Annotated in this window: 52 protein-coding genes, 1 tRNA gene, 3 pseudogenes and 1 riboswitch (1 of these 57 running past the window's edge); of the genes and pseudogenes, 42 read left to right on the forward strand and 14 right to left on the reverse strand. The window is 50.7% G+C overall.

Annotated features, from left to right (window positions below; genetic code table 11):
- The 8 genes and pseudogenes from ALO_RS22240 to nth all read left to right on the forward strand — a co-directional run.
- Positions 1-217 (forward strand): annotated as a pseudogene (locus ALO_RS22240) (uracil permease); the annotation flags it as partial.
- 79 nt (positions 218-296) lie between these two features.
- Positions 297-1,089 (forward strand): annotated as a pseudogene (gene yqeB, locus ALO_RS23995) (selenium-dependent molybdenum cofactor biosynthesis protein YqeB).
- Positions 1,090-1,100: 11 nt separating this feature from the next.
- Positions 1,101-1,895: a selenium cofactor biosynthesis protein YqeC gene (gene yqeC / locus ALO_RS19910; RefSeq protein WP_004099878.1), complete on the forward strand. Its 795-nt coding sequence runs from the start codon at positions 1,101-1,103 to the stop codon at positions 1,893-1,895.
- 136 nt (positions 1,896-2,031) lie between these two features.
- The gene (locus tag ALO_RS19915; RefSeq protein WP_004099879.1) at positions 2,032-2,301 is read left to right on the forward strand and encodes an ACT domain-containing protein; all 270 of its coding nucleotides are present in this window, start codon (positions 2,032-2,034) and stop codon (positions 2,299-2,301) included.
- Between the two features lie 259 nt (positions 2,302-2,560).
- Complete coding sequence (locus tag ALO_RS19920; RefSeq protein ID WP_004099880.1) at positions 2,561-3,919, forward strand: PFL family protein; 1,359 nt, start codon at positions 2,561-2,563, stop codon at positions 3,917-3,919.
- Positions 3,920-4,073: 154 nt separating this feature from the next.
- A riboswitch (molybdenum cofactor riboswitch) is annotated at positions 4,074-4,205 on the forward strand.
- A gap of 98 nt (positions 4,206-4,303) precedes the next feature.
- Positions 4,304-5,329: a molybdopterin-binding protein gene (locus tag ALO_RS19925; protein WP_004099882.1), complete on the forward strand. Its 1,026-nt coding sequence runs from the start codon at positions 4,304-4,306 to the stop codon at positions 5,327-5,329.
- Positions 5,330-5,345: 16 nt separating this feature from the next.
- Positions 5,346-5,978 carry a nucleotidyltransferase family protein gene (locus ALO_RS19930; RefSeq protein WP_004099883.1) on the forward strand — a complete coding sequence of 211 codons (633 nt, stop codon included), beginning with the start codon at positions 5,346-5,348 and terminating at the stop codon, positions 5,976-5,978.
- A 37-nt stretch (positions 5,979-6,015) separates the two neighbouring features.
- Positions 6,016-6,645, forward strand: coding sequence for an endonuclease III (nth, locus tag ALO_RS19935; RefSeq protein ID WP_004099884.1), 630 nt, complete (start codon positions 6,016-6,018; stop codon positions 6,643-6,645).
- Between the two features lie 39 nt (positions 6,646-6,684).
- On the opposite strand, the pseudogene ALO_RS19940 reads toward nth, so the two are convergent.
- Positions 6,685-7,352: pseudogene (locus tag ALO_RS19940) on the reverse strand (metal-dependent hydrolase).
- A gap of 140 nt (positions 7,353-7,492) precedes the next feature.
- Here ALO_RS19940 and moaA point away from each other — a divergent pair.
- From moaA to ALO_RS19965, 5 genes are read left to right on the forward strand one after another with little or no spacing between them, the layout of a single operon-like run.
- Positions 7,493-8,470 carry a GTP 3',8-cyclase MoaA gene (moaA, locus tag ALO_RS19945; RefSeq protein ID WP_004099886.1) on the forward strand — a complete coding sequence of 326 codons (978 nt, stop codon included), beginning with the start codon at positions 7,493-7,495 and terminating at the stop codon, positions 8,468-8,470.
- A gap of 3 nt (positions 8,471-8,473) precedes the next feature.
- Positions 8,474-8,953 carry a cyclic pyranopterin monophosphate synthase MoaC gene (gene moaC / locus ALO_RS19950; RefSeq protein ID WP_004099889.1) on the forward strand — a complete coding sequence of 160 codons (480 nt, stop codon included), beginning with the start codon at positions 8,474-8,476 and terminating at the stop codon, positions 8,951-8,953.
- Position 8,954: 1 nt separating this feature from the next.
- On the forward strand, positions 8,955-9,392 hold the full coding sequence (locus ALO_RS23400) for an MOSC domain-containing protein (RefSeq protein WP_004099890.1): 438 nt from the start codon (positions 8,955-8,957) through the stop codon (positions 9,390-9,392).
- Positions 9,392-9,880: a MogA/MoaB family molybdenum cofactor biosynthesis protein gene (locus ALO_RS23405; RefSeq protein WP_004099891.1), complete on the forward strand. Its 489-nt coding sequence runs from the start codon at positions 9,392-9,394 to the stop codon at positions 9,878-9,880. Before ALO_RS23400 ends, ALO_RS23405 begins: the two co-directional genes overlap by 1 nt.
- Before the next feature lie 27 nt (positions 9,881-9,907).
- Positions 9,908-11,068, forward strand: coding sequence for an MFS transporter (locus ALO_RS19965; RefSeq protein ID WP_004099892.1), 1,161 nt, complete (start codon positions 9,908-9,910; stop codon positions 11,066-11,068).
- Here ALO_RS19965 and ALO_RS19970 read toward each other — a convergent pair.
- Positions 11,065-11,802 (reverse strand): DUF2161 family putative PD-(D/E)XK-type phosphodiesterase, encoded by a 738-nt coding sequence (locus ALO_RS19970; protein ID WP_004099894.1) that lies wholly within the window; start codon positions 11,800-11,802, stop codon positions 11,065-11,067. The genes ALO_RS19965 and ALO_RS19970 overlap by 4 nt on opposite strands.
- 268 nt (positions 11,803-12,070) lie before the next feature.
- On the opposite strand from ALO_RS19970, the gene ALO_RS19975 reads away from it, so the two are divergent.
- Complete coding sequence (locus ALO_RS19975; protein ID WP_004099895.1) at positions 12,071-12,433, forward strand: response regulator; 363 nt, start codon at positions 12,071-12,073, stop codon at positions 12,431-12,433.
- Between the two features lie 49 nt (positions 12,434-12,482).
- Here ALO_RS19975 and hydG read toward each other — a convergent pair whose 3' ends face one another.
- Together hydG and ALO_RS19985 are read right to left on the reverse strand one after the other, a co-directional pair.
- Positions 12,483-13,904 carry a [FeFe] hydrogenase H-cluster radical SAM maturase HydG gene (gene hydG / locus ALO_RS19980; RefSeq protein WP_004099896.1) on the reverse strand — a complete coding sequence of 474 codons (1,422 nt, stop codon included), beginning with the start codon at positions 13,902-13,904 and terminating at the stop codon, positions 12,483-12,485.
- Positions 13,894-14,178 (reverse strand): TM1266 family iron-only hydrogenase system putative regulator, encoded by a 285-nt coding sequence (locus ALO_RS19985; protein ID WP_004099897.1) that lies wholly within the window; start codon positions 14,176-14,178, stop codon positions 13,894-13,896. The genes hydG and ALO_RS19985 overlap by 11 nt, the downstream gene beginning before the upstream one ends.
- 365 nt (positions 14,179-14,543) lie before the next feature.
- Between ALO_RS19985 and ALO_RS19990 the strand changes: the two genes are divergently transcribed.
- The 7 genes from ALO_RS19990 to typA all read left to right on the forward strand — a co-directional run bounded on the left by ALO_RS19990 (position 14,544) and on the right by typA (position 23,387).
- A complete protein-coding gene (locus ALO_RS19990) occupies positions 14,544-15,719 on the forward strand; it encodes a M20 metallopeptidase family protein (protein ID WP_004099898.1) in 1,176 nt (391 codons plus the stop codon).
- A gap of 83 nt (positions 15,720-15,802) precedes the next feature.
- Entirely contained in the window at positions 15,803-17,200 is a 1,398-nt protein-coding gene (locus ALO_RS19995) for a sodium:solute symporter family protein (RefSeq protein WP_004099900.1), read from the forward strand.
- A gap of 79 nt (positions 17,201-17,279) precedes the next feature.
- Positions 17,280-17,738: a tRNA (uridine(34)/cytosine(34)/5-carboxymethylaminomethyluridine(34)-2'-O)-methyltransferase TrmL gene (gene trmL, locus ALO_RS20000; protein WP_004099901.1), complete on the forward strand. Its 459-nt coding sequence runs from the start codon at positions 17,280-17,282 to the stop codon at positions 17,736-17,738.
- Positions 17,739-17,756: 18 nt separating this feature from the next.
- A complete protein-coding gene (locus tag ALO_RS20005) occupies positions 17,757-18,650 on the forward strand; it encodes a TIM barrel protein (RefSeq protein WP_004099903.1) in 894 nt (297 codons plus the stop codon).
- Between the two features lie 115 nt (positions 18,651-18,765).
- On the forward strand, positions 18,766-19,698 hold the full coding sequence (murB, locus tag ALO_RS20010; RefSeq protein ID WP_004099907.1) for a UDP-N-acetylmuramate dehydrogenase: 933 nt from the start codon (positions 18,766-18,768) through the stop codon (positions 19,696-19,698).
- Between the two features lie 139 nt (positions 19,699-19,837).
- A complete protein-coding gene (locus ALO_RS20015; RefSeq protein ID WP_004099909.1) occupies positions 19,838-21,454 on the forward strand; it encodes an MBL fold metallo-hydrolase RNA specificity domain-containing protein in 1,617 nt (538 codons plus the stop codon).
- 115 nt (positions 21,455-21,569) lie between these two features.
- Positions 21,570-23,387, forward strand: coding sequence for a translational GTPase TypA (gene typA / locus ALO_RS20020; RefSeq protein ID WP_004099910.1), 1,818 nt, complete (start codon positions 21,570-21,572; stop codon positions 23,385-23,387).
- A 63-nt stretch (positions 23,388-23,450) separates the two neighbouring features.
- Here typA and ALO_RS20025 read toward each other — a convergent pair whose 3' ends face one another.
- The 3 genes from ALO_RS20025 to ALO_RS20035 all read right to left on the reverse strand — a co-directional run bounded on the left by ALO_RS20025 (position 23,451) and on the right by ALO_RS20035 (position 28,072).
- Positions 23,451-25,538 (reverse strand): sigma-54-dependent Fis family transcriptional regulator, encoded by a 2,088-nt coding sequence (locus ALO_RS20025; protein WP_004099913.1) that lies wholly within the window; start codon positions 25,536-25,538, stop codon positions 23,451-23,453.
- A gap of 206 nt (positions 25,539-25,744) precedes the next feature.
- Positions 25,745-26,485 carry a beta-ketoacyl-ACP reductase gene (locus ALO_RS20030; protein ID WP_004099915.1) on the reverse strand — a complete coding sequence of 247 codons (741 nt, stop codon included), beginning with the start codon at positions 26,483-26,485 and terminating at the stop codon, positions 25,745-25,747.
- Between the two features lie 36 nt (positions 26,486-26,521).
- A complete protein-coding gene (locus ALO_RS20035) occupies positions 26,522-28,072 on the reverse strand; it encodes an acyl CoA:acetate/3-ketoacid CoA transferase (RefSeq protein WP_004099917.1) in 1,551 nt (516 codons plus the stop codon).
- Between the two features lie 438 nt (positions 28,073-28,510).
- On the opposite strand from ALO_RS20035, the gene ALO_RS20040 reads away from it, so the two are divergent.
- Both ALO_RS20040 and ALO_RS20045 read left to right on the forward strand, forming a co-directional pair.
- The gene (locus ALO_RS20040; protein WP_004099920.1) at positions 28,511-29,908 is read left to right on the forward strand and encodes a GntP family permease; all 1,398 of its coding nucleotides are present in this window, start codon (positions 28,511-28,513) and stop codon (positions 29,906-29,908) included.
- Between the two features lie 150 nt (positions 29,909-30,058).
- Entirely contained in the window at positions 30,059-30,361 is a 303-nt protein-coding gene (locus ALO_RS20045; protein ID WP_004099921.1) for a hypothetical protein, read from the forward strand.
- Positions 30,362-30,371: 10 nt separating this feature from the next.
- On the opposite strand, the gene ALO_RS20050 is transcribed toward ALO_RS20045, so the two are convergent.
- Genes ALO_RS20050 through ALO_RS20060 form a run of 3 tightly spaced genes read right to left on the reverse strand, consistent with a single transcriptional unit; the run spans position 30,372 to position 34,523 of the window.
- Complete coding sequence (locus tag ALO_RS20050; protein ID WP_004099922.1) at positions 30,372-31,670, reverse strand: aspartate aminotransferase family protein; 1,299 nt, start codon at positions 31,668-31,670, stop codon at positions 30,372-30,374.
- Between the two features lie 13 nt (positions 31,671-31,683).
- A complete protein-coding gene (locus ALO_RS20055; RefSeq protein WP_004099923.1) occupies positions 31,684-33,633 on the reverse strand; it encodes a peptidase U32 family protein in 1,950 nt (649 codons plus the stop codon).
- A 14-nt stretch (positions 33,634-33,647) separates the two neighbouring features.
- Positions 33,648-34,523: an ABC transporter substrate-binding protein gene (locus ALO_RS20060; protein ID WP_004099924.1), complete on the reverse strand. Its 876-nt coding sequence runs from the start codon at positions 34,521-34,523 to the stop codon at positions 33,648-33,650.
- Positions 34,524-34,693: 170 nt separating this feature from the next.
- Between ALO_RS20060 and ALO_RS20065 the strand changes: the two genes are divergently transcribed.
- From ALO_RS20065 to dat, 13 genes are all read left to right on the forward strand, one after another.
- A complete protein-coding gene (locus ALO_RS20065; RefSeq protein ID WP_004099925.1) occupies positions 34,694-38,104 on the forward strand; it encodes a DNA polymerase III subunit alpha in 3,411 nt (1,136 codons plus the stop codon).
- Positions 38,105-38,477: 373 nt separating this feature from the next.
- Positions 38,478-39,659, forward strand: coding sequence for an acetyl-CoA C-acetyltransferase (locus tag ALO_RS20070; protein WP_004099926.1), 1,182 nt, complete (start codon positions 38,478-38,480; stop codon positions 39,657-39,659).
- Between the two features lie 202 nt (positions 39,660-39,861).
- Positions 39,862-41,001, forward strand: a complete 1,140-nt coding sequence (locus ALO_RS20075; protein ID WP_004099927.1) for an acyl-CoA dehydrogenase — start codon at positions 39,862-39,864, stop codon at positions 40,999-41,001.
- 85 nt (positions 41,002-41,086) lie between these two features.
- A complete protein-coding gene (locus ALO_RS20080) occupies positions 41,087-41,872 on the forward strand; it encodes an electron transfer flavoprotein subunit beta/FixA family protein (RefSeq protein WP_004099928.1) in 786 nt (261 codons plus the stop codon).
- Between the two features lie 14 nt (positions 41,873-41,886).
- On the forward strand, positions 41,887-42,903 hold the full coding sequence (locus tag ALO_RS20085; protein ID WP_004099929.1) for an electron transfer flavoprotein subunit alpha/FixB family protein: 1,017 nt from the start codon (positions 41,887-41,889) through the stop codon (positions 42,901-42,903).
- A gap of 40 nt (positions 42,904-42,943) precedes the next feature.
- Complete coding sequence (locus tag ALO_RS20090) at positions 42,944-43,360, forward strand: MaoC family dehydratase (protein ID WP_004099934.1); 417 nt, start codon at positions 42,944-42,946, stop codon at positions 43,358-43,360.
- A 93-nt stretch (positions 43,361-43,453) separates the two neighbouring features.
- A complete protein-coding gene (locus tag ALO_RS20095; RefSeq protein WP_004099936.1) occupies positions 43,454-44,311 on the forward strand; it encodes a 3-hydroxybutyryl-CoA dehydrogenase in 858 nt (285 codons plus the stop codon).
- A gap of 18 nt (positions 44,312-44,329) precedes the next feature.
- Complete coding sequence (locus ALO_RS20100; RefSeq protein WP_004099937.1) at positions 44,330-45,112, forward strand: short-chain-enoyl-CoA hydratase; 783 nt, start codon at positions 44,330-44,332, stop codon at positions 45,110-45,112.
- 155 nt (positions 45,113-45,267) lie between these two features.
- Positions 45,268-45,822: a hydrolase gene (locus ALO_RS20105; protein ID WP_004099938.1), complete on the forward strand. Its 555-nt coding sequence runs from the start codon at positions 45,268-45,270 to the stop codon at positions 45,820-45,822.
- Between the two features lie 149 nt (positions 45,823-45,971).
- Positions 45,972-46,172, forward strand: a complete 201-nt coding sequence (locus tag ALO_RS20110) for a hypothetical protein (protein WP_004099941.1) — start codon at positions 45,972-45,974, stop codon at positions 46,170-46,172.
- Positions 46,173-46,203: 31 nt separating this feature from the next.
- The gene (pyk, locus tag ALO_RS20115; protein WP_040294039.1) at positions 46,204-47,967 is read left to right on the forward strand and encodes a pyruvate kinase; all 1,764 of its coding nucleotides are present in this window, start codon (positions 46,204-46,206) and stop codon (positions 47,965-47,967) included.
- A 32-nt stretch (positions 47,968-47,999) separates the two neighbouring features.
- Positions 48,000-49,415 carry a hypothetical protein gene (locus ALO_RS20120; protein ID WP_004099946.1) on the forward strand — a complete coding sequence of 472 codons (1,416 nt, stop codon included), beginning with the start codon at positions 48,000-48,002 and terminating at the stop codon, positions 49,413-49,415.
- Between the two features lie 21 nt (positions 49,416-49,436).
- The gene (dat, locus tag ALO_RS20125; protein ID WP_040294040.1) at positions 49,437-50,297 is read left to right on the forward strand and encodes a D-amino-acid transaminase; all 861 of its coding nucleotides are present in this window, start codon (positions 49,437-49,439) and stop codon (positions 50,295-50,297) included.
- A 328-nt stretch (positions 50,298-50,625) separates the two neighbouring features.
- On the opposite strand, the gene ALO_RS20130 is transcribed toward dat, so the two are convergent.
- Positions 50,626-50,967 carry a hypothetical protein gene (locus ALO_RS20130; protein ID WP_004099951.1) on the reverse strand — a complete coding sequence of 114 codons (342 nt, stop codon included), beginning with the start codon at positions 50,965-50,967 and terminating at the stop codon, positions 50,626-50,628.
- 167 nt (positions 50,968-51,134) lie between these two features.
- Here ALO_RS20130 and ALO_RS20135 point away from each other — a divergent pair, with 167 nt between their 5' ends.
- Together ALO_RS20135 and ALO_RS20140 are read left to right on the forward strand one after the other, a co-directional pair.
- A complete protein-coding gene (locus ALO_RS20135; RefSeq protein ID WP_004099954.1) occupies positions 51,135-51,458 on the forward strand; it encodes a hypothetical protein in 324 nt (107 codons plus the stop codon).
- A 15-nt stretch (positions 51,459-51,473) separates the two neighbouring features.
- Positions 51,474-51,983 carry a hypothetical protein gene (locus ALO_RS20140; RefSeq protein WP_004099956.1) on the forward strand — a complete coding sequence of 170 codons (510 nt, stop codon included), beginning with the start codon at positions 51,474-51,476 and terminating at the stop codon, positions 51,981-51,983.
- An 85-nt stretch (positions 51,984-52,068) separates the two neighbouring features.
- Here the strand turns inward: ALO_RS20140 and ALO_RS20145 are convergent, their stop codons facing one another.
- Both ALO_RS20145 and ALO_RS20150 read right to left on the reverse strand, forming a co-directional pair.
- Positions 52,069-52,785 (reverse strand): SIMPL domain-containing protein, encoded by a 717-nt coding sequence (locus ALO_RS20145; RefSeq protein ID WP_004099959.1) that lies wholly within the window; start codon positions 52,783-52,785, stop codon positions 52,069-52,071.
- Positions 52,786-52,896: 111 nt separating this feature from the next.
- Positions 52,897-53,625 carry a M48 family metallopeptidase gene (locus tag ALO_RS20150; RefSeq protein ID WP_004099963.1) on the reverse strand — a complete coding sequence of 243 codons (729 nt, stop codon included), beginning with the start codon at positions 53,623-53,625 and terminating at the stop codon, positions 52,897-52,899.
- Positions 53,626-53,776: 151 nt separating this feature from the next.
- Between ALO_RS20150 and ALO_RS20155 the strand changes: the two genes are divergently transcribed.
- A tRNA-Leu gene (locus ALO_RS20155) sits at positions 53,777-53,864 on the forward strand.
- A gap of 146 nt (positions 53,865-54,010) precedes the next feature.
- Here ALO_RS20155 and ALO_RS20160 read toward each other — a convergent pair.
- Complete coding sequence (locus tag ALO_RS20160) at positions 54,011-54,235, reverse strand: hypothetical protein (protein WP_004099964.1); 225 nt, start codon at positions 54,233-54,235, stop codon at positions 54,011-54,013.
- Positions 54,236-54,521: 286 nt separating this feature from the next.
- Here ALO_RS20160 and ALO_RS20165 point away from each other — a divergent pair, with 286 nt between their 5' ends.
- The 3 genes from ALO_RS20165 to ALO_RS20175 all read left to right on the forward strand — a co-directional run.
- Positions 54,522-56,492 carry a methyl-accepting chemotaxis protein gene (locus ALO_RS20165; protein ID WP_040294041.1) on the forward strand — a complete coding sequence of 657 codons (1,971 nt, stop codon included), beginning with the start codon at positions 54,522-54,524 and terminating at the stop codon, positions 56,490-56,492.
- 99 nt (positions 56,493-56,591) lie between these two features.
- Complete coding sequence (locus tag ALO_RS20170) at positions 56,592-56,903, forward strand: (2Fe-2S) ferredoxin domain-containing protein (RefSeq protein WP_274428316.1); 312 nt, start codon at positions 56,592-56,594, stop codon at positions 56,901-56,903.
- On the forward strand, positions 56,900-57,671 hold the 5' end (the start) of the coding sequence (locus tag ALO_RS20175; protein WP_040294042.1) for a [Fe-Fe] hydrogenase large subunit C-terminal domain-containing protein. The gene runs 917 nt beyond the window's last position; only the first 772 of its 1,689 coding nucleotides appear in the window; its start codon is at positions 56,900-56,902; its stop codon lies beyond the right edge, outside the window. Before ALO_RS20170 ends, ALO_RS20175 begins: the two co-directional genes overlap by 4 nt.

The following is a 57,671-nucleotide window of genomic DNA, read 5'->3' on the forward strand; positions in this document are numbered from 1 at the left end:
GATCGAAAAGCAGGTGGACTACACTAAGTCCCGCAATCTGATTCTGACCTCGGTCGTGTTAATCAGCGGCATCAGCGGCGCAGCCGTTAAGTTCGGGACGATTGAATTGAAAGGCATGGCGCTGGGAACCATTGTTGCCATTGTCGTGAGCCTGGTATTTGAAGCCTTTACCCGGCTGCATATCGCCAACGATCTGGACAACTCCCGGGGCAAATAATGAAATGAGTTTAAATGCCCGCGTTGCGGGCATTTTCCTTACTAAGACGGTGTTAAACTTTCTGTACCGGAGGGTTCATATGGGACGACTGGTTATTGTGCGGGGAGGCGGCGATCTGGCCAGCGGTATCATTCACCGCCTGTTCCGAGCCGGATATGATATTATCGTTACCGAAACCGAATTTCCTACCGTAATCCGCCGGACCGTGGCCTATGCCGCGGCGGTATATGCCGGCAGTGTGACAGTGGAAGAATTGCAGGCAGACTATTGTCCAATGAATGAGGCGCTTCAGAAAATAAGAGACGGGATCATACCAGTTATTGCCGATTCCGGCGGCGAGAGCATCCGGCTGTATAAACCGGCTGCTGTGGTAGATGCTATTCTGGCCAAGAAAAATTTGGGCACAACCCTGAATGCGGCGTCCGCTGTTATCGGAGTGGGGCCGGGATTTACCGCCGGCCGGGATGTCCATGCCGTTATCGAAAGTATGCGGGGCCACGATTTAGGCCGCGTGTATTTATGAAGGACAGGCTTATCCTAATACCGGCAGGCCGGGTGATATCGGCGGCTATACCTTGGAGCGCCTTTTACGGTCGCCAGCTGCCGGCCGGTTTCAAGGGACCAGGCATATCGGCGATGTGGTTTCAGCCGGTGAGACGGTGGCTTATGTGGACGGGCGGGCGGTTACGGCGCAAATTACCGGAGTTTTGCGGGGACTGCTGCAAGACGGGCTTACGGTCACAGCTGGTATGAAGGTCGGCGACATAGATCCCCGCTGTAAGCGCGAACATTGCTACACCATTTCCGATAAGGCCCGGGCCATCGGCGGCGGAGTGCTGGAGGCGCTCTTGTCCTTGGGGGTATGTCCGTAAGGAGAGCAAGCATGGATCAGACAAGAAGACTTTGGACGGCGCTTGTCAGAGACTGGCGATGCCGCACTATTGCCTTGATCGGCGGCGGGGGCAAGACCAGTCTGATGTATTATCTTCTAGCAGTTCTGGGAGATCAGAATCTGCCGGTCATCGCCACTACCACCACTAAATTGTGGCTGCCGGCAAGAGAGGGGCCGTCGTTGGTTTATGCTGCTGATTACGCTGCCTGTCAGGCCGCCGCAGCTGGTATGATGACTAAGTCTCAGGCCTTGATTCTCGCCAGGGAGCCGGATCGGCAGGATCATCGCAAAATTGCCGGCGTGCCGCCTGAATGGCTGGACAGTTTGCAGCAGGAATTTCCGGACCTGATTTGCCTGGTGGAGGCAGACGGATCGGCGGGAAAATCCCTGAAGGGACACTTGCCCCACGAACCGGTGATTCCAGCTGGCTCCGACTTGGTTATTCCGGTGATTGGCATAGATTGTATCGGCCAATCCATTCAAACGGCTGCTCATCGCCCGGAACGTTTGGCGGAGATTTTGCAGGTTGCCGCTGCCGGTCCGGTCAGCGTTGAATCGCTTTTGGCCATATTGTTTCATCCTGCCGGGTATCTGGCAAAGGCTCCCGCTGCCGCCAGAATCCTGCCTTGCATTAATAAGGTGGAAACGCCGGAAAATATCCGGCAATGCCGGGAATTGACCCGGGCTATATTACACTATGGCGGTGACCGGCGGCTAGTAGGCGTCATGGCGGGCAGTCTGCGGCAAAATCATTTTTGGTACTGCTCCGCCGCCTGTGCGCAGTAGATATTGGATAGAGTAACTTAACGAGCCTTTCTGTGAAAAAGACTTTGGGATTTCTCCGTTTTTGTGTATAATAAATATTATTGCTTTTTGTCCTTGTAAGAAAAGCAACGATTACAAAGAAAGGAGTGTGGCCGGAATGAAAATCGTGGTAACAATTGTGGGACAGGACCGGGTTGGTATCATTGCGATGGTCAGCACTATCTTAGCTGAGAACAATATCAATATCCTGAATATCAATCAGAATATTTTGGATGGCTTTTTCAATATGGTGATGATTGCCGATATGACCTTTTCTAAAATGGCGCTAAAGGACCTGCAGCAGTTTTTAAAGGAAAAAGGGAAGGCGATTGGCCTGGATATTAAAGTACAGCATGAGGGAATTTTCCAGAGCATGCACCAGATTTAGCGGGAATCCGTTGAAAAGGCCCATCTGCGTCACTTCAGCCTCTGGCGAACGTAAAGTCTCACGCCCGTCCTCGTCGCGCTGTATCAGAATTTGTGACTTTTCGGGAGATAGGTAGTAGCGAATAATTTCTTATAAGCCGAAAAGTCACCTGAATTCTTCACTAGTTACGGCAACGCAGGCGTTTCTCTTACCTAGCATATGAACCTTTTGAACGGTTCCCAATTCAGATTTCCTTAAAGGTTAACGGAGGAGGCCTATCATGCTTTCATTGCAACATATTCTGGAAACCAACCGGATGATTGAGGAAAATAAACTGGATGTGCGGACGATTACGCTGGGGATCAGTCTACGGGACTGCGGGCATCCGGATATGTCTGTTTTTTGCCGCAATATCTATGATAAAATCACCAAGACTGCTGAAAAATTAGTGCGGGTGGGTGAAGATATCGAAGCCGAATATGGCATTCCCATCATTAATAAGCGTATTTCCGTCACCCCCATGGCCATTGCGGCGGAAAGCTGCCGGACCGATACGTATGTACCGGTGGCCCAGGCTATGGATGCGGCGGCGAAACAAGTGGGGGTCAATTTTATCGGCGGTTTCTCCGCTCTGGTGGAAAAAGGTTACACTAACGGCGATAAGATTCTCATTCGCTCGATTCCGGAGGCTCTGACCGTCACCGAGCGAGTCTGCTCTTCGGTGAATTTGGCATCCACCAAAAGCGGCATTAATATGGACTGCGTCCGGGAAATGGGCGAAATTATTAAACGTACGGCGGAACTGACCGCTGACCGGGATGCCTTGGGCTGCGCCAAGCTAGTCGTGTTTGCCAATGTACCGGAGGATAATCCGTTTATGGCCGGCGCTTTTCATGGGGTTGGCGAACCGGAAACAACCATCAATGTGGGGGTCAGCGGACCGGGAGTGGTCAAACGGGCCCTGGAGGAAGTACGGGGCAAGGACTTGGGGGCTGTCGCTGAAACCATCAAAAAGACGGCTTTTAAGATCACCCGAGTGGGCCAATTAGTGGCCCAGGAAGCCTCCCGCCGCATGGGAGTACCCTTTGGCATCATTGATTTGTCCCTGGCGCCTACGCCGGCGGTGGGCGACAGCGTGGCTCATATTTTAGAAGAGATCGGTCTGGAGAGTTGCGGTGCGCCGGGCACTACCGCTGCTTTAGCCATGCTCAACGATGCGGTGAAAAAAGGCGGACTGATGGCGTCTTCCTATGTAGGCGGATTAAGCGGCGCCTTTATTCCGGTCAGCGAAGATGCCGGGATGATCGCGGCGGTGGAGCGGGGCAGCCTGACCCTCGAAAAGTTAGAAGCCATGACTTGTGTCTGCTCGGTAGGGCTGGATATGATCGCCGTTCCCGGCGCCACGCCGGCTGCCACCATCGCGGCGATTATCGCCGACGAGGCAGCCATTGGCATGATTAACAATAAAACGACCGCAGTGCGCATTATACCGGTTCCCGGTAAATCGGTCGGCGACCGGGTAGAGTTTGGCGGTTTGTTAGGGCATAGCCCGATTCTAGCTGTTAATCCCTTTGGTTCCGGGACCTTTATCGCCCGTGGCGGCAGAATTCCCGCCCCTATCCGCAGCCTGACGAATTAGCCGGCCATAGGCGGCTTCACCTGTATGCGTATTGATTTATAACGTTCAATTGTAAATTGCAAGTATCGTTTAAATCTTTGCGCAAATCATCCGGATAGCGTATAATACAAGCAGGGGTAGAACAGGTTGCTTTCTCTGTTATACTCAACTGCTTCATATCGTTGTTTTCCGAGCCGTATTGTCTAAGGAGCCTGCTGATGGGCTCTATGATGGGACGGCCGATTCGGGTACGGAAGGAAACGCCCGTGCCTCCGCGTGATTGGAAAGGAAAACGTATGACGGCTTCAGGTGATTTAGCCGCTTCCTGTCCATTTTTCGCACAGGAAGCGGCTTTTATTTTTATAGAGTACGGTTGACCCACAAGTCGGAGCTGGAGGAGATAGGATGACGATCAGGCAGGTACGGGTTGAAGACGCTGTAGGGATGGTTTTGGGACACGATATGACGAAGATTGTTCCCGGCGAATATAAGGGGCCGGCATTTAAAAAGGGACATCTGATTCGCGCTGAGGATATTCCCTATCTAAAGGACATCGGTAAAGAACATATCTATTTAATTGATCTGCAGCCGGGTCAGGTGCATGAAAATGACGCCATCAGCCGGATGGCCGGGGCAGTGGCCGGAGACAATGTTACTCTCAGTGAACCGTCGGAAGGAAGAATCAATATTCGGGCTGGGATTGACGGGTTGCTCAAGGTGAACGAAGCGGCGGTACAAGCGGTAAACCTGGTTGAGCATGCCGTATTATCCACCCGCCACAGCAACACAATCGTAAAAGCCGGCGAGATCCTTGCCGGCGTGAAAGTCGTTCCGCTGGTTGTAGAGGCAACAACCGTCCAAACTGTGGAGCAGATTGGACGAAACTGTCCGGGCATGATTTCAGTGCACCTCCTCAGGAATCTGCGGGTAGGCGTGATCATTACCGGCAATGAGGTGTTTTACGGCCGCATCCAGGACCGTTATGCGCCGGTTTTCACCGAAAAAATAAAGCAATATGGAGCAACTTTAGCCGGGATCATATTCTGTCCCGATGATGCCGCGAAGATCCGGGAAGCGATTCTGGACTATGCAGCCCAAAAGGTGGATGTGATTATTGCTGCCGGCGGCATGTCGGTGGATCCGGATGACGTGACTCCGGACGCGATCCTTGCCAGCGGCGCCTCGCTGGTCAGCTACGGTTCACCGGTGCTGCCGGGAGCCATGTTCATGCTGGCCTATTTGGGCGATATCGCCGTGATGGGTATGCCGGCCTGCGGCATGTATGACAACATAACAGTGTTTGATATGATCTTTCCCCGGGTATTAGCCGGAGAAAAAATAGGCAAACCGGATATTGCGGCTATGGGGTATGGCGGTCTCTGCCTGCGATGCGGCGAGTGCGCCTATCCTGTCTGCCCTTTTGGCAAGTAATGCCGGGTATGATGCTATGATTGCCAGTGTGATTTTAGCGGCCGGGTCAGCCAGCCGAATGGGCAAACCTAAACAGCTGCTGCCCCTCGGCGGACGTCCGATGGTTTGGTGGGCAGCCAATGCCGCCTGCCGCGCTGCTTTGGGACAGGTGATCGTCGTGACCGGGGCCTATGGCGAGGAAGTTTCCCGGGCTCTTGCTGATCTTGCCGTTTCTGTTGCGGTTAACCCTCATTGGCAGTCCGGCCAGGCTGCCAGCCTGAAGGCGGGATTGGCGACGGTAGACCGGCAGGCCGTGGCCGTCATGTATTTATTAGCGGATCAACCCTTGATCCCGGCTGCCGTCCTTCAGGACATCGCCCGGGCTTATTACGCCGGACAGGGCAGCATAGTGGCGCCGGTGTTTCAGGGACAGCGCGGCAATCCTGTATTGTTTGACCTGAACCGGTGGAGGGAGGACCTCCTGACTCTACAGGGTGACTGCGGCGCCAGGGAAATCCTGCGCACGCACCCGACTGAACTGGGATGCGTACCGGTGGATGCCCCCCATTATTTTCTGGATGCTGACACAGAGGAAGACTATCAGACTATTTTACGGCACTGGCAAGACGATTTGATAGATGAGAGAAACGCTTCGCGTTTCTGCAAATGAAGAATTTAAACGGCTATTTTGATACGGAGGGCATCAGGTGAGAACAACCAAAGCGATGAAAGAAAAAATCCTCAGCCTTTTGGCTGAAGAATACCGGGATGCCGTCACGGCGTTGCATTACTCAAACCCGTTTGAAATGCTGGTGGCGGTAGTACTGTCTGCTCAGTGCACTGATACCCGGGTGAATTTGATTACAGCCCGGCTGTTTCCCCGCTATAATACCCCGGAGAGCATGCTGGCCCTGTCTCAGGGCCAGCTGGAAGAACTGATCAGAGACTGCGGCTTATATCATGCCAAGGCTAAAAATATCCTGGCAGCCAGTCAAATACTGGTTGACCGCTATCAGTCCCAGGTGCCTGCCGCGTTTGACGATCTGATTCAATTGCCGGGCGTAGGCCGTAAGACCGCCAATGTGCTGTTAAGTCAATTGTTCGGGCAGCCGGCCCTGGCGGTTGATACCCACGTGTTCCGGGTCGCTAACCGTTTGGGTTTGGCTAAAGGAGACACGCCGTTAGCAGTGGAACAAGGACTAATGAAAGCCATTCCCAAAGAAAAGTGGGGCCAAGCCCATCATTGGCTGATCTGGCATGGCCGCAAAGTTTGTAAAGCCCGCCAGCCTCTGTGCGGGCAATGCATCCTGGCCGAACTGTGTCCTTCACGGCAATAGATCTGCTGCCTGCTCCGGATGTGTCGCCAGGGATGGGCATTAGCCAATGGCGAGAGTGGTTCCCGGTATCATGATTTCCACAGGGATGGAGAAACGCTGTTCGACCTTTTCTTTGAATGCATCCGGTGACTGAGCAATGAGAGGCCAGGTATTATAATGCATGGGAATGACTTTCCGGGCTTGAGCATGCCCACGGCCTCAACGGCGTCGTCCGGCCCCATGGTATAGTTGTCGCCAATGGGCAGCAGGGCATAATCAATGGATTCCAGCCGTCCCAGCAAGGCCATATCGCCGAACAGCCCGGTATCGCCGGCGAAATAGAAGGTTTTCCCATGAAATTTCACAATGAAACCGCAGGCATGACCTCCCGGTACCCCGGCGCCATGAAAGGCTAAAGTCAGGCGGACATAACCGAACTCAAAGGCATGCTTGCCACCCAGATGCATGGCGTGGGTGGCGCAGCCCTGCTCACTGCAAAGATGGGCAATTTCGGCGGTGGATATGACAGTGGCCCCATTACTTTTAGCGATGGTTACTGTATCACCCAGGTGATCGGAGTGCCCGTGGGAGACCAAGACATAATTGCAATGAATATCGTCCGGCTGGGCGATTTGAAACGGATTGTCGCTTAAAAACGGGTCAAATATCAGAGAAACATGATCTCGCGTCAATTGAAAGCAAGCATGGCCGAGAAAACGCAATTGCATGGAAATTACCTCCTTGTCCCAAGTCAGGGACGGTTATATTTTGGCTCCTGTCACTCATACTATTCGTTGTTTTCAATATCTTTCCTTTTTCCCGGAAGGGTCAGCAGACAGTATAAAGTCATCTGGAGAGGGATGATGCTGTGAGAGATGGTTTTAACCGCAACATTGAATATATTAGGGTCTCGGTGACGGATCGCTGTAATTTCCGCTGCTTATATTGCATGCCTGCTGCCGGTGTGAGGCTGCTGGAACATGCCGATATTCTGACCTATGAAGAAATCCTGCGCCTGCTCAGTCTGTTGGGGCGGGCCGGCTTCCGGCGGGTGAGGCTGACCGGCGGTGAACCGCTGATCCGTAAAGGATTTGCGGATTTCGTCAGAGAAGTGGCTGCTCTAAGATACTTTGAGGATATTGCAGTCACTACCAATGGCAGCCTGTTGGCTGAGATGGCCTTTCCGTTAAAAGCTGCCGGACTTAAACGGGTGAATATCAGTCTGGATACTGTAAATGTCAATCGTTTTAGTCATATCACCGGCGGCGGAAAACTGTCCCGGGTTATCGAGGGAGTGGAAGCCGCTTTGTTGGCCGGACTCTCTCCGGTGAAGCTGAATGTGGTCCTGACGGATATCTTACAGCAAAGTGATATTTCCTATTTTGTCGATCTGGTGCAGACGTCGCCGGTTTCAGTTCGGTTTATCGAATATATGCCCATCAGTCAGTGTGATGTCTCCGCCGGTATGAGTATTCCGGCTCTCAAACAGACTATTGAAACCCTGGGCGGCCTGCTGACGCCGACATCTATGAGTTACGCTAACGGGCCGGCTAAATATTTCCGCCTGTCCGGCAGCAAGGGAACCTTTGGCTTTATTACTCCCATCAGTGAACATTTCTGCGGTTCCTGTAACCGTGTCCGGCTGACAGCTGACGGCAAGATCAAACCCTGTCTGCTGTCCAACCAGGAATACGATATCAAAACCGCCCTAAGAGGCGAGATCAGTGATAAAAATTTGCTGCGGCTTTTAGAGAGGGCCATTACCGCCAAACCGGCCGGGCATGATCTGGTGGACCGAATGAATGCCCCTGGTTTTTGCCGCAACATGTCTCAAATTGGAGGGTAACGGATGGAACTGACTCATTTTGATCAGTCTGGCAAGGCCCGCATGGTAGATGTTACTGAAAAAAATGAAACCAAACGAGTGGCGGTTGCCACAGGCCGCATCGTCATGCAGCCCGAGACTCTGGCCCTGATCCGGCGCGGCGAAATGGGCAAGGGCGATGTGCTGGGGGTAGCCCAGGTGGCGGGAGTTATGGGGGCCAAGAAGACATGGGAATTGATTCCCATGTGTCATCCGCTGCTATTAACCGGTGTGAAGCTTGACTATACGCTGAATGATACGGAAAACAGCATTACTGTCCAAGCGACTGTCTCCACCACCGGTAAAACCGGCGTGGAAATGGAAGCCCTGACCGCAGTATCGGTTGCTGCCCTGACCGTTTACGACATGTGTAAGGCCGTAGATAAATCCATGACCATTGAATCCATTCAGTTGCTCCACAAGAGCGGCGGCAAAAGCGGGATCTATTCGAGAGGAGATAAATAGCATGGGTAAAGGAACTGTAGTCGCGGTATGTACCAGTGTCAACAAAGGCGAACGCAAGAAAAATGTCGGTGCAGCCATGCTGTTGCCCAATCTGGGGCTGGAGGGCGATGCTCATGCCGGCTTCCAGCACCGGCAGGTCAGTCTGCTGGCTTTGAAAAGTATTGAAAAGATGCGCAACATGGGACTGGATGTGAATCCGGGGGACTTTGCCGAAAATTTGACTATCCAGGGCATGGAGCTGATCTCTCTGCCGGTCGGAACCCGGCTTCGCATCGGAAAATCCTTGCTGGAAGTCAGCCAGATCGGAAAAGAATGTCACAACCGCTGCGCTATCTACTATCAGGCCGGCGACTGTGTCATGCCCAAGGAAGGTATTTTTGCCATTGTCAGGCAGGGCGGTCCGATCAAAGTCGGCGATGAAATTGAGGTGATCGACTGATGTACAGCATCGGCATTATCACTGCCAGTGATAAGGGCTCCCGTGGCGAGCGGGAAGATGTAAGCGGCCAGGTCATCAAAGAAATACTGACTGACCTGGGTGAGGTAAAACACTATATCGTTGTACCGGATGAAAGAATGGCCCTGGAAGAACAAATGAAATTCATGGCTGACCGGATTCATATCGACCTGATCCTGACTACTGGCGGCACAGGCCTGGGACCTCGGGATGTAACCCCCGAAGCCACTCTTGCCGTCATCGACCGGCTGGTTCCCGGCATCCCCGAGGTCATGCGGGCCAAATCCCTGGAGAAAACCTCCAGGGCTATGCTGTCTAGGGCAGTAGCCGGCATAAGAGGCAGCACTCTGATCATCAACTTGCCGGGCAGTCCCAAAGGCGTGAGGGAGTGCCTGGAATTCATCCTGCCGGCATTGGATCATGGATTAGCGATTATGAAAGGGGAGGCTGGGGAATGCGCTCGGCCATAAGATCATTTTACCGGGGGATGATCATGCGTGTTTAACTGGGAAGTTTATACTCCTGCTTTTATCAGTCTCATTTTTGCCAATATGTTTTTTTGGATGAGCACCAATTTTTTCCTGCCAGTATTGCCGGTATATTATCATGGCCTAGGAATGAACGATTCCCAGGTGGGGCTGGCGATAGGAGCTTTCGCAGTAGGGGCGGTTAGTTTCCGGTTGTTTGCCGGAAAAGCGGTGGACCGCTACGGCAGTGTGCGAATTATTGCTGTCGGGATTGTTCTGTCGATTGGGGCCATTATCAGCTACCGGTTTAGCCATGGCCTGGAATCGGCTGTTCTATCGCGGTTTCTGCACGGCGTGGGTATTTCCACCTATGCCGGCGCTGCTTTGACGATGGCTTCTTTAATGCATGAAGAAAAGCATACGGCGGAAGCCGTGGCAGCATATACGCTGTTTTCCATGATCGGCGTGGGCATCGCTTCATCTACTGCTAATATATTGTATCAGGCAGGTGGAATTTTGTGGGTGATCGTGGCCGGAGTGACGGCGACCTTTATGTCGCTGTTACTATTTCCCAAAGAGGCGAAATTAAAAATAAAACCGGTTGCCGCTGACAGCCTGCCAATACGGACAGTGATTGCCAATCCGGGAATTTATGTGCCTACGGCCAGCCTGCTGGCGGTATCTCTGTGCTTTGGCACGGCCATGACCTTTCTGCCTCTGTTGATGATCAGCCGGGGCATCTACGGGCTCAGTGCTTTTTATGCGTCCTATGCCGTCGCTGTTGTTGTTTCCCGTTTCTGGGTAAAAAGCCTCTGTGACCGGCTTACGGCCCAGAGGCTGTCACTGTACATATTAGGTTTGTTCGCGGTGATCATGCTGCTGATCGAATTTTCGTCTTCACCCTGGATGCTGGTTATAGCAGGAATTGGGTTAGGTATCGGCTATGGTTTGGCCTTCCCGTCCATGGCCACGATTATCACAGCCTCCACTCAACCGGCTAATCGCGGTACAGCCTTTGGCTTCTACACCATGGCGGTAGATGTGGGGTTTGCGGCGGGGGCGATGATCATGGGCAACCTTGCGTCCCATTGGGGGTATGAGACGGTTTTTGCCGCGGCGGCGTGCTACACGCTGACCTATATGATTTTGTATCAAGTTTCATTCCGGCGGCTGCTGGCGGTTAAGGGCTAAACGGGGTCCTGCGGGGGTACATAGCAATCGGCGATTTCCCGGTAATTATTTAAATCCGCCGCGCCTTGGTCGCTCAGGGCATATACCCCTCGGGCAATTCTTTGAAACCAGAGATAATGGTTATCCCGCAAAATTCCGGCTGTTTTTTCAGTATCGGCGCCTCTTTCCTTCAGTTGTTTTATACTTAAGGGTCCGTGCTTGGCCAACAAGGCGGCAATGTGAATGGCCATTTCCCGATAAACGGTTATCAGTTTTTTTCTTCTGGTACCGCCGGGGTTTAAATCGCCATGCCGTCGGTTGAACTCAGCTAGCAGTTTCTTCCTTTGCCGGCTGTCGGTTTTTTTTCCGGACTCCCGTCCGCAGAGTTCAGGCTCCAGCCATTCTTCCACTGCGGACGTTTTGCCTCTGAAGGTGACTAACAGCATTCCGATTCCCAGCCGGCGCAAAAGGTGACAAATGCTCTTCCATTTTTTCGTCAGGATGCTTTTGCTGTTTTTGGGTACGGCGATGTAGACCAGGTCTGCGACTTTCTGCCGGAGCGCCGCCTGCAAAATCACCTCCAGATTTACTCTTACTTTCATTTCTACCACCAAGACTGTTCCCGCCTGATTTACAGCAACAACATCGCACTGGTTGACCTCGCCTTTTACCGTACAATTCCGGCTGATGAGATAGTCGCGTACCGCCGGATACAGATCTTCTTCCCGCAGGGAGAAGGTTCTCTTTTCTTTCACTGATGCACCTCGATCGTTACTATTCACGTAAATTCCCTGCCGGTGGAGGGCAGGGAATTTACGCCGTGAAATTTATTCCTAATGCCAGCAGGATTTTTTGGCTGTTTTAGCCAATTAAGTTGATAGCACATTTATTTTTGCATGGTCATTACCTTATGGTCCAGGGCAAAGGAAGTGTATAAAGGCGGGGATTTATGGGAGCAATTGGGCGATGCTGACATCAGGGACGATGAAAGTAGTGCAAATGTAGTAATAATAGGAGGCAATTATGGCTAGGGTTGTGATTGTGGATGATGCCGCTTTTATGCGGATGATGCTTAAAAACATTTTAACCCAGAACAATTTCGAGGTGATCGGCGAAGCGGATACCGGTGCCAAAGGCGTTACGCAATACCGGGACCTGCGTCCGGATATTATTACCATGGATATTACCATGCCGGATATGGATGGCATTACCGCAGTAAAGGAAATTAAAAAACTGGATGCCACAGCTAAGATTATTATGTGCAGCGCTATGGGACAGCAGGAAGTGGTTTTGGAAGCTGTCAAGGCCGGGGCGGTTGATTTTATTGTAAAGCCTTTTCAGCCGGAGCGGGTTTTGGAGTCTTTCAATCGGGCTCTTTCGAAGTGAGGGCGGAATGGCGCTGTTGCCAGTCCGGGACGAATGGCAGCTTAGCATGTTAAAAATACAGATCCCTAGTCCCCGTCTCTAATTTATCCAGTTCTCTTTTGGTCTGTTCCCGGGTTTTTTGATTCGGGATACAGGCCAATTGTTGTTTTAAAAGGGTTTTACCGACTGCCCGGGTGGCCGGGTCGGCGTAATCCAGCAGGTATTCCTTCAAAGTCAGCAGGGCATTCGGAAGACAGACATTCTGGATGTCACCGCTTTTGGCCAAGGCCATAAACCGGTCGCCGGTGCGACCCTGACGGTAGCAGGCTGTACAGAAACTAGGGATATAGCCGGTTTGACACAGCAGACGAATGATTTCATTGGGGGAGCGGCTGTCGCCGACTTCAAATTGAGCGGTATCTTCTGACGTTATCGCCTGGGATGCCTGATAGCCGCCGACACCGGTGCAGGAACCGGCACTGATTTGCGATACGCCGCAGACTAACAACTCGTCCCTGAACTCAGCATTTTCCCGGGTAGAGAGGATGAGACCGGTATAGGGAACGGCCAGCCGGATGATAGCAATGATTTTTTTAAAGGCCGCATCATCCACCAGATAAGGGAACTCATCCAGGGTGACTCCGCCAGCTGGGCGCAGCCGGGGCACGGAAATGGTATGAGGTCCTACGCCGAATGTTTTCTCCAGGTGCTCGGCATGCAAAAACATGGCCACGGTTTCATATTTATAGTCATACAAGCCGTAGAGAACGCCGATGCCCACATCGTCAATACCGGCTTGCATGGCCCGGTCCATGGCAGTGGTATGCCAGTTGTAATCCCGTTTGGGACCGGTAGGATGCAGCTGCTGGTAAGAAGGCCGATGGTATGTTTCCTGAAACAAAATATAGGTGCCGATGCCGGCTTCTTTCAGCTGGCGGTAGTCTTCAACCGTGGTGGCGGCGATGTTCACATTGACGCGGCGAATCTGGCCGGCGCCGTCTCTGACGCTGTATATGGCCCGAATACAGTCGATAACATAGTCAATCGGGCAATTCAACGGGTCTTCACCGGCTTCCAGGGCCAGGCGCTTATGTCCTAGGGATTCCAGGATTTCGACTTCCTTCTTGATTTCCTCCGGGCTCAGACGGTGGCGGCGCTGGGTCCGGTTGCCGCTGCGGTAGCCGCAGTATTTGCAGTTGTTGACGCAATAGTTGGAAATGTATAGAGGGGCAAACAGCACAATTCGATTGCCATAGATGGTCTTTTTAATGTCAGCGGCCGATTGATACAGGAGCTGTTCCAGCTCCTGGTCGTCTGATTCAAGCAGAACGGCGACCTCTGCGGCGCTTAATCCCTTAGCTGCCCTGGCTTTTTCGATAATGCCCTTCACCAGGGGCTTGGACTGAGCCGTGATTTTGGCCTCAGCCAGCAACTTAATAATTAAACTGTTGTCGATAAAGCTGTCGGTAGAACGCTGGTGTTCATTGATCATTCAGGGGTTCCTCCTTCACGATGGATTTTTTGCCGGTAAGGGCGGATTTAACCGTGACGCCGGGAAGGAGCCCCAGTTTACCGGTCAGGGCGCCGATTTCATCGGTAGAACCTTCGACGATCAGAGAAATAATACCTACGCTTTCTTCCGGACGGGGAATGCCCATCCTGCCGATAATCATGTGACTATAGCCGCTAATGAGCAAATTGACCTTGTCGGATATCGTTTGGGGATTATGCACTACGATGCCGATGACACCTAAACGCCTGGACACGGTAAAACACCTCCTGTAAGTAAAATGGCCTTTTTCTGTCCGGCGCACACCGGCGCACAAAAAGGGACAGAAAAAGGCAGATTGGACTACAGCTCCTACATCCTTTACGCAGGCCCCGCCCTTGCTGTCAGATACAGAACAGACAACTTATCATCCTTTGGAAGATCTATAAAATACCTCCCGTCAGACTTATAGTTTATTATACAATATTTTCTGCCAAAAGAAAATTATAATTGTCATCGCCGCCGGCTGATGTCCGCAGGCATACCCGAGAAACACAGCTAAACAGACAGCTGAGTTAAAATTATCCATAAGGTGCATACTAAGCCTGTATATTGACAGAGGTAAATTCTCCGGGAGGTTCTATGACTGGAATACAGGAATTAGTGAGAAACCATGAGACGGAAATCATTGAACTGAGGCGTTACTTTCGGATGTATCCGGAACCGGCGGACGAAGAATACAATACCCAGCGCAAGATCAAGGAAAAATTGACGCAATTGGGCCTGGAGCCGGTTTCTGTGGCGGGGGCCGGCGTCATGGCGGATATTCGGGGGCAGAGACCCGGGGCGTCCGCCAAAATTATTGCTTTACGGGCGAATATGGACGCCATGCAGGTTGAAGATGAAATCGACCGGCCCTGTCAGTCGCAAAATTATGGTTGGTGCCATGCAGCCGGCCATGACGGGCACATTGCTATATTGCTGGGGGTAGCTAAGGTCCTGACGGAAATGCGCCGGGAATTTTCCGGCGTTGTACGATTGCTGTTTCAGCCGGGCCGGGAGCCGTTGCCGGGAGGGGCGCAAGGCGTGATTGAAGACGGGGCATTGCGCGATGTGACGGCCATTTTCGGCATGCACCTCCGGTCTGACTTGCCGGTAGGTGCCCTTGGCTACAGCCGGGGCCGAATGATGGCTGAGTCGGACGAGTTTACCGTTCAGGTTCGGGGAAAAGAAGGGGATAGTTCGGCGCCCTGCCAGGCGGTCAGCGCTTTGACGGCGGCGGCTCAAATCGTAGCGGCATTGCCCCAGGTTGCGGGACAATATACCAATCCCTTGGAACCGTCTGTTATATCGGTGGGAATGCTGCAGGCCGGCGAATCTTTTCATACCATCCCGGCAACAGCGGTCATTCGGGGAACGGTCCGTACCTTCGATCAGGCTACTCGCGACCAAATCTTTGCGGGTCTTGAGCGACTGTGCCATGCGCTGTGCGGCGCAATTAGCGCTGAATGTACCGTTAACAAAACTTTCGGTTGTCCGCCGGTGATTAACGACAAACAGTTTGCATCTGTGGCTGCGGCGGCGGGAGCCGCCGTTTTGGGACAGGAAGCGGTGCGGGAAATACCGCCGGTCATGGTGGGAGATGATTTTTCAACCTATCAGCAACTTATCCCGGGCGTAATGATTTTTATCGGAGCAGGCAACCGTGACAATGCGATCTATCCTCAGCAGCATCCCCGGTTTGACATTGATGAAGCTGCCTTGCGGATGGGAACAGGAGTGCTGGCGGAAACGGTTGTCCGGGCGCAAAATTCTTGACGCTTGGCAGGTAATAAGGTATTTTTGGCGTAATAAAAATTTAAGAGGAGGGGACCACAAAAATCAGGATAAGGTGATATAGTATGCAATTTACAGCTGGTCATATGGCAAGTCTGATTGCGACCCTGGTCATCGTGACCGGAATTGGCTTGAGCGCGGCCCGCAAGGTGAAAACTGCCGCCGATTTTACCCTGGGCGGTAAATCCTCCGGCGTTGTCTTGATCACCGGCACCATTATCGGGACGATTGTGGGTGGCGCATCCACTGTCGGGACGGCACAGCTGGCGTTTAGCTACGGATTTTCGGCATGGTGGTTCACTTTGGGAGCAGGTATTGCCCTGGGGCTGTTATCGGTTTTTTATGCCGGACCGCTGCGTTCTTCCGGATTGCAAACCATTCCGCAATTTTTGACGGCAAATTATGGCCGGGCTGCCGGTCCTATTACCAGCCTGACCTCGTCCGCCGGTATTTTTTTTAGCATTGTGGCCAATATCATGTCTGCCATACCGCTGGTGGCCGCTATTTTCAGCTTCAATCTTCATCAATCCGCAGGTCTGGTCTTTCTGCTTATCGTGGCATATGTCTTTTTCGGCGGCGTATGGGGAACCGGCCTGGTTGGGGTTGTTAAAACTCTATTGATATACCTGACTCTGTTGACGGTTACCGTTGTATGCTGGCAAGGCATGGGCGGAATCGGCGGCTACCTGGATGTCTTTCCCCCGTATCCCTGGTTCAGCCTGATGGGGAGGGGATGGTTGGTTGATCTGGCCAGCGCTCTGTCGCTGATCGTAGGGACGCTGAGCACTCAGACATACATCCAGGCGGTATATGCCGCCCGGGATGTGCAAACTGCCCAAAAAGGCGCACTGGCGGCGGCTCTGATAACCCTGCCCACCGGTATCCCGGCAGTTCTGGCCGGCATGTACATGCGGGCGCATCACCCCGCTATCGCGCCGATTGATGCGCTGCCTTTATTTATTTTACACTACCTGCCGCCCTGGATCGGGGGTATAGGAATTGCCGCCCTGCTGCTGGCGGCGGTGGGATCGGCGGCCGGCCTGGCTCTGGGAGTGGGGACTATGCTTTCGAGGGATATCATCCTGCCTCTGCGGAAAACCGCCGGCGAACAGACCATGCTTTGGATCAACCGTCTGATGGTACTGGGCATTACGCTCTTGGCGGCGGTTTTTACCTTTGGCAATCTAAAATCCCTGGTTCTGGAGTGGAATTTTTTATCGATGGGCCTGCGAGGCGCCGGGATTTTTTTACCTCTGACGTTTGCGGTGCTTTTCCCCGGGCGGGTGAAAAAGCAGGCGGCTATTTTATCTATGATCGTCGGCGCTGGTGTGGCACTTGTCTGGAAAGGCGTTTTCCCGGAAAGCATTGACCCCTTGTATGCCGGGCTGCTGGCCAGCGGGCTGGCGATTGTTCCGGGATTGTGGCGGGGGACCGCAGACAGTAAAGATAAATCTTCCGGATGATCATGATTTTGGGTGTATATCGTCCGGGAAGAATGTTTTATAATAGGATGTATGGTCCATATTGGGGAGTTGGGGAGAAATGCATATCGTCTTGGTTGAACCGGAGATTCCCGGTAATACAGGAAATATTGCCCGGCTGTGCGCGGCGACTCGCGCCGAGCTGCATTTGGTAAAGCCGCTGGGTTTTTCGGTGGATGATAAATCGTTGAAACGAGCCGGATTGGATTATTGGCACTTATTGCGAATTCATTACCATGACAGCATTGGCGAGGTCATAGAACAATATCCTGGGAAAACTTTTTACTTTAACACGACTAAGGCTCATAAACACTATGCCCAGGTTGGCTTCAGCCCGGATGATTTTTTGGTATTCGGCAAAGAAACAGCCGGATTGCCTGAAACCCTTCTGGCGGAGCATCGGGACTATTGCATCCGCATTCCGATGATCAACGATGCCAGATCGTTGAATCTCTCTAATGCGGTGGCTGTGGTCATCTATGAAGCGCTGAGGCAAAACGGTTTTCCTGATTGCAGATAGAGGGGCCTGTTAAAATTGATGAAAGAATTGGGTGAAACAATGGAACTGGCAAAATTTGGACCGGCGGGGAATCCGGATGCTTTTTATGAAGCCGGGTTTAAGGCGTCGGTTGATATACCAGGCTGGCTAAGCCGGTTGCGGCTGGCGGCATATGAGTATCAGTGCGGACGCGGCGTGAATGTAGGAGAGAAGACGGCTGGGGCAATTGGTAAAGCCGCGGCGGAGCAAAACATCGCTCTGAGTATTCATGCGCCCTACTATATTAATTTGGCTACAGAAGATGAGTCTCTGGCGGCAAATACTGAAAATCACATCCTTAAATCACTGCAGGCCGCCCGCTGGATGGGAGCTGACCGGGTTATTTTCCATATGGGCAGCCCCGGAAAAAGCAGTCGCCAGGCTGCCATGGACCGGGCCAAACATCGTCTGTCCGGTGTTTTAGACAAAATTGAACGGCTGGGTTTGTCGGACATTATACTGGCGCCGGAAACCATGGGCAAAGTCAATCAGCTGGGATCTTTGGAGGAAGTAGTTCAGTTGTGCAAGCTGGCGCCGAACTTGTTGCCGGCAGTGGACTTTGGCCACCTTCACGCCGTTACCAGGGGAAAATATACCGACAGACAGGAATTTGAGGCAGTTTTTGATTACGTGCAGGCTGAATTGGGCGAAGCAGCTGCCTGTTCTTTACATATTCATTTTAGTCGCATAGAGTATACCAAAGCCGGTGAAAAACGGCATTGGACTTTTGCCGATGAGTATGGCCCGCCTCATGAGCCTTTTATCGCTGTGATTGCTGACCGGAAACTCCAACCGCGCATTATTTGCGAGTCAGCCGGCACTCAAGCCCGGGATGCTTTGATTATGCAGGAATTGTACCTGCGTTTATTGAATAAGGATTCGGTGGCAGGATAAGATTTCAATCTCAAACCCCAAAGCCAAAAGCATGGAACGTTTCTGTTTCGAATATATTATGAATGGCCGATATTGAAAATGGTTGGCGAATCGGTCGCAGAAGGATTGAATATGTTTGCAGACAATAAATAAAGAACAAAAAACGAAAATTTATAGCCAATTGCGGGCGGTTATACCGTCGGAAAGAATCTTGCCGGATGAACCTATGCGACGGCATACAACCTTCCGTATTGGGGGACCGGCGGATTTTTTGGTATTGCCGGCCAACACCCAGGAAGTAGCGGCAATCTTGCCTGCGGCCAGGAAGATGCATCTGCCGGTAACCCTTTTGGGGCGCGGATCCAATGTACTGGTCTCGGATAAAGGCATCCGCGGACTGGTCATCCGGTTTGGCAAAAATATGAGTGGGATTTACCATGAAGGCCATACTATTACTGCCGGCGCCGGTGCGACTTTGGGAGATGTGTCGCGCTACGCCGCTAAACTGGGACTGACGGGAATGGAATTTGCGGTGGGTATTCCCGGAAGTATCGGCGGCGCCGTGTTTATGAACGCCGGCGCTTATGGCGGTGAGATGAGTCAAATCGTCAATGCCGTGCTGGCAGTCAGTCCGGAAGGCGATTTAAAGCGCTTTGAACATGAGAATATCGGATTTCAGTACCGTCACAGTGCTTTTTATGATAACCACTATTCCATATGTGAAGTGGAACTGATTCTACAGCCCGGTATTGCCGAAGAAGTCGGTAAAAAAATGGAAGAATACACCCTCATGCGCAACACCAAGCAGCCGGTGGAGATGCCTAGCGCCGGCAGCGCGTTTAAAAGGCCGCCGGGCCATTTTGCCGGTACCTTGATTGAACAGGCCGGATTAAAGGGGTACACGGTAGGCGGAGCGCAGATATCGCCAAAACACGCCGGGTTTATTGTCAATATCGGCGATGCCACGGCCCATGATGTTTTAGAGTTGATTCAGACGGTGCAGAACCGGGTCTATGAAAAGTTTCAGGTGACGCTGCAGCCGGAAGTTCGGTTAATCGGTGAACAATAAGGGATGGGATCATGCGGACAGGGCAAGACTCGTGAGTGGTCTTGCCTTGCTTTTGTCAGGAGGGATCAGGACAGGGGATTTGCCCGATTGTGTGGAATATTAAAAGTATGGCGAACTGCCGAATGGGAGGAGGATATCCATGCAGCTGACGTTTCTCGGCGCCGCAATGATGGTAACCGGATCTGCCTTCCTGCTGGAAACGGGAAGGCACAGGGGGCTGGTAGATTGCGGCATGTTTCAGGGATCCAAGGAGATTGAGGCATTAAATCGACGCCCCTTTCCCTTTGACCCAAAGACGATAGACTTTGTGCTGTTGACCCACGCTCATATAGATCATAGCGGCTTGCTGCCGCGTTTATGCAAGTCCGGCTTTAAAGGACCGATCTATGCCACGCCGGTTACCGCTGCCTTGTGCGGCATTATGCTGCCTGACAGCGCTCATATCCAGGAGTATGATGCGGAGGTGGCCAACCGCAAAGGCCAGAGGGCCGGCCGGAAGGCCTTACAGGAACCTCTCTACACGGTGCAGGAAGCTTATGAGTGCTTAAAGCAGTTTGTTACGGTAGAATATGACCGGGAATTTGCACTGAATGATGAGATTATCTTTCAATTTCGCGATGCCGGACATATATTAGGATCTTCCATGATTGAGCTGTGGGTGAATGAGACTAATGATGAAAAAGGCCGGAGTAAGTATTTATTTTCCGGCGATATCGGCCAGCCGGACCAGCCGATCCTAAAAAATCCGACCTGCATCGACAGCGCGGATTTTGTGATTATGGAGTCTACCTATGGCAACCGGCTGCATGAGGGGCAGGCCAAAGAAGAGGCCCTGGCCCAAATTATCAATGATACTTACGCGGCCGGAGGCAATGTGGTCATTCCGGCTTTCGCCGTAGGGCGGACCCAGACGCTGCTTTATTATCTGCGCCAGTTCTTCAAAGAAAAAAAGATACCTGATATGCCAGTGATTGTGGATAGTCCCATGGCAGTTTCAGCCACCGATATATTCCTGGGTCATCCCCAGGAATATGATGCGGAATCCCAGGCCATTCTTTCCGGCAATGAGCATCCGTTTAAAATGCCCAACCTGGTCTTTGCCAAATCCTCCGATGAATCGAAAGCCATTAATTCCATGAATGAACCGGTTATTATCATCTCGGCCAGCGGCATGGCTGATGCCGGACGGATTTTGCATCACCTTAAGCACAATCTTTGGCGTCCGGAGTCAAGTGTTGTCCTGGTGGGTTATCAGGCCCAGGGGAGCATGGGCCGGAGACTCTTAGAGGGGGTAAGACGGGTCAAGATCATGGGTGAGCAGATTAGCGTAAGGGCCAAAATTCATAACCTGGACGGATTTTCCGCTCACGCCGACCGGCAGCAGCTGCTGGATTGGCTGTCCTGCCTGCAATCGCCGCCGGTTAATATATTTATGGTGCATGGTGAACCGGATATGTCCGAGCCGTTTGCCCGTATAGTCCAGGGAAAGTTCGGTTATCCTTGTTTTGTACCCCGCTACGGCGATGCAGCGGTATGTCAGGGACGCAAGTGGAGTCTGCAGGAATCCGACGCAGCCGTTGTCAATCCTGATATCAGGCGACTGCAGGAGCAGATCAGTTTGATTGAGGCCAATTACCGGGAATATCGCCGCCGTATCGAACGATTGCTGGTTTCAGACAGCGACAAAGCATCCGATATCGTGAAACGGCTGGCTAAAGTGGATAGCTTTATCAGACAGACTTTCGACGATTTGTGATGATTTCTATTCAAATCCACCGAATAGTGTGACATTTTCTGTTAATCTTGACTTTTCCTGCCGGAATATACTATATTGAATAGATGAGACGAATTTAGCCTTTTGGGGGATTTGAATGAAACGCACTGATTTACGCAACATCGCTATTATTGCCCACGTTGATCACGGTAAGACCACACTGGTAGACGCTATGCTTAGGCAAAGCGGCATATTTCGGGCCAATGAACAGGTAGCTGAACGGGTCATGGATTCCAATGACCTGGAGAGGGAGAGAGGCATTACCATCTTAGCTAAGAATACCGCCGTCTCTTATCAGGGCGTTAAAATTAATATTGTAGATACGCCCGGACACGCCGATTTCGGCGGTGAGGTAGAGCGGGTGCTGAATATGGTGGATGGGGTACTGTTATTAGTCGATGCCTTTGAAGGGCCTATGCCTCAGACCAAGTATGTACTGCGCAAGGCTTTGGCCCAAAAGCTGCAGCCTATCGTGGTCATCAATAAAATCGACAGGCCTGACCAGCGTGTACACGAAGTATTGGATGAGGTTCTGGAACTGTTTATGGAGCTGGAGGCCAATGATCAGCAATTGGATTTCCCGGTGATCTACGCTTCCGCCCGAGCCGGCCTTGCGAAACGGAGCATGGAGGAAAACAGTACAGACCTGAAACCTCTGTTTGATCTGCTGCTGGATGTCATACCGGCTCCTGAAGGGGAAATGGACGGCTCGCTGCAAGCCATGGTTACAACCCTGGATTATGATGAATATGTAGGCAGGGTGGCTATTGGCCGGGTTATGCGGGGACGCATTCAAAGCGGGCAGCAGGTCACTGTGATGGCTGAGGATGCTCAGACCAAATCCAAGATCAGCCGCTTGTACGCCTATGAGGGACTGAAACGGGTTGAGGTCAGGGAGGCTGCATTAGGCGATATCATTGCCGTCACCGGACTGGCTGACGTGAATATTGGCGAGACCATCGCCGATCCGGAGAATCCGGAGGCTCTGCCGTCAATAAAGATCGACGAGCCTACCTTGGCCATGGTATTTAGCGTGAATAACAGCCCCTTTGCCGGCCGGGAGGGCCAGTTTGTTACTTCCCGCCATTTGCGGGATCGCTTGTTCCGCGAAGTGGAAACCAACGTGAGTTTGAAGGTAACCGAGACAGGCAGCCCCGATGCCTTCGAAGTGGCGGGACGGGGTGAATTGCACCTGTCTATCCTGATTGAGACCATGCGCCGGGAAGGGTATGAATTTCAGGTTGGCAAACCCAAGGTCATCTATAAAGAAATTGACGGACAGAAATGTGAGCCGCTGGAACTGTTGACGGTCGACGTAGATCAGGAATTCATGGGCACGGTCATGGAATCCCTTGGAACCAGGCGTGCCGAATTGATCAATATGACTGAATTAGCAGGGTATCTCCGCATGGAGTTTGTGATACCTGCCCGGGGTCTGATCGGTTTCCGCTCGGAATTTTTGACCAACACCAAAGGCAACGGTATTATGAATCATATTTTCCATGGCTACACCCCTTACAAGGGAGAAATTCCCGGGCGGACCCGTGGTGCGCTGGTGGCCTTTGAAGATGGTGAAACCACTGCCTATGGCATTAACAGCGTTCAGGACCGGGGGACTATGTTTGTCGTCCCCGGACAGTCAATTTACGAAGGGATGATCGTCGGCGAAAATACCCGGGAACTGGATATGGAGATCAATCCCTGTAAGAAAAAACATGTAACCAATATGCGTTCCAGCAACTCCGAAGAGGCCATTCGGCTGGATCCACCGCGTCTCTTCAGCCTGGAGCAGGCACTGGAATACATCAATGACGACGAATTGGTGGAAATCACGCCGAAAAGCATCCGGCTCCGCAAAACGATTTTAAATCGTCAGCTGCGGGCCAGAGATCGGAACCAGAAGTCGGACAAGTAATTTCCGGAGCAATAATGAAGGCGGGCCCTTGTGGCTCGCCTTTATTATTTGGCTCGGTTCGGTTTATCTCAAACTATATTTTTGCAGTTTCTGATATAAACCTGACCGGTGGACCCCCAAAATTTTCGCCGCTTTTGTCCGGTTGCCGCCGGCTGCTTCCAGCGCTTTGATAATGGCTTGCTTTTCGGCGTCGTTTTTGGCTTCCGTCAGATCTTTGGCGTGATCGTCGTTTTCTCTTGCTTTATAGCTTTTGCGCAGCTGGGGCGGCAGGTGTTCGGGCAGGATGAACGGCTCGTCATCCATCAGGTTTACGGCTCTTTCCAGGGCATTTTCCAATTCTCTGATATTTCCCGGCCACTGATATTGCAGCAAGAGATCCATGGCATCCGCCGCTATCCCTTCCACTTCGCATTTTAACTGCATTTTTATCTTTGCTAAAAGCGCCTTGCTGAGAAGCAGTATATCCTCGCTGCGTTCCCGCAAAGGCGGAATTTGCAGTGTTATGACGTTCAGACGGTAGTACAGATCCTGCCGGAATTCTCCTTTTTCAATCATAGCTTCTAAGTCCCGGTTGGTGGCAGCAATGACTCTTAAGTCGATTTTAACGCTTTTCGTGCCGCCGACCCGTTCTATTTCCCGTTCTTGCAGAACTCGCAGCAGTTTGGCCTGCATGCCAAGAGTCATATCGCCGATCTCGTCCAGAAAAATCGTTCCCCCGTTGGCCAGTTCGAATTTTCCCGGCTTACCGCCTTTACGGGCACCGGTAAAGGCTCCCTCTTCATAGCCGAACAGCTCCGACTCCAGCAAATTCTCCGGCACCGCCGCGCAGTTCACCTTAATAAACGGAGCATGCCGCCTGAGACTGGCATTGTGGATGGCATGGGCGAAAAGCTCTTTACCGGTGCCGCTTTCTCCCAGCACTAATACAGTGGATGTGCCGCGGGCGGCTTTTAAGGCGATGGATTTGAGCCATTCGATTTTTTCGCTTGTTCCGATAATGTTCTCCAGAGTATAGTTGCCGCCCTGAACTTTTCGCAGTTCCTCTTTATAATATTCCAGTTCAGACTGTAGATGGCTGAATTTCTTGGACAGCATTTTCAGGTCTTTAATGTCTTCAAACAGGACTTTGCCTACCGCGCCGACCGTTTCGCCGTCTTTCATAATCGGAATACGCGTAACCACTGCGTTGCTGCCCCGGATCTGCTGCATTTCAGCCACCTCGGATTTTTCGCTGCGGGCAACGATATGCATCCGCGTATTGTCGATCACCTCAGTAACATGCTTGCCAATCACTTCTTTGGCGTCTACGTCCAGAAACTCGCAGTAGGCCCGGTTGAACATCGTGATATAGCCGTTCCTGTCCACAACTACCACGCCTTCAAAAATACTTTCAAGGGCGCTTTCCAGCGTACTCTTAAGACCTTGCACAGCTTCAAGCTGTGCCGCCACATTCTCTAGTTCAGTGATATCCTGAAAAGTGGCGACTGCGCCTACAATCCTGTTCCCCTGTTTAATAGGAGTGCGATTGGTCAATATTTGGCAGTTCCCTATGTTCTGTTTTTGGTTTAGCTCTGGGATTCCGGTTTGCAGTACCCGTTGCAGCCCGCCGTTGGAAAGAATTTCATGCAGAGGTCGGCCGATAGCGTTGGCGGCACTGGTTCCAGTCAGGATCTCAGCTCTCTGGTTAAAGAGTATGATCAGGCCCTCTTCATTAATGGCTATTACACCGCTATGCAGAGAATCGAGAACCGCTCTTAGTTCTTCTGCCAGGAAAAGGGCATGATCCGACAAATATTTCACTAGATCGGTACGGCTGATTATACCAACCGGTTTACCCTCTGAATCCACGACCGGATATAAACTGTACTTATGAAGCTCACTCATGAAGCGCTGCCGGTTAAGATTCATTGAATCCATCAGGGTAAAAACATTGCGAGTCATTACTTCACTGACGGCTAATTGGTCAAAGTCACTTTCAGCTATGGCTTTGATCAAATGGGATTTTGTTATAATACCGGCGATGATCCCCGCATTATTTACAACGATAGCGCCATCAATGCCTCGTTCGTTAATATTTACAGCAGCTTCTCGCAGCTTCATTTGCTCGGTAAACGTGATAGGTATTTCACGCATCAAAGTACGAACTAACATTATAGCCCTCCTCGCTATTATACAACAGTATTGTCTATAGTGTGTATATATTTAGACAAGTTAGGCAAAACACCTTTACGTCTGAATAAAAAGCTAAAGGGGTTATCGTATCAGGCCGGGCGGCTTAATGCGATAACCCTTTAGCAGAAACAAAATCAGCATGTCGATCATAAACGGGGCTTAGCTTCTTGTGGAATTTGAGTATTTTACAGTGTGCCGGCCCCATCGACGCTCAGTACAGTACCGTTAATATATTTGGCATCATCGGATGCGAGGAAGGCAAAAGCTGCGGCGATTTCCTCGGGCTCGCCCAGGCGGCCCTGCGGGATTTTGACAATAATTTTTTCGTTTAATACCTGCTCGGGAATTTTCTTTACCATTTCTGTGCCAATGAACCCGGGGGCTACGCAGTTAAACCGGAGGCCGTTCTTGGCCATTTCTTTGGCCCAGGATTTGGTCATGCCGATAACTCCCCATTTGCTGGCGGCATAGTTGGTTTGCCCAAGGTTGCCATAAATACCGACAATCGAAGAAGTGGTCAGAACGACGCCGGATTTTTGTTCCAGCAAATAGGGCAGTACAGCTGATGTGCAATTGAACACGCCGGTCAGGTTAACGCCAATAACAGCATCCCAGGCGTCTTTGGTCATTTTTCTCATCATGGCATCTTTGGTGATGCCAGCGTTATTAATTAATACGTCCACTTTGCCGAAAACTTCAATCGCTTTGGCAACCATAGCTTTAGCCTGTTCTTCACTGGTTACGTCTACTTTAACATAAACAGCTTTCACTCCTTTGGCTTCTGCTTCCTGTACTGTGCCGGAACCGTCGGCGAAATCCGCCACAACGATATTGGCGCCCTCCTCGGCGAAACGAAGCGCCGTGGCCTTGCCAATGCCTCCTGCAGCGCCTGTGATGATTGCAATTTTACCTTTTAATCCTCTCATGTTGCTCTCTTTCTGCGGGGCGGCCCGCTGTTTATCTTATTTCTTTAAACCCATCTTCTCCGCTTTAAAGATGCGTTCATCCATCGTTTTGAGCTTGGGGGAGATAATGGGTTTGAAATCCATCAAGGCTAGAACGTCCTTCTCCAGATCAGCGCCAGGAGCGACTTCCGTCAGTACCATCCCTTCAGCACTTAGCTCGAAGACAGCGCGCTCCGTGATATAAAGGACCGGCTGCTTCACCTTTTGGGCATAGTTGCCGCTAAAGGTGATCTGTTCTACATGTTCAAGGAACTTCTTGTTTCTGCCTTCGGTTACAATGGTCAGCTTGCCGTTTTCCACCTTAACTTCCAGGCCGCCGGCGGTGAAGGTTCCACAAAAGACAACCCGTTTAGCGTTCTGGGTAATGTTGATAAAACCGCCGCAGCCGGCAACACGGCCTTTGAATTTACTTACATTGATATTGCCGTGTTTGTCGGTCTCCGCCAGTCCCAGGAAGGCCAGATCCAGTCCGCCGCCATCATAGAAGTCAAATTGATAGGGCTGATCCACGAAGCATGTGGCATTGCTAACCGCGCCGAAACTCAGGCCCCCGGCCGGCACGCCGCCAACGCCGCCTGGCTCCACCGTCAGGGTCATCATATCGCTAATGCCTTCTTCGTTCGCTACGATGGCCACGCCCTCCGGCATGCCGATGCCCAGATTGACGATTGCATTCGGAATTAGTTCCATAGCGGCTCTGCGACCGATTACCTTACGTTCGTCAAGAGTCAATGGCGCAATAGCCGACAGAGGAATGCGGACTTCGCCGGAATAGGCAGGATTATACTGTTCGGCAAAAGTCTGGGCATGGAGCGGGGAATCTCCGGTTACGACCACATAATCCACCAGGATTCCCGGCACCTTGACGTCTTTGGGCTTCAGGGTGCCGCTCTGGACGATGCGCTCTACCTGAGCAATCACAATGCCGCCTGCATTGTGGGCTGCCTGGGCTGTCGGCAGGATTTCCAGAGCTAAGGCTTCTTTTTCGATGGAAATATTACCGTCTTCGTCGGCGCTGGTGCCGCGGATAAGACCGACATGAATGGGGAATTGCTTATACCAGAGCCATTCTTCGCCACCAAGCTCAATGACTTCTACCAGATCCTCTTTGGTGGCGCTGTTGAGTTTTCCGCCCTCTACGCGAGGATCGCAAAAAGTATTTAAGCCTACTTTCGTAATCATGCCAGGCTTATTGCCGGCAATGCCCCGCAGCCACTGGGCCAGTGTTCCCTGGGGGAAGTTATAGGCTTCGATTTTATTTTCCATAGCCAGTTTGCCGAGTTTGGGGGCCAAATTCCAATGGCCGCCGACCACACGCTTCACCAAACCTTCCTGGCCGAGATGATTTAAGCCGCGATCTTTGCCGTCGCCCTGCCCGGCGCAATATACCAATGTTAGGTCACGCGGAGCTGATTCTTGTCTAAACCGTTCTTCCAGGGCTGCTGTCAATGCCTCCGGATGCCCGATGCCAACAAAACCACTTGTCGCTACTGTTACCCCATTCTTAACAAGCTTTGCCGCTTCTGCTGCTGTGATAAATTTAGCCATAGGTTCACTCTCCTCAAATAAATTTTTAAATGCTATCCACTTGCAAATAGCGTGCCAAATTTTAATGAATCTAAGCATCCTGCCATGTACCGTAAGTAAAATATTTGTTTAGTCAGCCATATCTCTAAAATTTGTCTTCTGTTTTAGACAATGTTGTCTAATTTATTCTGCAATTCTATACACTTAAAAAAATTCGGGAGAATGTTTGCCTTAGACAAAGAGATGTTTCAAGGGCTTTATACAAATTTTCTTGCATTTTCAATTTGGCATGAAATTTGCTTTATAAAAATGACGATACATTATTTTTATTTTGGGAAGATTTTATTAAAAGGGGGGAAATTAATACAGGGGGGGAGTGATCCTGCCGGCCGATAATGATATTCAACTGCAAAATAGCACAACTAACAAAGATTGGATAATAAGAAGGAGGAAATAAGAATGGAAACTTTGGGTATTCTTCTCAGTTTGTTTTTATTGATGTTTTTTGCGTACCGAGGATTTTCCGTTATCCTGTTTGCCCCGATTTTTGCCCTTATGGCCGCCGCCATGTCCGGTTTGTCTATCATGCCGGCATATACCGAATTGTTCATGGCCAAAGCCGTCGTCTATGTTAAGTCGTTTTTCCCAATCTTTATGTTAGGTGCTGTTTTCGGCAAAGTTATGGAAGATACCGGTCTCGCCAAAGGCATAGCTGCCGCGATTATTAAAGGTCTGGGCAAGGAAAGGGCTATGTTATCAGTGGTTCTCGCCTGCGCAGTACTGACTTATGGCGGTATCAGTCTTTTTGTAGTTGTGTTTGCTGTCTATCCGTTTGCATCTGCGCTGTTCAGAGAAGCCAACATACCCAAACGCCTCATTCCCGGCACTGTTGCATTAGGTGCCTTTACTTTCACAATGGACTCCTTCCCTGGAACGCCGCAAATCCAAAATATTATTCCTACTAATTTTTTTGGCACTACCATTTATGCCGCTCCTATCCTGGGCATTATTGGTGGTTTGATCATTTTCGCCGGTGGCCTCTACTGGCTGGAAAACCGCCGAAAAGCCGCTGCTGCCGCCGGTGAAGGCTATGGCAACCACAATGAAGCTGTGCAGGAAAAACGTGAAGAAGCCGCTCTGCCGGCTTGGTATCTTTCGGTACTTCCTCTCGTCACCGTGTTAGTTGTAAATTTTGTTATGACGAATCTCTTTGTCTGGAACCCCAACTTGCTGCAACCTTTCGCAGCGATGGACCTGCCGCTGATAGCTGCTTCGGTTAAGAACGTAATCAGTATCTGGGCTCTCATTATCGCTCTGGTGTGCGGCATTGTCGTAGCAATCGCCCTGGGAATTACCCGCCTGCCCAAGGGCGGTCTGGCTAAGGCCCTCAACGCCGGCGCCATCGGTTCGCTGCTGGCAATCATGAACACGGCGTCAGAAGTTGGCTATGGCAACATTATCGCTGCTCTGCCTGGTTTCAAAGCCATTTCCGACGCTCTGATGGGCATCAAGATCGGTGGTACACCGCTGGTATCCGAAGCCGTTACAGTAACTACTCTGGCCGGTATTACCGGTTCGGCCTCGGGCGGTATGTCGATAGCCCTTGACCTGATGGCTAAAGATTGGCTGGCATGGGCCAATCAAATCGGTCTTTCCCCTGAAGTGCTGCATCGCGTTGCCTCCATGGCTTCAGGCGGCATGGATACCTTGCCGCATAACGGAGCGGTTATCACATTGTTGGCGGTTTGCGGCCTGACCCACAGAGAATCTTATCCCGATATTTTCGTCGTTACTATCCTTAAGACAATGACGGTATTTATTATCATTGCCCTTCACTTATTTACCGGTATTCTGTAAGAAACTTCCGGGCACGAATTAAGGGGTGCCGCCAACGTTTGGAAAAAACGTTGGCGGCACCCCTTTTTGCAATAAGGTCTTTTTGATCAGTATATCGCATATAGTGTTGTTGTAAACCAATGCCGAAAACAACGCACGGGAGAGAAGGCTATGACCGCAAAACGTTTATTTCCCAGCAGGATGGGTTCCTTTGGATCGCTGTTGAGCCTGACTGTGACCACTTTTTTTGGCGCTTTATATTGTTTGGCTTTACCGGGATTTCTGACATCTGCTGTTGGCAAGGTATATGCGGTGGTCTGGGCTGCCATCGGGCTCACGATTGCTCTGGCCCACGGGCGGCAGTTGCTCCTGGGGTCCAAAAAGAAAAAAAGAGAAATGGCGGTATATGAGATGATGGCGCGCCGTCCGGTACGATCGAAAGAAAAGGTTTACCGGAGAAAATTTCAATACTGACAGTAGTTATTTACTGTTTTCCCAGAGCCAGGTCCAGGGTGTTCAGTAAATAGTTTATGTCTTCCTCACTGATGACCAGCGGCGGCTGGAAGGCCAGAACATTGCGCTCCAAACCGTTCTTTCCGATCAGGATGCCCCGGTCCTTGCATGATTCCAGCACCTGATCGGTGAGCTCCGGCGCCGGCGACTGATCTGCGTGGACCAGCTCTGCCCCCAGCATCAGTCCAAGGCCCCGCACATCACCGATTACAGGGTATTTCTCTTGCAGGCGGAGCAGTCCGTCTTTTAACTTTTTGCCCAGATGTTTCGCCCGGGCCGGCAGATTTTCTTTTTCAATGACAGCCAGAGTGGCCAGGGCGGCGGCGGAGGTCACCGGATTACCGCCCAGAGTGGAGGCGCCGGGCCGGGTATACTTGTCGGCGATTTCGCTGCGGGCGATGAAAGCGCCGACCGGAGTTCCGTTGCCTAGAGCCTTGGCCATGGTCATGATATCCGGCTCCACGCCGTAGTGCTCGATGGCGAACATGGCGCCGGTACGGCCAAAACCGGTCTGTACCTCGTCAATCACCAGCAGAATGCCGTGGCGGTCCAGAATTTCCTTCACCCGCTTGAAATAGCCGTATGGCGGGGTAATAATGCCGCCGTTGCCTTGAATGGTTTCGGCAAAAAAGGCGGCTACCTGGCCGGAGGTGGCTGTCTGGATAACATTCTCCAGTTCATTGGCGCACTGGTAGTCGCATTCAGGATGTTTGAGCTTGAAGGGACAACGGTAACAGTAGGCGTTAGGGGCAAAGCTGATGCCGCCGGCAGGGGAAGGGTCGGTGCGCCATAGCCGGAGGCCGGTGAGCCCCATGGTCAGCTTGGTGCGGCCATGAAGACCCTGGCGCAGGCTGATGAATTCCGAGTGGCCGGTGTACAGGCTGGCCAGCAAGGCAGCCCCTTCATTGGCCTCGGTACCGCTGGCGCAGAAAAAGGATTTCCGCAGCCGGCCCGGTGTGACTTGAGCCAGCTTTTCCGCCAGACTGACGATTTGTTCGGTGAGATAAATCGTGCAGGTATGCTGCAGAGTGTTGACCTGTTGGCAAATAGCCGCCGTGATTTCGGGATTGCAGTGGCCGCAGTTCACCACCGATACGCCGGCAAAACAGTCCAGATATTTTTTACCGGTATGATCGTAAAGATATTGCATTTCTCCTCGTACCAGCTGCATGGGTTGCTGGTAGAAATGATAGACGCAGGGAATCATGTATTCTTTCTTTTTGCGCAATATTTCCTCGGGTCCGATGAATGAAAATGGGACTGAAACCATCACATTTCACCTCTTACTTCGACATTTTATAGCGGAAGGCGCCGAGTCCCAGTTGACGCGGTCCCTTCAGGCGAGTTTCATAGTCGGCGGGAATCGAGTAACCGGCAGGATTTGCCGCCAGTTTGTCCAGTTCCTGACGGTAATAGGCCGTAACAGCGGCGATATGGGTCGGGGAATAGTGCTGTCCTTCGATCCGAAAACGGGTGATACCATTGGCGAACAATTCCGGCAGGAAGGCGAACAGACACAAGTCCTTGGCGAACAGAAGATGGTTACGGCCATATTGATCGATGGCAATGGGGTGCTTTTCTCCGGCTGAATCCAGCAGAGCGTAAGATGATTTGCTCCGGCAGAAAGAGTGGCAGGCCTGGGGCGATGAGGCGGTAAAAGATGCGTTTAACAGGCAGTGATCCAGCACCATGGCTTCCAGTGGACCGTGAACAATCGGCATAAGCGGCAGGGGGCTTCCCTGGGCTAAAGCCGACATTTGCCCGCAGGAAGATTCAATTGAGGGGGTAATTCCTCTGACGTCCTGGCCCTTTAAAAATTCTATGGCTTGCTGATTAAAGATATTAAAAGAATAATCAGCGTAAATGGGAAGGTCGGTATATTTTTGGGCCAGCCGCAACGAGCCCAGGTTGCTGACCATTACTCCATCAGCTGCCGGCAAAGCGGCAAAAAACCGCTCAAGCTCGGCGCATTCCCGTTCGGTGGTAATGCGGGGAGTGGTGATGAAAAGCTGAGCCCTGGCTGCCTTGACGATTTCCAGCCCTTGCAGGATTTCCGGTACAGTCCAGGGTTTGGCAGGCTGGAAAGCTTCGCCGCCGATGATCACCAGGCTGGCGCCGTTTTGACAGGCAGCGGCTATTGAAGGCATATCCGCCACCCGGACGGTTAAAGTTGGTTTGGTTTGAGGTTCAGGAGGGAGAGATGCTTCAGGGGAAGTCTTATAGATTGGGGCCAGGCCGGCTTCCACCACTGCCTGGCTGAAAAAGCGCGGTTCCCGTTTGCCGTCATAGCCAATGGAGCTGGCGCCGGGATTGCCTAAGGCGTAACAGGGGGAGAAGTCCCGGGAACGGTTGTCATACAGATCCTGCCAGTCCACAGGGTCCGGACTGTAACCGACGGGGTCCGCCAGGTACCGGTCAATCGCCCGGCGGTATTGTCTGACGATCCGGCTGGCAAAATCTGCTGTGCGCATGCGTCCTTCGATCTTAAAGGAACAAACGCCGGCCCGGATTAATTCGGGGAGATAAAGATATAGGCACATATCTTTCATGGCCAGCTTATAGGGACCTTGCTGACTAGTGACGGGCAATTCCTGGACGGAAGCGCCGTCAATCAGCCGAAAGGGCCAGCGGCAAGGCTTGAGGCAGCGGCCCCGGTTGGAACTCTGGCCAAAAAGAATGCCGGAATGATAACATTGGCCGCTCTGCGCGATGCACATATCGCCATGGATGAAGTATTCCAAGTCCACACCGGTGCGTTCTTTCAGCAAGGTCAGTTGTGAGAAAGACATCTCCCGATTGGTTACTACCCGTTTGATGCCGTACTCCATCAAAGTGCGGACAGCATGCTCATTGTGGGTGTTCATCATGACTGAGGCGTGGAGCTCAAGGTCCAGGCCCATTTCCCGCACCAGCTGCAACACCGCCAGGTCCTGTACAATGAGGGCGTCCGGCCGGGCCTCATTGAGGAAGGAAAGATAGGAGCGCATCCGGGGCAACTCCTGATCGCTGATCAGATTATTAACTGTGATATAAACGCGGGTTTGGTGCCCATGGGCATAGTCGATAACCTTGACCAGACCGTCTTCATCAAAATTGGTATCCGCCCGGTGCAGGCGCATGTTGAACAGTTTGCCGCCGAGATACACCGCGTCCGCCCCGGCGGCAACGGTGCTCTCCAGCATATCCCAGGTCCCTACAGGGGCCAGTAATTCTACAGAATTTTCCCGATCCATTTTTGTCACCCCAGCTATTCAAAAATTTCCGCGGTTTGTTTTAGCATTGCCTTGGGCAGGGAAATGCCCAGAACGGCAGCGACGGCCACATTGAGGTGAATTTCCGGCTGGGTTGCAATATCCACCGGAATATCCCCCGCTGAGACCCCCTGGCTGATTTTCAGCGCCTTTTCGGCGCATTTCAGACCCAACTGATAGTGGTTGGCAAACAGTCCGCCTAAAGCTCCGGCAGGAACATTCGGCCCATGGGAAGCAATGACCGGAATAGCCGCTGCTTCGGTATAATAGGCTACAGAGGCGAAATTTTCCTCCACCGCCTTACCGATGGGCAAAAATAAAGCGTCCATATCCTTTTCCAGAAAGCGATACAGCAACGATAGCTCATCTGCTTGCTGGATGGGGATTTCCGTCAGGCGACATCCGCCCCGCTTTCTGATCGCATCGCTGAATAGCCTGGATTCCAGGACGGCGTTGGGATCTTTGGCATGATATACCATGCCTAGATGGTTGGCCTGGGGCAATAACCGGTAAATAAACGCCGCTTTTTGGGCGGCATCCACCATACCCGATACGCCGGTGGCTTTTCCGCCGGGCTTAGCCAGGGATTGGGCCAGGCCGGAACCCACCGGATCGAATACCGGCGTGTAGATGACAGGTATGCTGCCGGGCAGGTTGACGGCAGCTTTAGCCGCAGGCGTGGAACAGGCGAAGATCATATCCACAGGCAGCGAGGCTAGCCTTTGAGCCAACTCAGGCAACTTTCCTTCGTTGCCGTCGGCATTGACATAATGGAAGTCGCAGCCGACCGGTTCTTGCGCCAATCCGGCTTTGAACCCCCGGACAGCGTCATCCAGGTGTTGTGTCAGTTGCAGAATACCAATCGTAAGCAAATTGCGGCACCTCTGATCGTTTTTTACTTCGCTTTACAATTCCACAGCCGCTCGAATAATACCTCTCCATAGAAGATGTTTTTAACCATTCGGAGGAACTTGCCATTGTCTCACGAAGATATACAGATAACAGCCAAATTGAGTGAAACAGGGGAAGGAGCAGTCTCCAGGTGCAAAATTTTGTTCATCTTCATCTCCATACGGAATACAGTCTGCTTGACGGCGCCAGCCGCATTGACGGCTTGCTTGCCCGGGTAAAAGAACTGGGCATGCCGGCAGTTGCCATTACCGATCACGGGAATATGTACGGAGTCATTGATTTTTATAAGGCAGCCAAAAAATACGGTGTAAAACCGGTAATTGGCTGCGAAGTGTACGTGGCGCCCCGCTCCCGGTTTGATAAGAGCGCAGTGGAAGGGGAAGCCTATTATCATCTGATTTTGCTGGCGGAGAATAATACCGGCTACAAAAATTTGACCAAACTGGTGAGCAGCGCTTACCTGGATGGCTTTTACTATAAGCCCCGTATCGACAGAGATCTGCTGCGGCAGCATTCGACGGGGTTGATCTGCCTGAGCGCCTGTATTGCCGGGGAAATTCCTTCACTATTGCTAAAAGGGAATATTGCCGGAGCCGAGGACGTGGCCAAGCAGTATTTGGAGATTTTTGGCCCAGACCATTTTTTTCTCGAACTCCAGGATCACGGTCTGCCGGAACAGCGCACCGCTAACCGCCTGCTGTCAGAGATAGCCGATAAATACGGAATACAGCTGGTAGCCTCTAATGATGTCCATTATACCAACAAGGAAGACGCGGAATTCCACGACGTGCTGTTATGTATTCAGACAGGCAAAACAGTCGATGATCAAGGGCGGATGAAGTTTCCCAATCAGGAGTTTTACCTAAAGACCCCGGCCGAGATGGAGCAGTTGTTTGCCGCCTTCCCCCGGGCTTTGGCCAATAGCCTGGCTATTGCTGAGCGCTGCAACGTGGAGTTTGAATTTGGCCATTTGCATCTGCCTGATTTCCCGGTGCCGGCCGGCTTTACACCGGAACAGTATTTGCGGCAACTGTGCCGGGAACGTCTGCACGGACGCTATCCCCAGGCGGGTGCTGCCGTGCTGGAACGAATGGAATTTGAACTGGCGGTTATTGAAAAAATGGGCTATGCCAGTTACTTTTTGATTGTCTGGGATTTCATTAATTTTGCCCGGACCCATCAAATTCCGGTGGGGCCGGGAAGAGGTTCGGCCGCCGGCAGCATCGTATCCTATTTGCTGGGGATTACCAACATTGATCCCCTGAAGTATGATCTTCTGTTTGAACGTTTTTTGAACCCGGAGCGGGTAAACATGCCGGATATTGACATCGACTTTTGTTATGAGAAGCGGAGCCGGGTGATTGAATATGTGGTTTCCCGTTATGGCGCCGACCGGGTAGCCCAAATCATTACCTTCGGTACCATGGCGGCCAAAGCGGCGGTGCGGGATGTCGGACGGGCATTAAATCTTTCCTATGGTGAGGTAGACCGGGTGGCCAAGCTGGTGCCTCACGAACTGGGAATTACCCTGAAACGGTCCCTGGAGATCCAGGCTGAATTGCGGGCAGCCTACACGAGCGAGTCAACCACAAAAAAACTGCTGGATCTGGCCATGGCCGTGGAAGGCTTGCCCCGGCATGCATCGACTCATGCCGCCGGCATCGTTATTGCCAAAGAACCTTTGACCGATTATCTGCCGCTGCAAAACTCGGCGGAAGGATTTGTCACTACCCAGTATGATAAAGATAAAGTAGAAGAAATAGGCCTGCTAAAAATGGACTTACTGGGCTTGCGAACCCTTACCGTCATTGGCGATGCCATGGAGCTGATCAGGAGCAGCCGGGACATTCAGCTGGATATTGAAAGCATCCCCCTGGATGACCCGAAAACCTATGCCATGTTAGCCGCAGGTGATAGCCTTGGGGTTTTCCAGATGGAGTCCTCGGGCCTGACCAGTCTGATGAAAGAACTGAAACCGGACCGGTTCACTGACTTGATCGCCTTAGTGGCTTTATACCGTCCCGGCCCTTTGGGCAGCGGCATGGTCACTGACTTCGTTGAACGGAGGCATGGACGAACCAAGGTCAGCTATTTGCATCCCAAGCTGGAGGCTATTTTGGCAGATACTTTCGGCGTTATTCTGTATCAGGAACAGGTTATGAAGATCGCGGCTGAGCTGGCGGGATTTTCCCTGGGACAGGCTGATCTCTTGCGCCGGGCTATGGGCAAGAAAAAGCCGGAAGTGATTGCTGCTCAGCGAGATAATTTTATGACCGGCGCCAAGCAGCGAGGGGTAGAACCGGAACTTGCCGCCGAGATTTTTGATTTGATGGCTCATTTCGCCGATTATGGCTTTAATAAATCCCACAGTGCGGCCTATGCTTTGGTGGCTTATCAAACGGCGTATCTGAAAGCCCATTATCCCCAGGAATATATGGCAGCTCTACTAACCAGCGTCATGGGGGCCAATGACAAGGTAGGCATGTACATTGAGCACTGCAAGCGAACCGGGGTGCCGGTTCTGCCGCCGGATTTCAATGCCAGCGCCGCCGGCTTTTCTGTGGACGGGCAAGCCATTCGTTTCGGACTGGCCGGGATTAAAAATGTGGGCGAACAGGCCATTGTCCAGCTGATTGAGGCGCGAAACACCGCTGGACGCTTCCAATCTCTCCTGGATTTCTGCACCAAGGTGGATATGAGGGTGGTCAACCGCCGGGTCATTGAAAACATGATTAAATGCGGCGCTATGGATTCCCTGGGTTGTAAGCGAAATCAACTGCTGGAAGTCCTGGACCAGGCAGTGGATATTGCGGCGAAAAAACAGCGGGATCAGGCCAGCGGTCAAATGGATTTGTTCGGCAGTCAGGACGTACCGTCAGATGGTGCAATGGCGCTGGTTTTACCGGATGTAGCGGAATTGTCTCAGGAAAAAATGCTGGCTATGGAAAAAGAAATCATTGGTTTTTATGTGACGGGGCACCCGCTGGACCGGTATCGGCCTAAGCTAGATACGATGATGTCCATAGAAAAGATAATCAACGACGAAACAGAAGCGGCAGACGGCGCGGTGGTTAGAACCGGCGGCATGATTGTCAGCGCTAAACGAATAACCACTCGCAATGGGGATATGATGTGCTTCATAACCCTCGAGGATTTTACCAGTCAGGTGGAGGTAGTCGTCTTCTCCCGGCTGTTCGACCGGGTTCAAAAATTTTTGGCACCGGATTTTCCGGTGCTCATTATCGGCAAGATCAATCGCAACGAAGAGGCTGTTAAAATTATTGCCGACGATGTCAGAATGCTTGATGACATGAACAAAGAAATCCGCATTACCCTGTACAAACAGAAACAGACGGCTGAAATCAGGGAACAGCTGGAACGGGTATTCGCCGCTTACCATGGGCAAACTGCAGTATTTTTAAATCTGGCGGACCAACAGCGGACGATAAAAACGGAGCCCAAATTTTGGATGAATCCTAGTGCGGAAGCGATTCAGGCGCTTTGCAGTATCGTTGGTAAGGGGAATGTTCAGGTCATTTAATAAAAAACAGAGATATTGTCTAAATGCATAGACAATATGTCTCGCTTTGTGTACATTGAGACGGCTATTCCGCTGGATCTATATCATTTTAATGGAGCGGCAACCTATATTCTCAGTGCCAATCTTGCCGGAAAGATGATGCATTTGCGCTTAACAAAACTTAGAAGATGAGTATTGCTATTCGGCTAATTCATTAGAATTATAGAATTAAATTATCTGTGGCATGATAATTGCATGTATATCGTAATTGAATTAAGAATGAATTAATAATTTTTGCTAGCGGAAATATTGCGTTAAAGGTTTATTGCTAACCCAAAGGGGTTAGTGATAAAATGGATGTGCAAAGTATTATTTTGAAGGAGATGGTATTTAAATGAGAGAAGCTGTTATTGCCAGTGCAGTCCGTACACCTGTAGGGACTTTCAACGGGTCCCTCGCATCCCTGTCTGCCCCGGAACTGGGCAAAATTGTTATTGAAGAGGCTGTAAAGAGGGCAGGGGTAGCGGGTGAAACCGTCGAGGAAGTCATTATGGGCAATGTGCTGCAGGCAGGACTGGGACAGAACCCTGCCCGGCAGGCTGCGATCAAAGCCGGCTTGCCGGTGGAAGTGCCTTCCTATACGATTAACAAAGTGTGCGGTTCAGGTCTTAAGGCCGTGAACCTGGCAGCTCAGGCGATTATGCTGGGAGATGCCGATATCATCGTAGCCGGCGGTATGGAAAGCATGACCAATGCGCCGTATGTTTTGGACAGCAAGGCTCGCTGGGGATACCGCATGGGGCACGCCAAAGTCCAGGACGTGATGATCCAGGATGGATTATGGTGCGCTTTTAATGATTATCACATGGGCATTACCGCCGAAAACGTAGCGGCTAAATTCAGTATTACCAGAGAAGAACAGGACCAACTGGCTGCCGAATCCCAGGAAAAAGCGGTAAAAGCCATTCAGAGCGGCGCTTTCAAAGATGAAATCATACCTGTTACCATTAAAGGCAAAAAAGGGGACGTTGTATTTGAGACTGACGAGTACCCCAAAGCCGGGACAACCGCTGTCGCTCTCTGCGGCTTGAAGCCGGCTTTTAAGAAGGATGGCGGCGTTACAGCCGGCAACGCTTCCGGCATTAACGACGGCGCTGCCGCTCTGGTGATCATGTCAGCGGAAAAAGCCAAACAATTGGGCGTGAAGCCGCTGGCCAAGATTCGCTCCTACGGCGCCGGCGGCGTGGATCCTTCCATCATGGGAATGGGCCCTGTTCCGGCTACGCGCAAAGCTCTGGCCAAAGCGGGATTAACGGTCAATGACTTAGATCTGATCGAGGCCAATGAGGCTTTTGCCGCCCAGTTCCTGGCAGTCGGCAAGGAACTGGGCTTCCCGAAAGACAAACTCAATGTTCATGGCGGCGCTATCGCTATCGGTCATCCCATCGGCGCCAGCGGAGCGCGTATTCTGGTTACTCTGCTGTATGCGCTGCGTCAGCGCAATGCGAAACTTGGCTTGGCCACACTTTGCATTGGCGGCGGCCAGGGTGTGGCTACTATTGTAGAACGTCTGTAAACCTGACGCAGCGTTGATTTTTGAAACTTATATACTGCAAAATCTCCGGAATTGCGCCAATAGCTTGACTGTTGGCACAAAAAGAAAAAGCAATGTGATAAATTTCACAAAAACATCTTGCCATTTTGGCCAGATGTACTATCATAGTAACCAGGAAGGGTTATAGTGGCAAAAGGCTTAAACGAAAGGGAGGAAAGTTATCATGGTATTTGAACTGACGGAAGAACAGGTAATGATGCAAAAAATGGTGCGGGAATTTGCGGAAAAAGAAGTAGCCCCCAGTGTGGTGGAACGGGATGAGAACGATGAGTTTTCCCGTAAACTGTATGACGCTATGGGCGACCTCGGATTTACCGGCATTTGCTTTCCTGAAGAGTACGGCGGCGCCGGGTCCGATGTCTTAAGTTACATTCTGGCGATCGAAGAGTTGTCGAAAGTAGACGATGGTCTGGGAATTACCCTGTCGGCGACAGTATCCCTGTGCGCCTGGCCAATTTACAAGTATGGCACGGAAGAACAAAAGAAGAAGTATTTAAGACCGATGCTGGAAGGAAAACACATGGGCGCCTTCGGCCTGACCGAACCCAATGCCGGTACCGATGCGGCATCGCAGCAGACAGTCGCCGTACTGCAGGGGGATCATTATGTCATCAACGGCAGCAAGATCTTCATTACTAATGCCGGTGAAGCCGAAACCTATGTGGTATTCGCTATGACCGACAAAAGCAAAGGGGTCAAAGGTATTTCGGCCTTTATCATGGAAAAAGGAATGCCGGGATTCACCTTTGGCAAAAAAGAACATAAGCTGGGGATTCACACCTCCCTGACCATGGAACTGGTCTTCCAGGATGTAAAAGTGCCGGTAGCTAATATGCTGGGCAAAGAAGGGGACGGTTTCAAGATCGCCATGACCACTCTGGACGGCGGTCGGATTGGCGTCGCCGCGCAAGCCCTTGGCATTGCCCAGGCTGCGCTGGATCATGCTATTAAGTATTCCAAAGAACGGGTGCAGTTTGGCAAGCCTATTGCCACCCAGCAGGCGATTGCCTTTATGCTGGCAGACATGGCTACCAAAGTGGAAGCATCCCGTTTGCTGGTCTACCGGGCGGCGTATCTGAAGGAAAAAGGCCTGTCCTATTCCAAGGAAGCAGCCATGGCTAAAATGTATGCGTCCGATGCTGCTATGGCTGTTACGACCGATGCGGTACAGATTTTTGGCGGATATGGCTACAGCCGTGAGTATCCGGTTGAACGCCTGATGCGCAATGCCAAAATCACGCAAATTTATGAAGGTACCAACCAAGTTCAGCGCATTGTTGTTTCCGGGGCGATTTTACGCTAATTCTTTCGGTAGTGTATTTAATTTCGCCCCATTTTGCGATACAATAAACGGTGTGAATGTTAAGTACTAACAGGAGGGCTTGAAATTGGAAATTGTTGTATGCGTCAAGCAGGTGCCTGACACCGCTGAGATCAAAGTCGACCCAGAGACGAATACGCTGATTCGTCAGGGAGTGCCCAGCATTGTCAATCCATTTGACAAAAACGCAGTTGAGGCTGCTCTGCAGCTCAAAGAAAAGCATGATGGAAAAATTACGGTCATTTCTATGGGACCGCCACAGGCAAAGGATGCCTTAAAAGAGTGCCTGGCAATGGGTGCCGATGAAGCCATTCTGATCAGCGACAGGGCATTTGGCGGTGCGGACACGCTGGCCACCAGTTATACCCTCGCCAGCGCAATCAAAAAGCTGGGCAAGGTTGACCTGGTTATCTGCGGTAAACAAGCCATTGACGGCGATACCGCTCAGGTTGGTCCGGAAATTGCCGAACACCTGGGTATCCCTCAGGTTACTTATGTATCCAAAGTGGAAGCCGACGGCAATATCCTGCGAGTGGAACGGGAGCATGAAGAAGGCTATGAGGTTCTCGAAATTTCCATGCCCGCATTGCTTACAGTGGTAAAATCTATCAACGAGCCCCGGTATCCTACTGTTAAAGGTACGATGAAAGCAAACCGCAAGGAGATCCCGGTGTGGACAGTCAACGACCTGGAGGTCGATGCGGCGAAGCTCGGTCTGAAAGGATCGCCAACTCAAGTCCGCAAGATTTTTGTTCCTCCTTCCCGTACTCAGGGTGAAGTAATCCAAGCGGAAACCGCTCGCGAAGCTGTCGGCCTGCTCATACAAAAGCTGACGGAAGCGAAAATTGTGTAAGGAGGAGAAACAACATGGCAGAAATTGATAAGAACGCTTATAAAGGCGTATGGGTCTATATTGAACAAGTGGACGGGCAAGCCCGCGGCGTCGGTCATGAGCTTTTAGCTCAGGGCCGCATGCTGGCAGACAAGTTGGGCCAGGAACTGGCCGGGGTTATTATTGGTCATAATGTGGAAGCCTTGGCCAAAGAAGTGTTTGCCAGCGGCGCCGATAAGGTCTATCTGGTAGATGCTCCGGAACTGGCCCATTACAGTACCGATGGTTATGCCGCTGTGTTTACTGATTTGATTCAGACTTATAAGCCGACCGCCATCCTTTTGGGTGCGACCAATGACGGACGGGATCTGGGACCGCGGGTTTCCTGCCGGGTTTCTACCGGTCTGACCGCGGATTGCACCGGACTTGATATTGATGAAAAAACCGGCTTAATTGCCTGGACTCGTCCGGCTCTTGGCGGCAATATCATGGCTACGATTCTTTGCCCGGAGCATCGTCCCCAGATGGGTACGGTACGGCCCAAAGTGTTCAAGCGTCCGGAACAGGATTTCTCTCGAACCGGTGAGATCGTACGTGTGGCCAGCAAGGTAAAAGCGGAAGATATCCGCACTAAACTGGTTGATGTGATTCGCATAGCCACTGCATCCGTCAACCTGGAAGAAGCGGAAGTTATTGTTGCGGGCGGCCGCGGCATGTGCACCCCTGAAAACTTCTGCCTGATTGATCAGCTTGCCGATGTACTGGGCGCTGCCGTAGGAGCATCCCGTGCCGCTGTTGATGCGGGCTGGAAATCGGCATTGAATCAAGTGGGACAGACCGGCAAGACAGTCGGACCGAAAATTTACTTTGCCTGCGGCATTTCCGGCGCTATTCAGCATCTGGCCGGCATGTCTTCTTCCGATATCATTATTGCTATTAATAAAGATCCGGATGCGCCGATCTTTAAAATGGCCGATTATGGGATTGTGGGCGATGTCATGGAAGTACTGCCCATACTCACGGAGGAATTTAAAAAAATAAAAGCCGGTTAACCCAAGCATGGTTGGCTGGCCCTTGAACGGAGGAATTGGTATGGTCCAGGATATCGCATTCGCTGATATAAAAGTCGGTGACAAGGCCAGTGTCAGTAAAACAGTGACTGAGTATGACGTGTATACCTTTGCCGGCGTAACCGGTGATTTTAACCCCGTTCATATTAATGCTGAGTTTGCCAAACAAACCATGTTCAAGGAGCGGATCGCCCATGGCATGTTATCGGCGGGATTCATTTCCGCCGTACTGGGTACTACCCTGCCGGGAGCCAATACCATTTATCTGGGACAGGAACTTGCGTTCAAAGCGCCGGTCAAGATTGGCGATACAGTAACGGCGACTGTTGAAGTGATCGAGAAAATCGAAGGCAAGAACCGGCTGATTTTAAAAACTACCGTCACAAATCAAGCAGGAGTCGTGGTTACTGACGGTAAAGCCACTGTAATGAAGAAGTAATGCATAAAGCCTTTCCTCGCGGCGAAAGCGGTTCGTTGCGAGGAAGGCTTTCCTGTATAATCATACTATTCACATAATGAGGAGGGGTATCACATGGAATTTAAACGGGTGCTCATCGTCGGAGCCGGCCAAATGGGAAGCGGCATCGCTCAGATTATGGCTCAGAACGGTGTGGAAGTAGTACTGCGCGATATTAAAGAAGAATTCGTTCAAAAAGGAATCGCCGGCATTGAAAAAAATTTGGCTAAATCAGTGGAAAAAGGCAAGCTGACCGCTGAGGAAAAAGAAGCCGCCATGAAACGGATCAGCGGCGTGGTGGACTTCACAGCAGATTCTTGCAACGTGGATCTGGTTGTGGAAGCGGCCGTGGAAAATATGGATATTAAGCGGGATATTTTCCAAACATTAGATAAGCTCTGCCCGCCCCACACCATCCTGGCAACCAATACCTCATCTTTGCCGATAACCGCTGTGGCAGCCACCACCAAACGCCCGGACAAAATCATCGGCATGCATTTTTTCAATCCGGCGCCGGTTATGAAATTAGTCGAAATCATCAACGGATTGGCCACCGGCACCGAGACCTATGAAGCTGTGAGAGCTTTTGCTGAAAAATTAGGGAAAACACCGGTCAAGGTTTCCGACTTCCCCGGATTTGTCGGCAACCGGATCATGATACCGATGATTAATGAAGCGGTTTTTGCTCTGATGGAAGGCGTAGCCAGTGCTGAGGATATTGATACAGTGGCCAAGCTGGGCTTTAATCATCCTATGGGACCTTTGGCTTTGTCCGACCTGATCGGCAATGACACCATTCTCTATATTATGGAAGTTTTATATCAGGGTTATGGCGATCCCAAATATCGTCCCTGCCCGTTATTGAAGAAGATGGTTCAGGCCGGATATCTGGGCCGCAAAACCGGCAGAGGCTTCTACGACTACAGTAAATAAAATAGGAGGGAAAGGGCAATGGAGTACAGTAATCTCTTGTATGAAAAAGACGGGGGAATTGGATTTGTAACCTTGAACCGCCCCAAAGCGCTGAATGCGCTGAACGCCGCCCTCATGAAAGAAATCAGCCATCTAATGGATCAGATTGCCGCTGATCCGACCGTGCAAGTGGTCATCATTACCGGCAGCGGCGAAAAGTCGTTTGTAGCGGGAGCGGATATTACCGAAATGCAGCCTATGTCAGCGGTGGAAGGCCGCAACTGGGGAAAATTCGGGCAGGCTACTTTCGATAAGATTGAAAAGCTGCCCCAACCGGTGATTGCCGCTGTAAACGGTTTTGCTCTCGGCGGTGGCTGCGAGCTGGCTATGGCTTGTGATATACGGATTGCCTCCGAAAAGGCGAAATTCGGCCAGCCGGAAGTTTCTTTGGGGATTACGCCCGGATTCGGCGGTACCCAGCGTTTGTCCCGGCTGGTAGGAAAAGGCCGCGCCAAGGAACTATTGTTTACCGGAGATCTGATTGATGCCCAGGAGGCTTATCGCATCGGCCTGGTGAATAAAGTGACGGCGCCTGAAGAACTGTTGAATGCGGCCAAAGCCCTGGCGCAAAAAATAATGTCGAGGGCGCCGGTGGCGGTTCAGGTTTGCAAAGCGGCCGTTAATGAAGGGCTTGATGTGGATCTGGATTCCGGCGTTGCCTATGAGGCCGAAGTATTCGGTCTGTGCTTCGCTACCGGCGATCAAAAAGAAGGCATGGCCGCTTTTGTGGAAAAGCGGCCGGCCAAATTTACCGGCAAGTAGTTTATTCCGGCAAAGGCGTCTGCCACCGCAGGCGCCTTTTAAATTTTCCGGGACGCAGATGATTCTTTTTCAACAGTCTCCCTGCAGGAGTTTTGTTTATTTTCTGGTATATGGTACAATATAAGGAAAAATAAAAAAGCGAGGTTGATATAAATATGGGACATGCTTTTAAACTGGATAGAGGATACAGTGCCCTGGTGGTGATCGATGTTCAGGAAAAATTGCTGCCGGCAATTTATGACTGGGAGTCTGTTTTGTCCGCCACAGTGAATATGGTTAAGTTCGCCAAGATCCTCAATGTGCCTATTGTAGTCACCGAGCAGTATCCCCGCGGTTTGGGGCCGACTCACGGCGACATTGCCTCACTGATTGAACCATGGCAGCCTTTGGAGAAAACGACCTTCAGCTGCTTTGCGACAGCGGGATTTGAAGCGAAACTCAATGCAGCGGCGGCAAAATCCTTGGTGATCGTCGGCATTGAAGCTCATATTTGTGTGAACCAAACCGCTTTAGACGCTTTAAAACGGGGTTATAATGTACATATTGTGACAGATGCGGTAGGTTCCCGCAGCCCGCAGAATAAAGAGATTGGCATCGAGAAGATGCGTCAGGCGGGAGCGATTATCAGCAGCAGTGAGATCGCTTTGTACGAATGGTTGGAACGGGCGGAAGGCAAGGAGTTTAAAGCGATTTTGCCACTGATAAAGTAAATGGATTTAAGGTGCCGGCTGCTTGCCCCTGGTAACCGGCCGGCAATAAAAAAGGATTTTTTATTCTTTCTGTCAAATGGGTTAGTATTTGAAAAGCTGGCAGGAGTTTACCGGAGCATTTGAATAAATACATCGCGGGGGGTTGCGCAATGTGGACAGTCGTTTATATTGCAGCCAATCGGTTACAATCGGACAATATCAAGAAATTATTGTGTCGGGAAGGGATATTGGCGGACTCCAGACCTGCCGGTGTTTCCATGCTGGGTGACGGATTATACGAAATACTTGTTTTAGAATCTGAGGCCGAAGAAGCAACCTCCGTTTTGTGCCACAATATCACTGGGGTATGATTTTCGTTGTAGATTTACTGAATATTAGGAGATGATCCGCTTGAACAAAAAATCGAAAATTGTTTGTACCGTTGGACCCAGTACGGATAAGCCCGGCATTTTAGAGAGAATGATGCAAGCGGGAATGAATGTAGCCCGATTTAATTTTTCTCACGGCAAGCATGAAGATCATGCCCAGAGAATCGCTATGGTCCGCAGTGCGGCAGCCAGCTTAAACAGGCCGATTGGCTTGATGCTGGATACCAAAGGGCCTGAGATGCGCCTGGGCAAATTTGCTGAGGGGAAGGTGAACTTAGAAAAAGGGCAGCAATTTATTTTAACAGCCAGAGATATACCTGGAACGGCTGAAATCGTATCGGTAAACCATAAGCTGTTGCCGCGTGAGGTGGCGCCAGGCAATATCATCTTATTGTCGGATGGCTTGATTGGCCTGGTGGTCGAACGGATTGACGGGGACGATATTATCACACGTGTGCAAAACGGCGGTCCCATCAGTGATAATAAGCGGGTGGCTGCGCCGGGAGTAGGAGTCAGTTTGCCGCCTATATCGCCGCAAGATGTTGCAGATATTCTTTTTGGCATTGAGCAGGATATGGACTATATCGCTGCTTCCTTCATCCAACGGGCGGCCGATGTGCTGGCGATCCGCAGAATATTGGAAGAATCCGGCGCGACCATGGAGATTATCGCCAAGATCGAAAATGCCGAAGGTGTAAAAAACATTGATGAGATTTTGAATGTTGTGGATGGAATTATGGTAGCCCGCGGCGATTTGGGCGTAGAAATCCCCACTGAAGATGTGCCGCTGGTGCAAAAAATGTTGATTGCCAAGGCCAATAAGGCCGGCAAGCCGGTCATCACTGCCACGCAAATGCTGGAGTCCATGCTTGCCAATCCCCGGCCCACCCGGGCGGAAGCCAGCGACATTGCCAATGCGATCATGGACGGATCGGATGCCATTATGCTGAGCGGCGAAACCGCTTCCGGCTCTTATCCGGTGGAAGCGGTGGAAACTATGGCCAGGATCGCGGTCCGGACAGAGGCAGCGTTGAATTACAATGAAATATTACTAACTAAAGGAATGGTTTGTGAGCATTCCACTACCGACGCCATCAGTCATGCTACCGTTCAAATTGCCCAAAATCTGGGGGCCGCAGCGGTTATTACATCTACGGAATCAGGCTATACGGCCCGCATGGTTTCCAAATACCGCCCCCAAGCTTCGATTGTAGCAGTGACTCCTCATGCTAAGACTGTACGCCGTATGCTGCTTTTATGGGGTGTCCATCCGGTATTGGGCAGCAGCTCGAAAAATACGGATGAAATGCTGACCAATTCGGTTAGCGGTGCAATTGCTACCGGTGAGGTAAAGGAAGGCGATCTGGTGGTCATCACTGCCGGTGTGCCGATAGGAACATCCGGCACCACCAATCTGATCCGGGTTCATGTAGTGGCCAATGTACTGATGCGCGGCACCGGTATTGGACAGAAGGCCGTCACCGGTAAAGTTTGCGTTGTTCATTCCTTGGCGGAGATCAAACAAAACTTCCGGCCAGGAGATATACTGGTGATTGCCAGTGTGGATGAAGAAACTGCCCCTTACGCGGCTCAGGCTGCGGCCATTGTGGCCGAGGAGGGCGGTTTGACATCCAATGCGGCCATTGTTGGCGTCAGTTATGGACTGCCGGTATTGGTCGGGGTTACGGGCGTTGTAGAAAAGTTAGCTGACGGAACTGTTGTTACGGTTGATGCAGCGCGTGGCCTGTTGTATCAAGGTGAGATTAACGCCAGATAATGTGAGCTTGAGCCGTTGAGCGGAGGACAACTATGAGGTATTGGTGGTTATTGGTTATTATCGTGTTGGGGTATGCAGTTTTCTCTTTCTGGCGCCGCTCCCGGCAATTATCATGGCAAGCCCGTTCCCTGGCCAAAAAACTCGATAAACTTGCCCGACAGCAGCCAAGAGACGCAAAAGGGGAAACCTCCTTTTTGCGCCGGATTTACCAATTGATTCAGGATAGTCTCATTACGAATGACGTAGCAGAAACTTATAAATTGCTTGATCTTCTTAAATTGGCTTACGGCGAGGGGTGCATTCGTCCGGATGAGCCCATCCATTTAATGACACTGGCTGTGAGTTTGGTACGCCAGGAAAAGACAGATCTGGCGGCAGCTTTGCTGGACGCGTATCGCAATATGCTGCGCCGTTTACCCGTGGAGTCATCGGTTATGGCCGCAGAGCAGCTGTTGGTGATCGGTACTGTCGCTGCCCGGGAAAAGCAGCCGTTTCTGGCAACTAAGGCGGCGGAAATACTGTTTGCTATGCTGGAAAAAGTTGAGTGGACCACCCATAGGCCGGACAGTGTCATTGCCGTAATACGGTCTTTAAAGGTCCTTGGCGGTTATGCTCTCAGGCGGCAGGATACAGAGTTTTTTCGGGAAATGACAACTCGCTTTGCCGTCTTTGTCATTGCTAAACCCCACAGCATTATTGTCGATGAAATTCTGGCCGCATTATCCGTCTGGATGCATCGTATCCTGCAGACGGATAATGAGACGCTGTTTGCGGTCTTAGCGGATTTTGTCTTGCACTTGGCTGACCGCAGGGCATTGCAAGATGAATCCATTGAGCGGCTGCTGCGGGAATGGCACAATTTAGCCGGCGTGGTAAGCTTGAACCCCAAAAGCAAGCTGGCCGCCGCGGTGGTTGGGCATATCCTGGAGTTAGGCAAGAGAACCGAAAATGTTGCGAACTGGACTCTGGCGGTAAGCTGCGCCGCCAAACTGGCTAAGTTGGCCGTGGATCAGAGTGGTAGTCAGCAAGCCTTTCCTTTAATTTATCCCTTATTGGATGCCGGACGAAAATTTTTATTGGCCGAATTGAAATTTGGTGAGAATGTACGCAGTGCGTTCCGTCAAAAGGCCTTGTTTATTTTGGTAAAAGAATGCATCAGCCTTTTCAATTTTGCCGCCAGACAGCAAATGCTGGCGACGATCTATGATGTGGCGGGAGAATTTTATCAATATTGGAGCGGAGATCCTGCACGGGCTATCAGCTGTAAATCGGCTAAAAAATTTTTTCAGCTTTTATTGCTCTACTGGAAACAAACTCGTGGACTTCTCCCGAAAAAAAAGCTGCCGGCAGATTTGCCTCTGATGGACCCGCTGCTTTTTTCCGAAACGGATATCAATCGCATGGTGTTTTTAGATTCTAAAACACTAAAGCTGGATGATGCGATATGAATTTTTTAAGGGGGGTATACTATGAAACCACTAGGATTAGTGGATGGAATGATCGTTAGCTTGGATGAACCAATAATATCCATGGAAGACAGGGGTTACCAGTTTGGGGATGGGGTCTATGAGGTGACCAAGGTCTATAACGGCAGATTGTTTGCGTTTGCACAGCATAGGGAACGCCTGTACCGGTCGCTGCGCGAGCTCAGAATACCCGCTGTCTGGACTGCGGAAGAATTACAGCAGTTTCATCAGTTGCTTATTGCCGAAAGCGGCATTAAAGACGGCGGTGTTTACCTGCAAATTACCCGGGGAGTAGCGCCGCGGGCTCATAACTTCCCTGAAAACGTTGTGCCCAAACTGACCATGTCCATCCGTCCCGCTGGTTCCGCCAATGCCTCTTTGCGGGAAACCGGGGCTAAAATTCTCTTTGCCCCGGATGAACGATGGCTGCGCTGCGATATAAAATCCCTGAATTTGCTGGGCAATCTTATGGCCAAGCAAAAGGCTAAAGAGGCAGGATGTTTTGAGGCGGTTATGATCCGGGACGGTGTTATTACTGAGGGCTCCAGCAGCAATTTCATGATTGTAAAAGACGGGGTGCTTTGGACCCATCCTCTGGGAAATCTTATTTTGAAAGGCGTTACCCGCACGCTGATTGTGGAAAAGATAGCGCCGGAACTGGGATTGCCAGTTATCGAGAAAGCGTTTAACACATCCTTTGCCGGCGGCGCCGATGAGGCGTTTGTCTGCGGCACTAATACCGAAATTGTGCCAGTTGTCACCATGGACAACAATCCCGTTGCCAACGGTCAGGTCGGAGCAGTTACCCGCAAGCTGCAGCAAGCTTTCAACAAATTGATTGACATCGAATGTCAACGTAATTAATAAAAGAAAAAGAGTAAAGCAGGCTATTTAAACTTGCTCTACTCTAGTGGGGAGTTTTGTTGCCAGTCTCATCTGCGGCCTCGAAACAGGGAGCGTTCAAAAAGGTTCAGATGCTAGGTCAGAGAAACGCTCGCGTTTCCGTACTAGCGAAGAATTCAAGAGACTTTTCGGCTCGGGAGAAAGCACCCACTACTGCCACTTTCCCGAAAAGTTACGGATTCTGATGCAGCGCGACGAGGACGGGCGTGAGACTGTACGTTCGGGGGTACGTCGAACGCCCGCCCGCAGGAGGCTGAAGTGACGCAGATGGGCCTTTTTCAACGCTCCCCTACATTTTAATGGCTATGTACTGCTCGACCTGAACCGGACTTTGCTCCAGCGCTCCGGCGGGAAGAATGGAAAAGTGTCGGAAGAATTTTTTGGCCCCGATATAGGCGCCTTTGGCCGCATAACGCACTGGGAACGAATTGGTATTCCCTTCGGATAAGGGGAGTATCCCCAGAGCATGATTTTGCTGATCATAGCCGAGCATGCAGAACTGTTGATTTGCTAACAGTTCTGCAGCCTTTTTGTTAAATACGATGCGGCCGTTGGGACTCACTGTGACTGAAGGTGTATCTTTTGCAATGCGTTCTTTTCGGGGCTGAAATAGCGTAAATGAAAAATCCATGGCATTCACTCCTTTTTCTTTGTTATTATTCAGTATGTGCAAAAATTTTTAAAAATATAATACAGATAGCTTTTTGTAATATATTTTTTTGAGTGAACGGCAAATGACAGAATGTAAAATAGGCATTATAAAATCGTCTTAAAGCAACTTGCAGGGAGGCTAATATCGTGAGTCAGGTTTGGCTGGAATTAATTGTGGTCATGTTAGGCAGCAGCGTGATCAAATATGTTTTTTTGAACCGGCTTGTTTGGGTTGTAATTGATTTGGTTACTCTCGGTATTTGTTATTTGGTGTTACGGCGTTATCCCTATGTGGATATGAAGACCAGCATGATCTTTTTGAGCGGACTGACATTTATTAATATATTAGTTGATCTGGGCTGGATCAGCGGTTTGTTTGGTACATTAATCTCTTTGGCGATTGTCATGTGGTTGTTATGGAAGCGTCGGGGGCCACGGCGCCCCAATATGCGATATAAGTGGCATAAATAAAGGAGACCGTTGACGATGGCTTATCGAATTTTGACCAGAACGGCATTGCTGCTTGCGCTGGCTCTTTTGTTCCAGTCGCTGCGTTTTTACCTGCCTGTGCCGGTGTTCTTTTCCACCGTTTTGATCGGTACTTTGGTAAATGCTACAATCATTGTAGCGGTTCGAACGGCTGGTGTATGGCCGGGCATGATTGTCGGGGTATTGACCCCGGTTGTTGCTTATTTTCAGCAGCTATTGCTATTGCCGCTGTTTATCATTCCGGTGGCCGTGGGAAATATGATTTATGCCGGATCCTTTTATAAAATTTTCCGGCGGGGCAATCTGCCGGCAGTAATTATAGCAGCCATGCTGAAAGCGGCCTCCCTGTACTTTGCCTTTGCCTGGCTGGTCCCTCTGACAGGACTGGCGGCAAAACAGGCGGCGATGATCATTTTTGTCATGAGCTGGCCTCAGCTTGTGACGGCAATTGCCGGGGGCTTGCTGGCTTTAGTTATTGGCAGGCGCATTCGGCAGTTTCATTCTTGATGATTCGGTAATTTAAACCGGCATTACAAAATGGAAAACTCCCGGCCAGTCTAGACTGGCCGGGAGTTTTTTCTGAGCGGATTGATTATTCGATTTCAAATACAATCACGACGGAAGCGGATATTTGTATGGAACCGGGCAAGATGGGGGTCGTGGGAATCCCGTCGGCTTTGAGGAGATAGCGGTGCTGGTATTCGGGAACTTGCACTGAGACCCCTCCTTCCTGGATGGATACTACTTTACCCAGTTTTTTACCGAGGGCTGTTGCCAATGCTTCGGCCTTACCTTTAGCATCCCGGAGGGCGGCCTGCAATACCTGGCGTTTTAGCTGGGCATCGTCGCTGCGGCTGAAATTCAAGTCCACAATTTGATTGGCGCCGGCGGAGAAAGAGCCGTCAATAATGGCGCCGATTTGATTCATGTCATTTACAACAGCAATAACGGTGTGGCTGACACGATAGCCGGCGATCATCGGAACCTTGTTTTCTTTACCCTGTTCCGTGTGTATGGGGGAAACTGCGTATTGCACGGTGCGCAGTTTGTCTTTTGCAATTCCCATATCCAATAGTTTTTGTTGTACTGTGGCGGCTAGGCGGGCATTTTCTGTCTGGGCGTCCTCGGCTGTTTTTCCGGTGGTGACAACGCCGATACCAATAGAAGCCTGGTCAGTCAGGACTTCGATTTGACTGTTTCCCTGAACAGTGATGGTTCCGGCACTGGCAACAGGAACGGCAACAGCGCTGGCTCCGAAAAAGGTCATTATGGTCAGAAGGGCAGTCACAATAAGCAATTTGTATTTCATGCCGGTATTCCTCCAAGTACAACATTAAAGTATTATTAGATAGTTCGTTAACTGTATTCTTTCGGTAAGCGATATTTCCTGCCGTCAGGCATAATCGGGAAAAAGTCTACATTATTTGCCCAAAAGACTCATGATCAGATGTCCGTTTTGCTTGAGCCAGCGCCTCTGTTCCTCATAATCAGGAATATAGCGGGCTAAAAAAGCCCAGTATTGGGTGGAATGATTCGGAATTCGCAGGTGGCAGAGTTCGTGAACCACCAGATAATCAATAACACATTCCGGCGCCATGATGATACGCCAACTGTAGCTGATAGCCGCCCTTGCGGAGCAGCTGCCCCAGCGGGTTTTGGGGTCACGGATGGTTATTTTATTGGGGCGGGCGCCGATAATCCCGCCCCAATATTCTGTTTTTTCCCGCAGAGTCTGGTACGCCATACGCCGATACCAAATTACCAGAATCTTTTTCAGAACATCCTGACCCGTTTGGCCCGGCTGATGCCGTAGGAGAATTCTTTGATTATCCGCCAAGGTAATGCCTGGATGGTGAGTGGATTCATGCAGGACTACTTGGTGCATCTGACCGTGAAGAGGTAACTCCATTCCCGGCTGTATCAGCTGACCCGCCGCAGCTTCACAACCCTTTAAGCGTTCGGTGGTACGTGAAATCCAGGCACTCTTTTGGATGAGCAGATGATCGATTTTTTTTGCATCATAATTGCTGGGGATGGTAATCTCCAGTGTGGTGGATGAAGTTATTTTCAGACGGGCTGAACTCGTTCGTCTGGTACTGATTATGACGGTATAATCAATGGCGTGACCGTTGATTGTTTTGCTGGGCATTCCTTAAGTCTCCTTTAGCTTTAGATACCTGAATAGTTTTACGAATCAAGGCCCATTTCCTGCGTCTGCTCCAACGTTTATTTTTTAAAACTGGTTGACTTTTAGTTGCGGGGATGATAAAATACTCTTTGTCCAATAGGATCATGAATATGCCGAAGTGGCGGAATTGGCAGACGCACTTGACTCAAAATCAAGCGTGGTCACCCCACGTGCCGGTTCGAGTCCGGCCTTCGGCACCAGCAAGTAAGCGGCGTTTGATAAAAAATCAGGCGCCGTTTGTTTATTTTTAACCATAATTGAACTCTGTGGCGAAAATGATTAATTATATCTAAAAAAAACCGGCTTTTGGCAAAGTCGGTTTTTTGTGAATTTATAGCAGGAGCGCCTACTTTGCCTGGCTGAGAAGCATATCCAGATTTAATCCGTTGGCTGCGAAAGTTTTTTCAATAAATAGCTTGTCATATGCCAGTCGTTCTACGATATGCCGGATATTAGGAAAATTGAAATCAGCTTCGTTCATTTGTTTTAATTTATTGTTGTACATCTGCTCAATATTGGTTATTCTTTCGTACTCTCTCAGCAATAAGTCGATAACCTTAGAACCTTGCATCTTATATACCTCCTTAAATTTTCGATACCTATACTGTTAATCGTGTTTTATAATAATTGATTAAACCTGACAAAAGGAGCCTTTGGGCGTCTTTTGGGATCATTCGACTGAATTCGTCAAAAATCTTTATCATTTGATAAAACTTAAAAAATTACATAAGGGATCCGGTCAAATATTGTATTATAAACATTTACATGTTGTTGTGTTGGAAAAATTAATATATAATGATTCTAATATATGGTGTTAATGTATGTTTTTATCAATCAGTGGAGGCGGGGGGATATTGATGCGATTGTCGAATATGCGTATGCGAACTAAGTTGACTCTGTTTTTCATACTGATTACCGCTGTGCCGCTATTGGCTACGACATTGATTACATCCTGGTTCAGCCACTCATCTTTGCGCGATGAGACTTTTGAGGCCAATCATCGGACTGCTATTGCCCTGGCCGGTGAGGTCGATCAGATGCTGGATGCGAAAATCAAACTGTTATTGATTATGTCTCAAAATCCGGCGATCCAATCGATGGATCCGGCGCAGCAATTGCCTGTGTTGCGTAATGTGGCCAATCAGTATGCGGATATGACCTCGCTGATTGTTGCCGATTCCAGGGGCGTTCAGACTGTCCGCACTGTGGGGCAGCTGGCTAAAATAGATGACCGGGATTACTTCCGGGAAATTGTAAGCGGCGCCAATTTTGTGATTTCAGATGTGGTTAAGGCTAAAGGTACGGGATTGATGTCCATTATCCTTGCCGTGCCGTTAAGGGATTCTTCCAATAGCTTAAAAGGGGTCTTGTTGGGGGTTGTTGATTTAAATTATCTGAGCAATCGCATAGGGCAAACAAAAATCGGCGAAACAGGCTACGCCTTTCTAGTAGACCGCCAGGGCAAGGCATTGGCGCATCCGGATGCAGCCCTGGTGGAAAAACAAGAGGATTTAACGGCGCTAGAAGCTGTTTCACGAGCGATTAAGGGTCAGATTGGCGTGGTCAGTTATCAGTGGCAGGGAGAAGAAAAATTAGCCGGATATAGTTTTGTGCCAATGTCCCGTTGGGGGTTGGTTGTGCAGCAATCCATGAAAGAAGCCATGGCTGGCGCCAATTGGATCATGTGGACAGGCATTGCCATATCGGTAGCAGCCATTCTGGTAGCAGCTGTGATGGGAGTGCTGGCGGCAGGTTTTTTTACCAAGCCAGTGACCAAATTGGTTGATGCTATAGGTAGAATATCCCGCGGCGATTTAAGTGTGGTGGTAGATGTTCAGTCTGGTGACGAGATCGGGCAGTTGGCTGCATCATTTAATCAGATGGCACATAATCTGCGGGATTTGATCCGTCAGATTGCCGGCACAGCTGAACGTGTGGCCGCATCGGCTCAAGAACTTTCAGCCACGTCGGCGCAAGCCGAAAAGGCTATTGTACAAATTACCGGTACAATTACGGATTTCGTGGAAGATTCTCACAAGCAAACCCAAGAGGTGGTCACTACAGTCGGGATCGTGACTGATCTTAATCATACGGCGCAGCTTGTTGCGGAAAAAGCGCGTTTTGCTTCGGGAATTTCTCAGGAAATGGCTAAGGCGGCGCAAAGCGGGGAAGCTGCTACTGGCAGTGCTGTAAGTAATATCAATGAAATAAAAGAGGTAACTTTAAACACTTCGAGGGCTGTTAGCAGTTTAGGCGAAAAAAGTACTCAGATTGGGCAAATTGTGGATGTGATTACCGGCATTGCCGGCCAAACGAATTTGTTGGCTTTAAATGCGGCCATTGAAGCGGCCCGAGCGGGAGACCAAGGACGCGGCTTTGCAGTAGTTGCGGACGAGGTGAGAAAATTAGCCGAGCAGTCCGAGCAGGCCGCCCGCCGGATTTCTCAGATCATCTATGAGATCAGGGAACAGACCGGACAGACTATTGATGCAATGGAGACCGGTAGTTTAAAGGTAAGCCAGGGTGTAGAGGTCATTCAACTGGCTGGCGATACTTTGACGGGCATACTGGCTCAAGTCAACAGCAGCGTACAGGCGATTAAAGAAATTGATTTGGCGGTTATTAAGCAGGTTGGCGATACGAAACAGGTTCTCACCAGTACCGAGTCTATTGCTGAGATTGCTAAACAATCCAGTTCCAATGCGGAAGGTACTGCCGCTGCTGCTGAGGAAATCACTGCCTCCATGGAGGAAATAGCGCGGGCAGCTAAGGAACTGGCCGACTCTGCAACTCATTTGGAAGATGCCATCGAGAAATTCAGACTTTAATCGGGTGATTCTAAATTCTAAGGGCTCCCGCTTTTAACAGTGGGGGCTTTGCTTTTGGCAAAAAAATAGTTATTGCAGGTTTTTATCTGATACAGTACAATTAGCGTAGCTCAAAAAAGAAGTGAAAAAAATCACAATTACTTTAGACGAGGTGCGGCAATGATTAGAATATCCATTTGTGTTGGCAGTGCCTGTCATTTGCGTGGCGCCCATGGAGTTCTGAACGCCTTTATTGCGTTGATTGATAAGTATCAGGTACAGGGGGCTGTGGATTTAGAAGGGAATTTCTGCCAGGGGTACTGCACAGAAGGCGTCGTCATTAAAATCGGGAACGAAATTATAACAAATGTTTCTCAGGAGAAGGTCTATGACCTTTTTGCTGAAAAAGTACTGGGGCGTGACGGTACATGAAGCCAATCACTACGCAAAAGGTAAATTGCAAAGATTGCCACCGTTGTGTACGTTCCTGTCCAGTGAAGGCGATCGCCATAGAGAAAGGGCAGGCCAGATTAATCGATGACCGGTGTATTCTTTGCGGGGAGTGTGTTGTGGAATGCCCGCAGCATGCTAAGCAGGTGAACGATCAGGTTGCTGCCGTTAAAGAAGCGATTGCCGCCGGGAAGCGGGTTCTAGTGAGCTTGGCTCCCTCTTTTATCGCTTCCTTTCCGGAGTATTCTCCCGGGCAGTTGTTGGCAGCATTGAGAAGACTGGGGGCAGCGGTGATTGAGGAAACAGCGGTCGGAGCCGAAGTCGTCTCCTCTTTCTATCGTTCTTCTTTAGAAACAAGGGACCAAACGCTGATATCAGCTTGTTGCCCGGTTATCGTCAATCTCATCGAAAAATATTATCCTGAACTAGTCTCTAACTTAGCACCGGTTGTTTCACCGATGATTGCCCATGGCAAGCTTCTGAGGGAGAGGTATGGGGACGATAGTTTTGTTGTATTTGCCGGCCCATGTATTGCCAAGATTGATGAAGGCAGTAAAGATGGATCGCCAATTGACGCCGTCATTACATTTGAACAATTGAACGAGTGGCTGCGTCATGGTGGCGGCGTGACGCAGACGGATACTTTTGACCGGAGGGCTTTTGCCAATGCACGGTATTTCCCGATCACCGGGGGGATACTGAAATCTTTTGTCGATTGTGAGACCACTGATACTGAAATGATTGCGGTGG

The sequence above is a fragment of the Acetonema longum DSM 6540 genome, assembly GCF_000219125.1.
GTDB lineage: Bacteria > Bacillota > Negativicutes > Sporomusales > Acetonemataceae > Acetonema > Acetonema longum.

Coding starts and splice junctions, on each gene's coding strand:
- pyk (WP_040294039.1), top strand. CDS start 46,204: ATGATCCGCTTGAACAAAAAATCGAAAATTGTTTGTACCGTTGGACCC.
- ALO_RS19920 (WP_004099880.1), top strand. CDS start 2,561: ATGCTTTCATTGCAACATATTCTGGAAACCAACCGGATGATTGAGGAA.
- ALO_RS19995 (WP_004099900.1), top strand. CDS start 15,803: ATGCAATTTACAGCTGGTCATATGGCAAGTCTGATTGCGACCCTGGTC.
- ALO_RS20105 (WP_004099938.1), top strand. CDS start 45,268: ATGGGACATGCTTTTAAACTGGATAGAGGATACAGTGCCCTGGTGGTG.
- ALO_RS19975 (WP_004099895.1), top strand. CDS start 12,071: ATGGCTAGGGTTGTGATTGTGGATGATGCCGCTTTTATGCGGATGATG.
- ALO_RS20160 (WP_004099964.1), bottom strand. CDS start 54,235: ATGCAAGGTTCTAAGGTTATCGACTTATTGCTGAGAGAGTACGAAAGA.
- ALO_RS20165 (WP_040294041.1), top strand. CDS start 54,522: ATGCGATTGTCGAATATGCGTATGCGAACTAAGTTGACTCTGTTTTTC.
- ALO_RS20015 (WP_004099909.1), top strand. CDS start 19,838: ATGCAGCTGACGTTTCTCGGCGCCGCAATGATGGTAACCGGATCTGCC.
- ALO_RS20005 (WP_004099903.1), top strand. CDS start 17,757: ATGAAAGAATTGGGTGAAACAATGGAACTGGCAAAATTTGGACCGGCG.
- dat (WP_040294040.1), top strand. CDS start 49,437: ATGAAACCACTAGGATTAGTGGATGGAATGATCGTTAGCTTGGATGAA.
- ALO_RS20090 (WP_004099934.1), top strand. CDS start 42,944: ATGGTCCAGGATATCGCATTCGCTGATATAAAAGTCGGTGACAAGGCC.
- moaC (WP_004099889.1), top strand. CDS start 8,474: ATGGAACTGACTCATTTTGATCAGTCTGGCAAGGCCCGCATGGTAGAT.
- ALO_RS23405 (WP_004099891.1), top strand. CDS start 9,392: ATGTACAGCATCGGCATTATCACTGCCAGTGATAAGGGCTCCCGTGGC.
- ALO_RS20085 (WP_004099929.1), top strand. CDS start 41,887: ATGGCAGAAATTGATAAGAACGCTTATAAAGGCGTATGGGTCTATATT.
- ALO_RS20150 (WP_004099963.1), bottom strand. CDS start 53,625: ATGCCCAGCAAAACAATCAACGGTCACGCCATTGATTATACCGTCATA.
- ALO_RS19930 (WP_004099883.1), top strand. CDS start 5,346: ATGATTGCCAGTGTGATTTTAGCGGCCGGGTCAGCCAGCCGAATGGGC.
- ALO_RS20075 (WP_004099927.1), top strand. CDS start 39,862: ATGGTATTTGAACTGACGGAAGAACAGGTAATGATGCAAAAAATGGTG.
- ALO_RS19990 (WP_004099898.1), top strand. CDS start 14,544: ATGACTGGAATACAGGAATTAGTGAGAAACCATGAGACGGAAATCATT.
- ALO_RS20120 (WP_004099946.1), top strand. CDS start 48,000: ATGAGGTATTGGTGGTTATTGGTTATTATCGTGTTGGGGTATGCAGTT.
- trmL (WP_004099901.1), top strand. CDS start 17,280: ATGCATATCGTCTTGGTTGAACCGGAGATTCCCGGTAATACAGGAAAT.
- ALO_RS20095 (WP_004099936.1), top strand. CDS start 43,454: ATGGAATTTAAACGGGTGCTCATCGTCGGAGCCGGCCAAATGGGAAGC.
- ALO_RS20045 (WP_004099921.1), top strand. CDS start 30,059: ATGACCGCAAAACGTTTATTTCCCAGCAGGATGGGTTCCTTTGGATCG.
- ALO_RS20110 (WP_004099941.1), top strand. CDS start 45,972: ATGTGGACAGTCGTTTATATTGCAGCCAATCGGTTACAATCGGACAAT.
- ALO_RS20040 (WP_004099920.1), top strand. CDS start 28,511: ATGGAAACTTTGGGTATTCTTCTCAGTTTGTTTTTATTGATGTTTTTT.
- ALO_RS23400 (WP_004099890.1), top strand. CDS start 8,955: ATGGGTAAAGGAACTGTAGTCGCGGTATGTACCAGTGTCAACAAAGGC.
- hydG (WP_004099896.1), bottom strand. CDS start 13,904: ATGATCAATGAACACCAGCGTTCTACCGACAGCTTTATCGACAACAGT.
- ALO_RS20030 (WP_004099915.1), bottom strand. CDS start 26,485: ATGAGAGGATTAAAAGGTAAAATTGCAATCATCACAGGCGCTGCAGGA.
- ALO_RS20145 (WP_004099959.1), bottom strand. CDS start 52,785: ATGAAATACAAATTGCTTATTGTGACTGCCCTTCTGACCATAATGACC.
- ALO_RS20035 (WP_004099917.1), bottom strand. CDS start 28,072: ATGGCTAAATTTATCACAGCAGCAGAAGCGGCAAAGCTTGTTAAGAAT.
- ALO_RS20070 (WP_004099926.1), top strand. CDS start 38,478: ATGAGAGAAGCTGTTATTGCCAGTGCAGTCCGTACACCTGTAGGGACT.
- ALO_RS20100 (WP_004099937.1), top strand. CDS start 44,330: ATGGAGTACAGTAATCTCTTGTATGAAAAAGACGGGGGAATTGGATTT.
- ALO_RS20140 (WP_004099956.1), top strand. CDS start 51,474: ATGGCTTATCGAATTTTGACCAGAACGGCATTGCTGCTTGCGCTGGCT.
- ALO_RS20025 (WP_004099913.1), bottom strand. CDS start 25,538: ATGTTAGTTCGTACTTTGATGCGTGAAATACCTATCACGTTTACCGAG.
- ALO_RS20130 (WP_004099951.1), bottom strand. CDS start 50,967: ATGGATTTTTCATTTACGCTATTTCAGCCCCGAAAAGAACGCATTGCA.
- ALO_RS19925 (WP_004099882.1), top strand. CDS start 4,304: ATGACGATCAGGCAGGTACGGGTTGAAGACGCTGTAGGGATGGTTTTG.
- typA (WP_004099910.1), top strand. CDS start 21,570: ATGAAACGCACTGATTTACGCAACATCGCTATTATTGCCCACGTTGAT.
- ALO_RS20050 (WP_004099922.1), bottom strand. CDS start 31,670: ATGGTTTCAGTCCCATTTTCATTCATCGGACCCGAGGAAATATTGCGC.
- ALO_RS20055 (WP_004099923.1), bottom strand. CDS start 33,633: ATGGATCGGGAAAATTCTGTAGAATTACTGGCCCCTGTAGGGACCTGG.
- ALO_RS19915 (WP_004099879.1), top strand. CDS start 2,032: ATGAAAATCGTGGTAACAATTGTGGGACAGGACCGGGTTGGTATCATT.
- yqeC (WP_004099878.1), top strand. CDS start 1,101: ATGGATCAGACAAGAAGACTTTGGACGGCGCTTGTCAGAGACTGGCGA.